This is a genomic window from Leucobacter sp. USCH14, from assembly GCF_037619215.1.
Classification (GTDB): Bacteria; Actinomycetota; Actinomycetes; order Actinomycetales; family Microbacteriaceae; genus Leucobacter.
In genome coordinates, this window is sequence record NZ_JAQPZP010000003.1 from 57,672 (window position 1) to 115,342 (window position 57,671).

Consider the following 57,671-nt stretch of genomic DNA (forward strand, 5'->3'; position numbering starts at 1 on the left):
GGGCGCCGTGCTGGCGGGGCGCCTCGAGCAGCGACTCGGGGGAGGGAAGCCGCCCCGCCGCGCACGGCGAGCGGCTCGGCGCGGAAGCGAGCCCGGCCCGGTCGTCTCACCGGCAGTCGCGCGCGAGCACGCCCCGGCGTGATCCGCACGCGTCGCCCCGCCGATCCACCGCACGCACTGCAGACCGATCCACCACTGAAACACCGTTCTTCGTCGTACATCACCACACATCACCTCAGGAGGCACCAATGAAGCACCGACTGACCCGCACCGCAGCCGTGGGGGCTGCCGCCGCACTGCTCCTCGCCGGATGCAGCGGCTCGGGAGAAGGCTCGTCGCAGGCGGTGAGCGAGGACTGCGTCCCGGCTCACGAAGGCGTCGAGACGATCAAGCCGGGCGTACTGACCGTCGCCCACTACGACTACCCGCCGTTCGCGTACATGGAGGAGGGTGAGTTCGTCGGCATCGAGGGCGAGATCATGACCAAGATCGCGGAGATGGAGTGCCTCGACATGGAGCTCGTGCAGGGCGACGGCTCCGCGATGATCACGTCGGTGCAGACGGGCCGCGCCGACACGACGCTCGGGAGCTGGTATCGCACCGCGGAGCGCGAGGAGGTCGTGCGGCTCAGCAGCCCGGTCGTGACGTCGCCGCTGTCGGTCGTCTCGACGAGCGGCGTCAAGACCGTCGATGAGCTCACCGAGCTCGACGCCGTGGGTGCGGGTCAGGCGCTCGTCGGGGTCGAGGAGATGCAGGAGCTGCTCGGGAACAAGCTCAAGCTGTATCCGAACAACGACGCCGAGTTCGCCGACTTCCAGTCGGGTCGCATCGACGGCGCGATCCTCGGCCTCGGGGCCGCAGTGACCCTCCTCGAGCTCTACCCCGTCGAGGGGGCGACGGTCGAGCCGCTGGAAGCCGATCCCCGTCTCTCCGCGACGGTGAACGTCGGGCAGACGAACTTCCCCGTCAACCTCGATAACGAGTCGTTGGGCAAGGCCATCGACGAGAACATCGCGCAGCTGCGCGAGGACGGCACGATCGCCGAACTCGCGGAGAAGTACGGATTCCCTGCGGAGATCGCCGACCCGGGGGAGCCGAACCTGCTGTAGCGGTCTGAGTACGCAGTCGGAGCGCAGCGCACGGCGGGGCGGGGTCGCGCATCTGATCCTGCTCCGCCGCCTCGGTGCGCCGAGACCGCTCAGGGTCATCTCACCGGCGTCGATACCCTGGTGCCATGCACGCGACGGGGAAGACCATCATCATCACGGGCGCCAGCGACGGCATCGGCGCCGCGGCCGCGCGGCAGCTGCACGGGCGCGGCCACCACGTCGTCATCGTCGGCCGATCGGCAGAGAAGACCCGGGCGGTCGCCGACGAGCTCGGCGCGCCGCACTACTCGGCCGACTTCGCCGACCTCGGACAGGTGCGCGCGCTCGCCGCAGCGCTGATCGCCGACTACCCCCGCATCGATGTACTGGCGAACAACGCCGGAGGCATCATGGGGGAGCGGGTGGTCACCGCCGACGGGTACGAGAAGACGTTCCAGGTGAACCATCTCGCACCGTTCCTGCTGACGACGCTGCTGATGCCGGCGCTCATCGCGGGCCGCGCCACCGTCATTCAGACGGCGAGCCTCGCCGCGCGCGCGTTCAGCCGATTCGACATCACCGATCTGCAGAACGCGAAGCAGTACGCGCCGCAGCGCGCCTACGGCAACGGCAAACTCGCCAACATCCTGTTCACGGCCGAACTGCAGCGCCGCTACGGCGAGCACGGCATCTCGGCAGTGGCGTTCCACCCGGGGGTGGTGGCGAGCAGCTTCGCGAGCGACACCACCCACCTCATGCGTCTCGTCTACCACAGCCCGCTCAAGCGCCTGTTCACGATCAGCGCGGAGAAGGGCGCCGACCAGCTCGTGTGGCTCGCCGAAGGCACTCCGGGTGCGACGTTCGAGCCCGGCGCGTACTACGAATCGCGCGCGATCGCGACGAAGGTGAGCCCGGAGGTGCACGACCCCGAGCTCGCGCGCGACCTGTGGGAGCTGTCGTCGGAGCTCGTGTAGCGGCCGGGGGAGCACCGCCGCCCGCTCGTCGGGCTGCGCCTTGCGGGCGAGACGCCGGCTAGAAGCGGGCGCGCGCGTACTGAGGCGGCACGAGCGCTTCGGCTGCCGGCGCGCGCAGCTCATGGGCCCAGCTGATCGGCAGGTGGGGGTTCGCGAGGAGCGGTCGACCGAGCGACACCACATCGGCCTGCCCCGTGGCGAGGATCGCCTCGGCCTGCTGCGCGCTCGTGATCAGCCCGACCGCGCTGATGGGGAGCGCACCGGTCTCGCGCAGCCGCGCCGCGAGCGGCACCTGGTAGGAGGGGCCGACCGGGATCGGGGCGCCCGGGGTGTTGCCGGCCGTCGAGGTGTCGACGAGATCGGCGCCGTCCTCCGCGAGCCACGCGGTGACCCGGGCGGCCTCGGAGCTGTCGAACCCGCCGTCGAGCCACTCGGTCGCGGAGATGCGCACCACGATGGGCAGCGCCGGGTGCGCGGCACGAACGGAGCGCACGATCTCGCGCAGCAGGCGAGCGCGACCCTCGAGATCGCCGCCGTACTCGTCCGTGCGCTCGTTCGAGAACGGCGAGAGGAACTCGTGGATGAGGTACCCATGGGCCGCGTGGATCTCGACCACATCGAAACCGACGCTCACCGCGCGGCTCGCGCCATCGACGAACGCCCGCACCACCTCTAAGATCTCGGCGGGCTCGAGCGCGCGCGGCGTCGCGAAGTCGCCGAACGGAATCGCGGACGGGGCGACGGTCTCCCAGCCGCCGTCTGACAGCGGAACCGATCCGTCGGCGAAGCCGGGGAGCGAGGGGTAGGTCGATCCTTTGCGACCCGCGTGAGCCAGCTGGATGCCGATCCTGGCGCCGTGCGCGTGCGCGGCATCGACGATGCGCCTGAGCGGCGGGAGCTGCGCATCGTCCCAGATGCCGGGGCAGCGGGGGCTGATGCGGCCCTCGGGCGACACCGCAGTGGCCTCCATGAAGACGAGGCCGGCCCCGCCGCGAGCGAAACCGCCGAGATGCTGCAGGTGCCAGTCGCCGACGATGCCATCCTCCGTATCGACGGAGTACTGGCACATCGGCGCCACCCAGAGTCGATTGCGGATCTCGAGATCGCGAAGCGTGAACGGACGGAAGAGGATCGGATCTGCCATAGTCGGTGAGCCTACTCCGGGCGTCCGACAATCGGCGGTGGGGGTGGAGGGAAGAAGTTGCGAGGGTGGTACGTTGCACCTCTCGACACCATCGATGGAGGCGCTCCCGACGTGACCGTGCTGATCCGCATTCTGAAGTTCACCCGCTCGCTGGCGCCCTACTACGCGGGCATCATGGTCGCCGCCGTGATCGTCACCGTGGCCGGCCTCGCCGTCCCGTTCATCACGGGCCGCGCCACCGATGTCATCTCAGCGGCAGTGAGCGGTGCGGCGGATGGGACCGGCGGATCACCCGACCCGGTGCAGTCGACGATCGTCTCGGTGATCCTGCTCGCCGTCGCGCTGCTCGTCATCAGCCTGATCGAGGCGGGAGTGGGCAACGTCGGCGGGTACTGGGGCGACGTGATGAGCGCGAAGATGCGCACCATCCTGTCGACCCGCTACTTCGAGCAGCTGCTCGCGCTGCCGCAGCGGTACTACGACAACGAACTCACCGGCACCATCGTGGCGCGTCTGAACCGCTCGATCTCCGAGGTCACGAACTTCATGAAGTCGTTCTCGAACATGTTCGTGACCTTGATCCTCACGACCATCGCCGTGCTCGCGATCAGCGCCTGGTACTACTGGCCGCTCGCCGTGCTGCTGGCGATCGCCTATCCGGTCTACCTGTGGCTCACCGCGCTCACGAGCCGCAGATGGCAGCAGCTCGAGGGCGACAAGAACGTGCACGTCGACGTCGCCTCGGGCCGCTTCGCCGAGGTGGTCGGGCAGATGCGGGTGGTCAAGTCCTTCGCGAGCGAGCGCCGAGAATTGAGCGCCTTCAGCACCCGCTTCCAGGCGACCGAGACGCTGACCGCCGAGCAGTCGAAGCACTGGCATCGCATGGACGCGCTGCGCCAGGGGGTGCTGCACGCGATCTTCTTCGGGCTGTACACGATCATCTTCGTGCGCACGGTGCTCGGCTTCTTCTCGCTCGGCGAGATGGTGATGCTCGTGCAGCTGATGTCGATGGCCCGCCAGCCCGTGACGAGCCTCAGCTGGGTCGTCGATACCGCGCAGCGGGCGATCGCGGGGTCGAAGTCGTATTTCGAGGTCATGGATCTGGACCCTTCCGTGGTCGACGGGGGCGGATCGCGACCCGTGCACGCGGGGCGGGCGCCCGGGCCCGCGATCGCGTTCCAGGGCGTGCACTTCGGGTACGACGACGATGCGGACGTGCTCTCGGATGTGACGTTCGAGGTTGCGCCCGGGGAGCGCGTGGCCTTCGTGGGGGAGTCGGGCGGCGGCAAGACGACGCTGACGAATCTGCTCATGGGGCTGTACGGGGCGAGGTCGGGGTCGATCCGCGTCGCGGGGACGGGCGAGGATCTCGAGTCGCTGCGCCGCGACATCGGCGTGGTATTCCAAGAGCCCGCGCTGTTCTCGGGAACCGTGGCCGAGAACATCGCGTACGGTCGGCCCGACGCGACGCGCGAGGAGATCGAGGAAGCGGCGCGGAGCGCCGCGGTCGACGTATTCGTGCAGAAGTTCGAACACGGCTACGACACGGTGATCGGCGAGCGAGGGGTGAAGCTCTCGGGAGGGCAGAAGCAGCGCATCGCCGTGGCGCGCGCCATGCTCAAGGACGCGCCGATCCTCGTGCTCGACGAGGCGACGTCCGCCCTCGACACCAAATCGGAGCGACTCGTGCAGGCCGGGCTCGAGACGCTGATGGAGGGCCGCACGACGCTCATCATCGCGCATCGCCTGTCGACCATCGCCGAGGTCGATCGCATCGTCACGCTGCGGGACGGTCGCATCGATGAGATCGGCACTCCGGCTGAGCTGGCGGCCTCCGGAGGGATCTACGCCGAGCTCCTCGCACTGCAGGCGTCGCCGTCGAGATCCGATCGCAAGCGCCTGCGCGAACTCGACGTCGTGGGCTGAGGCTCGCTGGGGGCCGACGCGATCCGTGTCCGAGGTCTATGACAGTCTTGTCGTGTGTCGCCGACCGCCCGGAGACCGTTCGTGAGTTCGTGAAGGAGGCTCCCGTGCACGAGATCATGTGCCCGCACTGCCAGAAGGCGTTCACCGTCGACGAAGCGGGGTACGCCGACATCGTGAAGCAGGTGCGCGACAGCGAATTCGAAGCGCAGGTGCACGAGCGGCTCGCCCTCGCCGAGCAGGACAAGCGGCAGGCGCTGCAACTGGCCGAGGCATCCGCTGCGGGGCGGTTGCAGCAGGCCGCCGCCGAGAAGGACGCCGAGATTCAGCAGCTGCAGGCGCGGATCGACGCGAGCAGCACGGCGCAGAAGCTCGCGGTGGCCGAGGCGCTCAGCGGGGTCGAGAAGGATCGCGATGCGCTCGCCGGTGAACTCGAACAGGCGAAGCGGGAGCAGGAGGCCGCTATCGCGCTCGCCGAGGCCAAGCTCGCAGCGGAGGCGCAGCAGCGGGCGGCCGCACAGGAGGCGGAGCTGCAGCGGCTTCGCGCGCAGCTCGAGTCTGCGGAGCTCGCGCGAAAGCTCGAACTCTCCGAGGCGGTGAGCGCCGTGGCCAAGGAGCGCGACGAACTGCAGAACGAGCTCGAACGCGCCGCGCTCGAGAAGCAGCTCGCGGAGCGCTCGCTCAAGGAGTACCACGAACTGCAGCTCAAGGACCGCGACGGAGAGATCGAGCGACTCAAGGATTTCAAGGCGCGACTCTCGACCAAGATGGTGGGCGAGACGCTCGAGCAGCACTGCGAAGTGACCTTCAACCAGATCAGGGCCACCGCGTTTCCGAACGCCTACTTCGAGAAGGACAACGACGCGCGCACGGGCAGCAAGGGCGACTTCATCTTCAAGGACCTCGATCTCAGCGGCATCGAGATCGTCTCGATCATGTTCGAGATGAAGAACGAGTCGGACGGGACTGCGACGAAGCACCGCAACGAGGACTTCCTGAAGGAGCTCGACAAGGATCGGCGCGAGAAGGGGTGCGAGTACGCGGTGCTCGTCTCGCTGCTCGAACCCGAGAGCGAGCTCTACAACGGCGGCATCGTGGACGTGTCCCACCGCTACCCGAAGATGTACGTGATCCGACCTCAGTTCTTCATCCCGCTGATCACGCTGCTGCGCAACGCGGCACTGAACTCCCTGAAGTACAAGGCGGAACTCGAGCAGGTGCGGTCCCAGAACATCGACATCACGCATTTCGAGAGTGAGCTCGACAGCTTCAAGGATGCCTTCGGACGCAATTACGACCTCGCCTCGCGACAGTTCCAGGAGGCGATCAAGCGCATCGACACCTCGATCTCCGAGATGCAGAAGGTCAAGGACAACCTGCTCAAATCGGAGAACAATCTGCGGCTGGCCAACGACAAGGCGCAGGGCGTCACGATCAAGAAGCTCACGCGGGGCAACCCGACGATGCAGAGGAAGTTCGCCGAACTCACGAGCGAAGACGCCGCTGCGAGCGCGGAGAGCGGCGGGAGTGCGCGCGCATGAGCCTGGGAACGCTGCTCGACAGCACGCACTTCGAGGAATCGGATGAAGCGTTCGCCGCATTCGAGGAATGGGCGTGGGAGCAGCGCGCGCTGCGCCTGTACCCGGCCCAGGAGGAGGCGGTGCTCGGCATCGCGCTCGGCAGCAACGTGATCCTCGCGACCCCGACCGGAACCGGGAAGTCGCTCGTCGCCATCGGCGCGCACTTCATCGCGCTGGCGGAGGGGCGACGCACGGTCTACACGGCGCCCATCAAAGCGCTCGTCAGCGAGAAGTTCTTCGATCTCGTCGACGTCTTCGGCGCCGATCGGGTGGGAATGGTGACCGGTGATACGTCGATCAATCCCGACGCCCCGATCCTGTGCTGCACGGCCGAGATTCTGGCGAACCTCGCGATCCGAGACCGCTCGGCGGGCGACATCACCCAAGTCGTGATGGACGAGTTCCACTTCTATGCAGAACCGGAACGCGGCTGGGCCTGGCAGGTGCCGTTGCTGCTGATGAACGACGCGCAGTTCCTCCTGATGTCGGCGACGCTCGGCGACGTCTCCGAACTGGCGGACGACCTCTCCCGGCGCACCGGGCGCGACACGGCGCTCGTGACGGGCGTCGAGCGGCCGGTGCCGCTGACGTTCTCGTACCAGGTCGCCCCGGCGCACGAGGTCGTGGAGCAGCTGATCGAGGATCGCCAGACCCCCGCCTACCTCGTGCATTTCAATCAGTCGCACGCCGTCGAGCAGGCCCAGGCGCTCTCGAGCATCCGCATCGTCGATCGTACGGGTCGTGACGAGATCGCCGCCGCCATCGGCGACTTCCGCTTCTCGACGGGATTCGGATCGACGCTCTCGCGCCTCGTGCGGTCGGGAATCGGTGTGCATCACGCGGGCATGCTCCCGCGGTATCGGCGCTTGGTGGAACAGCTCGCACAGCGCGGTCTGCTTCGCGTGATCTGCGGCACCGACACGCTCGGGGTCGGCATCAACGTGCCGATCCGCACCGTCGTCATCACCGCACTCACGAAGTTCGACGGCGAGAAGATGCGCCGGCTCTCCGCCCGCGAGTTCCACCAGATCGCGGGGCGCGCGGGGCGCGCCGGCTTCGACACCGAGGGTGACGTGGTCGCGCTGGCGCCCGAGCACGAGGTCGAGAACGCGAAGGCCGCTGCGAAGGCGGCTGCCAAGGCGTCGGGAGGGAAGAAGGCGAAACCGGCGAAGAAGAAGTCTCCGCCGCAGGGGTTCGTCGCCTGGAGCGAGAACACGCTGGAGAAACTCGTCGGCTCGCAGCCCGAATCGCTCGTCAGTCGCATGCGCGTGACGCACTCGATGGTGCTCGGCGTCATCGGCCGGGGCGAGACTCGCGAGGGCGAGGCGCTGGAGACGATGCGCACCCTGGTCTTCGACAGCCACGAGCCGCGAGCCGCGCAGTACGCGCACGCGCGCACCGCGATCGCGATCTTCCGCACGCTGCGACAGGGCGGGATCGTCGAGGTCCACGTCGATGAGCGCGGCCGGCGACTCCTCCGCCTCACGGTCGAACTGCAGGCGAATTTCGCGCTGAACCAGCCGCTCTCCCCGTTCGCGCTCGCGGCGATCGAACTGTTGGATCCTGAATCCGACACCTATGCGCTCGACGTGATCTCGATCATCGAAGCGACGCTCGAAGACCCGCGGGCGATTCTTCGCGCGCAGGAGCACCGAGCACGAGGAGAGGCCGTCGCGGCGATGAAGGCCGAGGGCATCGAGTACGACGAGCGCATGGAACTGCTCGAGGCCGTCACGCACCCCCAGCCTCTGAAGGAACTGCTCGACGAGGCGTTCACCGAGTACGTCGCCGAGGTGCCCTGGGCTCGCGACTTCGCGCTGCGTCCGAAGTCCGTGGTGCGCGACATGGTCGAGCGAGCGTTCGGCTTCCGCGATCTCGTCTCGTTCTACCAGCTCGGCCGCTCGGAGGGCGGCGTGCTGCGATACCTCAGCGATGCATTCCGCGCCATCGAACGCACCGTGCCCGAGCAGGCGAAGAACGCCGAGCTCGAGGAGCTCATCGAGTGGCTCGGCGAGCTCGTGCGGCAGGTGGACTCCAGCCTGATCGACGAGTGGGAGGAGCTTTCACACCCCGATCCGGAGGCGCACCGCAGGGCGCGAGCCCTCCTCGGGCTCGACGCCGACGGCGCGGAGGCGAGTGCAGCGCTCGCGCCGCCGACGCGATCCGTGCTCACGAATCAGCGCGCGTTCCTCGTCATGCTCCGCAACGCCCTGTTCCGTCGCGTGCAGGCGGCGGCGTTCGAGCGCTACGCCGAGCTGGCCGAGCTGGATGCCGCCCGCGGCTTCGGCGAGCAGAAGTGGCGCGATGCCCTGGCGCTCTACTTCGACGAGTACGACGACATCCGCGTCGACGCCGATGCGCGCGCCGCGGCGCTGCTCGAACTCGATCGGAGCAGCGCGCCCGAGGGCTTCTGGCGGTTCCGCCAGGTGCTGCTCGACCCGAACGGCGACCACGACTGGGCGATCGAGGGATCGGTCGATCTCGCAGAATCCGAGGCCGAGGGGGAGCCCGTCGTGCGCGTCGAGCGCGTCGGGCCGTTCGCCTAAGGCCCGTCGTCGCCAGCGCCGTTGTCACCCGCTCCGTCGTCGGCCGCTCCGTCGCTCGCCGCGTCGCTCGACGCGTCGGCCTGCACGGCAGCGCCCGAACCGTTCGCACCGGTCGACGCCTCGTTCGACGACCCGATCACTTCTGCGATCTCGGCATCGGTGAGCACGCGCCACGGCGAATCCTGCGGCTGCACGAGCGCCGCGTCGGGGCTGTCGCCGCGCGAGTACCACTTGGCCTCGAAGCCGTCGCCGTCGAACATGACGCGTTCACCGCGACGGTACTCCTTCGCGGCGTCCCAGTCGGGGTACGCCCCGGCGGGAAGCTTCGGACGCTCGATCGGCTTCTCACCGGGCAGCACCGGGCCGAGCAGCCGCCAGGGCTGCGAGCCGTTCTCGGCGGCGAGGTCCGGCTGATCGCCCTCGGTCCACCACTTCGCCTCGTACACGTTGCGATGCCAGACGACTTTGGTCTCCGCGGGGTACGCGGTGGTCTCGCTCCAGATCGGGTACGGGCTCGTCTCCGGGTCGTCCTCGACGAGCTCCACCGGCCCGTCGTTCTCGACGGCCTCGGCGACCTGGGAGATCGCACCGGTGCGATGCTCGCGCAGAATCTTCGAGAAGTCGCCCGTCTCCTGGACGATGCCGCTGCAGGAGTCGGAGACCTGCTTGGGGTCCGGCCAGTTCGCGGAGCACTGCTGATCACGGTTGAGCGACCACATCGACATGCGCGCCATACCCCGCTCGTCGGCGAAGGTCGAGAGTCTCTCCGCGTCGGCGAGCGTGAAAACGTCCTTCCGCGTGTCGTTCTGCCCGATCATGGGCGTCGCCGCGACGCGGCTCCACGCGGTCGCCTCGCCGATCGGGGCATCGATCTCCTGATACAGCGAGCGCAGTTGCGACTGAGTCGCTTCGAGACTGCTCTCGACCGCGGGGTAGAAGTCCTTCTCCGACTTCGAGTTGTAGTTCATCGTCATGACGTTGACGCCCGCCAAGTCGACCCCGGCCTTGAGATACGCGCGGATCGCCTGCAAGCCCTCGAAGGTGAGCCCATCGGGCGCGACCGGAAGGGTCAGCCAGACGTCGAGACCCTCCTCACGCGCATCCTGCACGGTCCGGATCGCCTCGGCCTGTCGGGCGACCCCGGCCTCGTCCGAGAGGAAGGCGCCCTCGATGTCCATGTCGATGCTGGCGAGGTCGTAGCGCTCGACGACGCTCGTGTATCCGTCGACCAGATCGCCCTGATCCTCGCACTCGTACGCGATGTCGTGATTGGCCTGGCCGCCGAACGAGACCATGGCGGACCCGCCGAGATTGCGCAGGCGCTGCAGTTTGCGGTCGAGGTCGAGCGAACTCTCTGCCTGGTCGAGGCTGTAGTAGCCGCCCCATGACGGGCTGCACGCGTCATGGGGAGCCGCGACGATGAAGGAGAGCACGACGTTCTTCTGCCCGTCCTCGCTCGGTGATTCGAACGGGAACGTCGGAGTCGCCGTGACATCGACGTAGGAGTCGAACCAGGGCGTGCGCTCCGACGCGACCTGCACGTCCTGCACTCGCGACCACGCGTACACGCCACCGCCGACGAGCCCGGCGAGCACGACCAGCACGATGCTCAGCCGTGCCAGAGACAGCTTTCGACCCGGATACCACTTCGCCATGACAGCCCCTCGCCCATGCCCTCGCCCGACGGGTCCGGGAAATTACCTGTGTCGGTTTTCGCCATCAGTTATGCTATACGAGCGCCAACGCGCTTTCCCACGGTGAATCGAATATTCCGATTCGCCCGGGAGGATTCACCTGCGAAGCGACCCCCGAGTGCAGCACACGTCCGTGGGTGGATCGAGATGCGGGCACAGTTTGCAAACGGGGGTTTGGGTGGCTGAGGAAACAACGGTGTCGTCGCGACGCCGACAGTGGGGTGCGGAGCGACGTTCCGAGCCGCTTGCGATCATGCACTCCCGCCCCAGCGGTGGGGCGGTGATCTGGGCGCGCGCGGCCATCGTCATCACCGTGCTCGCGTGGTTCTTCTACATGATCACGACGATCGTGCGCATGGTGATCGAGGGGCCGACCGAGTCGTTCGTCTTCCACGTGCAGACGTGGGTGTACGGCCTGACCGTCACGGCGCTGACGTTCTCCGCGCTCATGTACCTCACGGCGCGGTACGGCGCGCTCGTGCGCTTCCGGGAGCATCGCCGCGTCGAGCGCGCGCTGATCGACGAGCATTTCGCGGAGTCGGACGCAGACGTCACGGTACTGATCCCGAGCTACGACGAAGAGCCGGAGGTCGTGCGGTACACGCTCTGGTCCGCCGCGCTGCAGGAGTTCCCCTCGGTGCGCGTCGTGCTGCTCATCGATGACCGTGACACCGGCCTCACCGGGAAGGGGCTCGAGCGACTCAACCGGACCCGCGGCCTGCTCGGCGACATCTCCGCAGCGCTCGAGAAGCCGCTGGAGCAGGCGCGAGAGGCGATGCGGGTCTTCCAGGAGTCGACTCCCGAGGTGCCCGGGCCGGAGGACGCGAAGCGCGCCGCCGATGCCTACGCCGAGGCAGCGACGTGGCTGGACGAGTTCGCCGCGGCGGAGAAGATCGACGACCACATGTCCGAGTTCTTCGCGGAGCAGGTGCTGCTCGGCCTGTCGAACGACCTGCGCCTCACTCGGCTCGCGCTGAACGCCGCATATGAGCAGGGCGGATCCCCCGACCGCGAGCGGCTCGAGCAGCTGTACCGACGACTCGTCTGGATCTTCAGTGCCGACATGAGCTCCTTCGAGCGCAAGAAGTACGCATCGCTCTCGCAAGAGCCCAACAAGGCGATGAACTTGAACTCGTACATCTCGCTGATGGGCGGGCGCTATCGCATCGCCGATGAGACCGGCGTCCAACTCCTCGAAGCGCTTCGAGATCGCGACGAGTCGGAGCCCGATCTCGTGATTCCCGACAGCCGCTACCTGCTGACGCTCGACGCCGATTCGCAGCTGCTCCGCGACTACTGCGTGCGGCTCGTGTACCTGCTCGAGCAGCCCGAGAACGAGCGCGTCGCCGTGACGCAGACGCCGTACTCGTCGTTCCGCGGCGCTCCCACGCGCATCGAGCGCATCGCCGGAGCGACGACCGACCTCCAGCACATCCAGCACCAGGGGCTCACCTACTTCAACGCCACCTTCTGGGTGGGCGCGAACGCGGTCATCCGCAAAGCGGCGCTCGCCGACATCGCGGTCACGGAGACCGTCGGCGGGTTCGAGATCACGACCTACGTGCAGGACCGCACGGTGATCGAGGACACGGAGTCGAGCATCGACCTCGGCGCGCACGGGTGGTCCCTCGAGAACTACCCCGAGCGCCTGAGCTACAGCGCGACGCCGCCCGACTTCGGCTCCCTGATCGTGCAGCGGCGCCGCTGGGCGAACGGCGGCCTGCTGATCATGCCGAAGATGTTCGAGATGATCCGCATCCGCAAGGGCACTCCCGCCCGAGTGCGCCTGACGGAGAAACTGCTCCGAACGAACTACATGTCATCGCTCGCCTGGGCGAGTTTCGGACTGATCTTCCTGCTCTTCTTCCCCTTCGACTCGCGCCTGCTCAGCCCGCTCGTCGTGGCCGCGGCGTTGCCGTACTTCATCTCGCAGGCACTCGATCTGCGTGCGAGCGGACATCGCCTCAGCGATATCTTCCGCATCTACGGCTTCAACCTCGTACTGCTGCCGGTGAACCTCGCCGGCGTGCTGAAGTCGATGCAGCAGGGCGTCACGGGCGAGAAGATTCCCTTCGCGCGCACCCCCAAGGTCACGGGCCGCACAGCGTCCCCCGCCATCTACGTGATCCTGCCGTTCGTGATCATCGCGTTCTCAGTGCTCACGGCCTACCGCGATTTCACGCTCGGCAACTGGGGCAATTTCATCTTCGCCGGGTTCAACGCGGTGATGGCGACCTGGGCGGCCGTGTCCTACATCGGGGTGCGTGCAGCGATCGTCGACGCCGTGCTCGGCATCGTCGGGTGGCTGTACGTCGCCCCGAAGCCGCCGAAGCAGCAGCGGAAGAACCTGGTCGACCCCGACGCGGAGGTCAACTGGCAGGCGATCCTCTACCACGGGGACCGGCGCCTGCGTCGCGATCTCGTGCGCTCGAGCGATCGGCGCCGTCGCCTCGGCGGCGTGCGCAAGGAGGTCACGGCGGTCGCAGAGCTCAGCACGGGCGGGGGATCGCGCGCGGCGGTGAACGAGGTCACGGTAGCCGCGCCGGATGCGGGCACCGATGTGACCGCCGTCATCGTGCCCGCCGCAGAGGAGAGCCCGTCGCCGAAGCGCGCCCGCAAGTAGCGGGGCGAGGCTCGCGAGCCGGCTCACCCGGCGTCCGTCGTCATCAGACGATGCGGCCTCGCACGGTCTCGGTGAGCAGCCGTTCGGCGCGCTCGCCCGTGACGCCGAGGGAGCGGAGCCGTTCGACCGCCTCGAGCGCGGCCTTCCGCGCCGCAGCGTCGACGGGATCGTCTCCGAGCGACACGAACGTGCCCGCGCGCCCGCGTCCTTCGACCACACCATCCGCCTCGAGCGCCCGGTAGGCCGACGCGATCGTGTTCGCTGCGAGCCCGAGGTGGGCTGCCAGTCCGCGAACGGTCGGCAGCTTCGCACCCGGAGTCAGGCGCCCATCCGAGATGGCGCGCAGCACACCGTCGTGCAGTTGGCGGTAGGGCGGCTCGGTCGATCCTGCATCGATGGCGAAGAGGTCGAGTGCTGCGTCGGTCATACCGACAGGGTATCCGTGCCGCGCCGCGGAACTGCTCGAACGTCTGCCCTAGACTGATGGTGCAACTGGGGGCGCGACGGCGCGGCCGCGGGGGTGCGGCTGCGAGGGCAGGGCCGTTGCGCGAAGACGAAGGGGGTCGTCGTGCGAGAATTCTTCCAGCGGTTCGTCGGGCTGCTCGTGATCGTGGTGGTGCTGGCCGGGGCGGCCGTGCTCGTCTGGGGCGTCGACCTCTCCCACCCCGAGTCCATCTGGCAACCGGAGCGGTTGACGCTCGCCGGCGCGTGGACGGTGATGTACAACGCCGAGCTGCCGTCGCCGCGGGTGCTCGTGATCGCGCTCGCGACGGCGATCGCCTTCGTGCTCATCGTGGTCATCACCGAGCGCACGGTATCGCGGCGTTACCGGCGCACGCCGCTCGAGGTGGCGAAGCGATCGCTCGCACCCAAAGCGATCATGGCGCGGTCGCGCGGCGTCTTCGCCGGCGAGATCACGGTGACGGTGCTCATCCCGGCGCACAACGAGGAGGCCTCGCTGCCCGCCACGCTCGCATCGCTGCAGCAGCAGCAGCGACTCCCGGATCGCGTGATCGTCGTCGCCGACAACTGCACCGACGGCACGGTCGCGGTCGCCCGTCGTCTCGGCGCCGAGGTGTTCGAGACGAGGGAGAACACGCACAAGAAGGGCGGGGCGCTCAACCAGGTGCTCGCCCGCGAGCTTCCGCAGATGGGCGACAACGACACGGTGCTGGTCATGGACGCCGACACGCAGCTGAGCACCCGCTTCATCGAGACGGCGGTGCAGCGCTTCACGGCCGACCGCGCGCTCATGGCGGTCGGGGGTCTGTTCCAGGGGGAGCCCGGGCACGGCGTACTCGGGCAGTTCCAGCGGAACGAGTACTTCAGGTATCAGCGCGAGATCGAGCGGCGCGAGGGGCGCGTGTTCGTGCTCACGGGAACCGGCACCGTGTTCCGCTCGATCGCGTTGCGCGAGGTCGCGAACTCACGCGGTTCGTCGATCCCGGGCAATCTCGGCGAGGTGTACGACACCTTCGCGCTGACGGAGGACAACGAGCTCACCATCGCCATCAAATCGCTCGGCGGACTCATGGTGTCGCCGGTGGAGTGCCAGGTGACGACGGAGCTCATGCCCAGCTGGCGCATGCTCTGGGCGCAGCGGCTGCGGTGGCAGCGCGGGGCGCTCGAGAACCTCGGCGCCTACGGCGTGACGCCGCAGACCATCAGGTACTGGGCGCAGCAGATCGCGATCGGCTACGGGGTCTTCGCGCTGTTCGCATACTTCGGGCTGATGTTCCTGATGCTCACGGCGATGGACTCCTGGGTGTGGTTCCCGTTCTGGCTGGGCATCGGCGTCGTCTTCGCGATCGAGCGCGTGGTCACCGTCTGGCGGGGCGGGTGGCGCGCACGGGCTCTCGCCGTGCTCATCTTCCCCGAGCTCGTCTACGACTGCTTCTTGAACCTCGCCTTCCTGAAGGGGGTGTTCGAGATCTCCCTGGGTCGTGTGCCCACCTGGAAGCACGTCGAGCACCGTGCAGAGAACTCGTCGAGCATGATCGAACAGGAGGCGCGCTGATGCACCGCATGGGACTGCTCTTCCCGGAGGAGATGCTCTCCTCCGAATGGTTCGGAGTCTTCGCCACCGTCGTCGCGATCAATACGCTCATCTACGTGGTGCTCGGCGTCTCCAAGCTCGTTCCCATCATCAGGTTCGGGAGCAAGAGCAGCGGGCGCAATCGAAGAGCGGAGACGCGCAGCATCTATCCCGAGGCGGCGGAGTGAGGATCCCCACTAGACTCGGCCCATGCGTCTTGGAGTGATCGACGTCGGATCAAACACCGTCCACCTGCTCGTGGTCGATGCCCACCCGGGCGCGAGCCCCGTCCCGTACCACTCCCAGCGGTCGGTGCTGCGTCTCATGCGCTACCTCGATGATGACGGTGCGATCGTCGAAGAGGGCGTGGCGCGCATCGTGGAGGCGATTCGCGAGTGCGCCGAGATCGCTCGCGAGATCGGCGTCGACGACTTGATCTCGACGGCGACGAGTGCGATCCGCGAGGCGGCGAATGGCGAGGAGGTGCTGGCGCGGGTCGCGCGGGAGACGGGCATCGTGCTGCGCGTGCTGTCTGGGGAGGACGAGGCGCGCATCACGATGCTCGCGGTGCGACGCTGGCTCGGGTGGTCGGCGGGCGAGATCCTGCTGTTCGACATCGGGGGCGGATCGTTCGAGATCGCCCAGGGAGCTGACGAGTACCCCGACGTGCAGGTGTCGCTGCCGCTCGGCGCCGGGCGATCCACCATCAATTTTCTGGCCGAGGATCCGCCGTCGCGCGAAGCGGTCTCGCGCTTGCGCGCTCACGCTCGAGTCGAGTTCACGAAGGTGCGGGACGAGCTCTTCGCCGATCGGCCCCGGCCGAAGCGCGTGGTGGGCACGTCGAAGACGATCCGTTCGCTCGCGCGCCTCGTGGGTGGGCCGTCGGATCCGGTGACGGGCGACCTCGCTCAACTCCACTACGTCGGTCTCCGCGAATGGGAGCCCTCGCTCCGCGAGATGCCCGGAGCGGTGCGGGAGTACCTGCCCGGCATCACGCCGGAGCGCGGGTATCAGATCATGGCGGGCGCGGTGGTGCTGCGCACCGCGATGAAGGTGTTCGGAGTGGACACCCTGACGATCTCCCCGTGGGCGCTGCGCGAGGGGATCGTGCTGCGCTACATCGACGCGCTCGACGGCCGCGGGGCCGACCCCGTGCGCGATCGATCCGGAGAGAGCGCGCATTTGCGAGACTAGACGCATGATCGTGGTGCGGGACGCCGAGGTGCGAGAGCGCGATGCAACGCTGCTGCCCGCGACGTCGTTCGATGCGGCAGCCGGGGAGGCGGTGGTCGTTCGCGGGGCGAACGGTGCGGGCAAATCGACGCTGCTCCGACTGCTCGCGGGTATGCGGGCGCCGTCGAGCGGCACGGTGCGCATCGATGGGCGCGACGTCGTCTCCCGAGACCGCCGCCTTCGGCGCAGCGTCGCGGCCATGATCGGCCTGCCGCCGTTGGCGCCCGATCTCACCGTGCGCGACCACGTGCTGCTCGTCGCCACGACCTGGTCCGCTTCCGGGCGCGACGCCGAGCGGCTCGCCGGGCAGGTGCTCGACGAGCTCGGCCTGCACGCGCTCGCCACGCGCTTTCCGCACGAGCTCTCGTCGGGCCAGACGCAGCTCTTCGGGCTCGCGCTCGTGCTCGCCCGACCCTGCGGCGCACTCGTGCTCGACGAACCCGAGCAGCGGCTCGACGCCGATCGCCTCGGTCTCGTCGTCGCCGCCGTGAATCGGCGCCGCGAGGCGGGAGCGGCGGTCGTCGTGGCCACGCACAGCGACGCGCTCGCGGATGGCCTCGGCGGCCGCATCCTCTGGCTGCAGGGCGCCGCATGAGGAATTCCAGGGTGCGTTCCGCCCTCGGCCTCTGGAGGGCCTCGCACGCCCGCTCGGCGAGCGACCGGCGATACGCGGCGTATCTCGGCGCGATGCTCTCCGTCGCGTTCGTCGCGCCGACGGCGCGCGCGCTCTGGATCTCGGCGTCGCAGCCCGAGGTGCTGCGAGCACTCGCGGCGCCGAATGCTCCGCTCATCGGCGGGCTCTGCGCCGCCGGGCTGTGGATCGCGGCGCTCCTCGCCGGTCGCCTCCGCGGTCCGGCGCTGCGGCCGCCACTGCTCACCCACGTCTTCGCGCGCAGCGAGCACTCGCGGGTCTCAGCCTTCGGCGGCAGCGTCGTGCGGGCGGGTGCGGTCGTGACCGCGGTCACCTCCGTCGTGAGCGCCGGTATCGGCGGGTTGCTCGGTGTTCAGGCCGCGCTCCCGTTCGACAGTGCGCTCGCTATCGCCGCCCTGGGAGCCGGCATCGGCGTCTGCGTCGGCGTCATCGCGACGGTCCTCTGGCTCGCGGGGCAGGCATTGCCGCGGCTGGCGGGTGCTCTCGCCATCGGACTGACGATGCTCGTGGGCCTTACGATTGCGCTTCCCGCGTCAGCCCGGTTCACTCCGTGGGGGTGGACCGCCGCCCTCTGGAATGGGGCAGGGATCGCCGTTGCGGGTTCCTCACACGCAGCACCGTGGCCCGCGCCGGTCGCTCTACTCTGCGCACTCACCGTCGTGCTCGTCTCGAGCACCCCGGCGCTCTTCGCGCGCCTCGACAGCCGGGTGCTCGAAGCGCAGGCGACGAGATGGGGGTCGTCGTCCCTGCATGCCTCCGGCATGGATTTCAGCTCCGCCCTGGCTGCGTATCAGGGGAGGCCCTGGGCCGGGCGCCGGGTGCGCGCGGTCCGCACGAGCGCGCAGGGGCGGCGCGGACTCGCGCTGACGCGGACGTTCGTGATTCGCGACGCAGTGGGCGCTGCGCGAGCGCCTGGGCGACTGGCGGCGGGAGCGCTCGGCATCACCGCTGCAAGCGTGCTCGTAACCCTCGCGAGCAGCGCCCCGCAGCCGGGCGTCGGGCTCGGCGTACTCGGCGCGTTCGGTGCAGTGGTCGCATTCGCGGCGCTCGGTCCGTTCACGGACGGCGTGCGTCATGCTGCCGCGGTCGCCGCCGATCTGCCCGTCTACGGCGTCAGCGACGCCCATGTGCTCGTGCTGCACAGCGTGTTCCCGGTCGTCGCCGCGCTGCTCATCGCAGGCATCACCGCCTCCGCCTCGGCGACGCTGATCGGAGTGGCGCCGCTCGCACCGGTGCTCTGCTCCGCTGCAGTCGCAGTGTGCGCCGTCTTCGCGAGAGTCGGCAATGCGCTGAAGGGCCCGCTGCCCGTGCGACTGCTCACACCGATTCCCACGCCGGAGGGGGACCTGAGCGGGGCCGTGCGATTCCTCTGGTCGATCGACGGCATCGTGCTGGTGGCGCTCATCGGGGCGACGATGCCGCTCGCCGCCGCCGCACCCGCGTGGTGCGCGGCTCCGTGCGCCGCACTGCTCGCAGTCGGTGCGGCGCGCTGGCGACGTCGTCGAACGGGTGCAGGCTGAAGCGTTGCCGTGTGTTGCGCGTTTTCCGACGCGTGTTCGGTAGGATGTCGTGTGCAGGGGGAGTATTCCCGTTCGCAGCAGTCCCGTCAATACGAGTGCATCGATGTACTTCGGGCTGCTGGCCTCGACATCGCGGTAATCGTGTCACGATCGAGGTGGAAGAGACCTTGGTGTCTTTCACCGACCCCTAGGAGCCCGCATGCAGGTCACACCGCTGATCTGGATCATCACGATCCTCGTCACGATCGCATTTTTCGTCTACGAGTTCTTCGCCCACGTGCGCAAACCGCACGAGCCGACGATCGGCGAGTCGGCGAGGTGGTCGGCCTTCTACATCGGCCTGGCGCTCCTCTTCGGCGTCGGCATCGGCTTCGCATCCGGATGGAACTTCGGCGGCGAGTACTTCGCCGGGTATCTCACCGAGAAGGCGCTGTCGGTCGACAACCTCTTCGTCTTCCTGCTCGTGATGAGCGCGTTCGCCGTGCCGAAGATGTATCAGCAGAAGGTGCTGATGGTCGGCATCATCATCGCGCTGATCCTGCGCGGCGCCTTCATCGCGATCGGAGCCACCCTCATCGCGAACCTCAGCTGGATCTTCTACGTCTTCGGCGCCCTCCTGCTCTTCCTCGCGTATCGCCAGGCCTTCGCGAACCACGACGCGGACCCCGCGAACGGGCGATTCATGAAGTTCGTGCGGCGGGTGCTCCCGATCACCGACGAGTACCACGAGGACAGGCTCACGACCAAGCGCGACGGCAAGCGGTTCTTCACTCCGATGTTCCTCACCATCGTGGCCATCGGATTCATCGACCTCATCTTCGCTGTCGACTCGATTCCTGCCATCTACGGCCTGACCAACGAGGCGTACATCGTTTTCACCGCGAACGCATTCGCCCTCATGGGTCTGCGCCAGCTGTTCTTCCTGATCGGCGGGCTCCTCGAGCGCCTCGTCTACCTCGCGCAGGGCCTCGCGGTGATCCTCGCGTTCATCGGTGTGAAGCTCGTCTTCCACGCCCTTCACGTCAACGAGCTCCCCTTCATCAACGGCGGTGAACCGCTGCTCTGGGTCCCCGAGATCCCGATCTGGTTCTCGCTGTCGTTCATCGGCGCCACCATCGCCGTCGCGACGATCCTGAGCCTGCGCAAGACGAAGCGCGATGGGAGTGCCGACGAGCGGTTGGAGGAACGCCGCGATCGGGCTGCTGATCCGGGTGCCGACATCGCCGATGCGCGCGCCGCGAACCGGCGCTCCTCCGACGACCGGTAGGGGTGTTCGTGCGCGGGCCAGGCGTCGTTCATGGCCCGTTCACGCCCGGCCACCCCGCAGATACCTCACCCCAATACGCTCCCAGAGGCGGCTGATGACCAGTCGCATGCTCACTCTCGACAAGGGGTTCATGTTGCATTTGGGGAAGTTCGCGAAGCCGGCCGTCGTCGGCGGCGTCGCATTGGGGATCATCGCGTCGGGTGCTGCATTCGGCTCACCGGCGATGGCGGCGGAAGCCGAGGTCTCGCCGAAGAACGTCATCGTTCTGATCGGCGACGGCATGGGGTACAACCACATCGATTTCATGAACGCGGAGACGACCGGCGAGACGCACTGGCAGGTCGAGCGAGGCGGTGACCAGAAGGTGATCCCTTCGGGCCAGAACACCGTGCCGACCGAGGGATGGCAGTCGTGGAACCACCTCGGCATGTCGACGCACTGGGTCGACGGTCCGGTCTACGACCCGGCTGCCTCGTGGTCGGACTTCGAGTGGAACAAGGTCAGTCCGACCGACTCCGCCGCCGCGGGCACCGCCATGGCGACCGGCGTGAAGACGTACAACGCGGGTCTCGGGGTCGACAAGGATGGGAACCCCGTCGAGAACGTCGCCGAGCGCGCCGAGACCCTCGGCAAGAGCGCGGGCGTCGTGTCGTCGGTGCCGTTCTCGCACGCGACGCCGGCGGCGTACTCGAGCCACAACGAGAGCCGCAACAACTACCAGGACATCGCGAGCCAGCAGATCGCGAGCGGCCTCGAGGTGGTCATCGGCGCCGGACATCCGTTCTACACGGACGATCATCAGCCGACGGAGACCGGTGACTTCGGCTACATCTCCGAGGATGACTGGAACGCGGTATCGACCGGTCAGACCGACCGCACCTTCATCGAGACGAAGGCCGACTTCGAGGCGCTCGCCACGGGAGAGACGCCCGAGCGCGTCTTCGGCGTCGCGCAGGTCGCTTCGACCCTGCAGCAGTCGCGTGCAGATGGCGCCCCGATGAACGACGTGCCCGATCTCGCAACGCTGTCGGAGGGCGCGCTCAACGTGCTCGACAACAACGAGAACGGGTTCTTCCTCATGGTCGAGGGCGGCGCCATCGACTGGGCCGGCCACGGCAACGAGAGCGAGCGGGACCTCGAAGAGGTCACAGATTTCGATAATGCGGTCACCTCGGTGATCGACTGGGTCGAGACCAACTCCAGCTGGGACGAGACGCTCGTCGTCGTCACCGCCGATCACGAGACCGGCTACCTCTATGGTGAGACCCCGGGCGATTTCAGCCCGATCGTCCCGTCGGCCGACGCCGATCCCGCGACGCTCGCCGCGCACTCCTGGAACAGCGGAGACCACACCAACATGCTGGTTCCGTTCTTCTCGAAGGGCGCGGGAACCGAGCAGCTCGCCGCGCTCGGAACGAATCTCGACCTCGTGCGCGGGCACTACTTCGACAACGTCGACATGGCGAACTGGATGCTGAACGAGGCCTGGGTCGAGGCCGCGGCTCCCGTTGACCCGCCGGTCGAGGACGCGACCGGGGCAGCCGATGGTGCTGCGAACGGCGGCGGAACCGCCGGTTCGGGCGCCGATGCGGGCGGTGCCGCGGGTGCGGGAGCGAACGGCTCCGCTCCCGTCGAAGGCGCTGCCGCTGCGGCGGGCGCCGGCGAGGCGGGCGCGCAGGGCGCCGCGCCGATCGTCGATGAGTCCGGCGAGGTCGTGGCAAGCCCGGCCGGGGCGAAGGGCTCGCTCGCAGCGACCGGTTCCGACGGTAGCCTGCTGCCCTTCGGCCTCGGCGCCGGCGCGCTCGTCATCGCGGGCGGCGTGCTGGTCGCGCTCCGCATGCGCCGTCAGACGCAGGCCGACTGAGCGGTGTGACGTCGCTCGCTGAACGGTGAGCATCAGCAGTGCCTCCGGTGGAGAACCGGGGGCACTGCTGCGTCGTTCACCCCGCTGCCGGGTGCTCGCTCCGAGCGACGGCGTGGCGGATCGCGGTCGCCAGCTGGCGTGCGGCGGTCGAGGGCTGCCCGCCGTTGCTCTCGGCAGGCGCGGCGAGCAGCACCGACCGCGCGAATGCCGGGTCGTCGAGGGGGCGCAGTACGACGCCCGGGTGCGTGGGCCCGGCCGCGAGCTTGGCGACCAGGCCGATCACCATCCCGGCCGCGATCATGCCGAGCATCACCTGGAAGTCGTCGGTGCGAATCGCGACCTCGAGCCGGTGGCCCGACGCGGCGAAGGCGTCGAGGAGCACCGAGTCCATGGGGTCGTGGCGACTCGTGCCGAGCAGCCAGCGCTCACCGTGCAGCGACATGAGCGACTCGCGGTCGATGGAGGAGCGGTCGGCGAGCGGGTGATCCTCGGGGAGTGCGAGCAGCAGCGGATCGCGCAGCACCTCCGTCGTCACGACGTCGGGTCGCAACGGCACCTCGTAGCCGGGCACCGAGTACAGGAGGGCCGCATCGAGCGTTCGATCGTTGACGTGCGCGACGAGCGGCCCGACCTCTTCGAGTACCGCGTCGATCTCGATGCCGAGATCCGCCACCTGCGACACGATCGAGGGGAGCAGCTTGGCCGCGGCGGTCGGGAAGGTGCCGAACTTCAGTCGCGCGCGTCCCATCTGCGCGAGGTCGCGAGCATCGCGGAGAGCGCGATCGGTGAGGGTGAGGATCTCCTCGCCCCGATCGAGCACCAGCACTCCCACCGGAGTCGGCGTCGAGCCGCGAGTGGAGCGTTCGAGCACCGGCGAGCCGATGAGCCGTTCGAGGTTGCGCAGGTGGTAATCGACCGTGGGCTGACTCCACCCGAGCGCGCGGCCCGCGCGGGTGACGGACCCTTCGCGATGCACCGCGCGCAAGGCCAGGAGCTGTCGCAGATCGATCATCGTCGGTGCTCTCCCGTCATCAAAGCTCTGTAGCGCGCGGTGGCTCGGGCCGGGACGCGCCACATACATGATATGTGGCTTCACAGGAGAGTCGGGGGTTCCCGGCGCACTCCCGGCGGAGCATGATGGCACTCATGCTGCACACCTCCGCTCCGACCGCTCCGCGCTTGCGTCTCGACCACAGCACGGCGCCCTACGCCGACGCGCTCGAAGCGTACGCCGATCGAGGTTCGGTGCAGCTCATGGTGCCCGGTCACGGTGGCACGGAGCAGGATCTCAGCAGTCGTCTCGCCGGCTTCCTCGGCGAGCGCGCGCTGCGCCTCGACATCCCGATGCTGATGGACGGAGTCGACCTGCTCGCGCGCGGGCAGGAGCGGACGCCGCTCGACCGTGCACTCGAGCTCGCGGCCGATGCCTGGGGTGCGAAGCGCACCTGGTTCCTGACGAACGGCGCCTCTCAGGCAAACCGCACGATCGCCCTCGCTGCACGCGGCCTGGGCGACCGCATCCTCGCTCAGCGGAGCGCGCACTCGAGCTTCAGCGACGGCATCCTGCTCGCCGGGATCACCCCCAGCTACGTGACGCCCAGCGTCGACGCCGAGCACGGAATGGCCCACGGCGTGTCTCCGGCCGCGCTCGAATTTGCGCTCGCCGAGGCCGAGCGCGCGGGCAATCCGGTGCACGCCGTCTACATCATCTCGCCGAGCTACTTCGGATCGGTCGCCGACGTGCAGGGCCTCGCACGGGTCGCGCGCGCGCACGGCGCACCGCTCATCGTCGACGGCGCCTGGGGGCCGCACTTCGGCTTCCACCCCGAACTGCCCGAGTCGCCCGCGCGCCTCGGCGCCGATGTCGTCATCTCGAGCACCCACAAACTCGCGGGGTCGCTGACCCAATCGGCCATGCTGCACCTGGGAGACGGCCCGTTCGCGGATCGCCTCGAGCCGCTCATCGAGCGCGCCTTCAGCATGACCGCGTCGACCTCCACGAGCGCGCTCCTGCGCGGCTCCCTCGACATCGCCCGACACGCACTCGCGACCGGCGAGGAGGCCATCGGGCGCTCCGTCGCGGGAGCGCGACGCTTCCGCGAGATCCTGCGCGAGGATCCCCGCTTCGCGGTCGTGAGCGACACGTTCCATAGCTTCGAGGACGTCGTCGACACCGACCTGCTGCGCGTGCCCATCGATGTGAGCGGCGCCGGCGTCGGCGGGCACTGGCTGCGCCAGCACCTGATCGAGCACCACGACATGTACTTCGAGATGTCGACGGCGACGACGATCGTCGCCGTGATCGGCGCGGGCAAGACGTTCGATTTCGACGCCGTGTACGCGGCGCTCGTCGAGAGCGTCGAGTCGGCGGACGCCGAGCACGAGCGGCGCATCACGGGCGACGCGCACGATTTCCCGAGCCTGCCCGCACCCGGCGCGTACCGCGTCAGCCCGCGCGACGGGTTCTTCGGTGCGACCGAGGTGGTCGGTGCCGAGGACGCGATCGGCCGCGTCTCCGCCGATACGCTCGCGGCGTACCCGCCCGGCATTCCGAACGTCATGCCCGGCGAGGAGATCACCGAAGAAGCGGTAGCCTTCTTGCAGGCGGTCGCGGCCTCTCCGACCGGCTACGTGCGCGGCGCGATCGACCCGGGAGTCGACCGCTTCCGCGTGCTGGCCGGAGGTTGACCCTGCGGCGCCTGCGACGGCGCCGCTTCGACTTCGCGGCCCACCGCCGCGGATTGCTCGAGATCCGAGCATCTCCTGGAAGACCAGGAACCCTCGTCGCGCGAGCGCCGAGGGACGAATGACCGGGCCTTCGGGCCCAGCGACAACGAAGTCTGGAGAAGACACGTATGGCAAGCTCTCTGCGGCAGCAGCTCTTCCGAGTACAGCCCGTTCCGCGCGACGGGGGTGAACGCGGCAGTCAGCTCAAGCGCAGCATCGGGCTCTTCCCGCTCATGATGATCGGCGTCGGGGGAACCATCGGCACCGGCATCTTCTTCATCCTCTCCGAGGCGGTGCCGATCGCAGGCCCCGCGGTCATCTGGTCGTTCATCATCGCCGGGCTCGTCGCGGGCCTCTCCGTGCTGTGCTACGCCGAGCTGGCGAGCTCGGTGCCGGTCTCCGGATCCTCGTACTCCTACGCCTACAGCACCCTCGGCGAGCTTCCCGCGATGGGCGTCGCCGCCTGTCTGCTGCTCGAGTACGGGGTCTCCACCGCCGCAGTCGCGGTGGGATGGTCGCAGTACGTGAACCAGCTCGTGAACAACCTGTTCGGATTCCAGTTCCCGCCCGAGCTGCTGTACGCGCCCGAAGAGGGCGGCATCATCAACCTGCCCGCGGTGATCCTCATCGCTCTCTGCTGCTTGCTGCTGATTCGCGGCACCTCGCACTCCGTCGTGACGAACACCGTGATGGTCATCATCAAGATCGCCGTGCTGCTCTTCTTCGTCGCCGTCGGCATCACCGGCTGGAACATCGACCACTTCGCGAACTTCGCCCCCTTCGGTCTCGGCGGCATCATGACCGGAGCCGGCATCATCTTCTTCTCGTTCGTGGGGCTCGACGCCGTCGCCACCGCAGGCGATGAGGCGAAGAACCCGCGCCGCAACCTGCCGATCGCGCTGATGGGCGCCCTGGTCGTCGTGACCACCGTGTACGTGCTCGTCGCCGTGGCCGGTCTCGGAGCGCAGGAGCCGGAGAAGTTCGAAGGCCAGAGCGCCGGCCTCTCCGCGATCCTCGAGAACATCGTGGGCGCGTCCTGGCCGGGCACCATCGTCGCCGCGGGTGCTGTGATCTCGATCTTCAGCGTGACGCTGGTCGTGCTCTACGGGCAGACGCGCATCCTCTTCACCATGTCGCGCGACGGCATGGCCCCGAAGATCTTCAGCCGCGTGAACCCCCGCACCGGCACGCCGATCGCCAACACCATCATCGTGTCGATCATCGTCGCGATCCTCGCGGGCGTGCTGCCCATCAACTTCCTGGCGGAGATGACGTCGATCGGCACGCTCGCCGCGTTCACCGTCGTGTCGGTGGCGGTCATGGTGCTGCGCCACCGCGAGCCCGATCTGGAGCGGAAGTTCAAGGTGCCGCTCTATCCCGTGATCCCGATCCTGTCGATCATCGGCTGCCTCTGGATCATCAAGGACCTGCGCCCCATCACGATCATCGTGTTCGCCGCTTGGACCGCGCTCGTGCTGGTCTGGTATTACTTCACCGGCCGTAAGAACTCGGTGCTCGGTCATCGCATCGACACGGGCATGATCGTGCTCGTGGGCCCGGGGCGGTATCGCGTCGGGTCGTCGGAGGGTGAGCTGTATGACGGGCGCGACTTCGATGAGGCCGAACGCGACGAGATCGAGGATCGCGAAGCGTCGCGCTGATAGCCGCTCACCGCAGGCCCGCGCTTCTCGGGTCGGAGGGTTATGCACAGATCGCGGATCTGTCCTCCGGCCCAGGCGCGGTTCCGCGCATGCTGAGGCGCATGACACCACTCGAACCCGATCTCGAACTCGACCTCATGCCCGCCGCCGACATCGACCGCTACCGCCGACTCGACACCGATGACGTGCTCGCCGATCAGCTCGGTCGCCTCTTCGGGCACGCCGAGCTGCGGCAGGTGTGGCTGCTGTTCCTCGACCAGCAGCTGCGGCTCTCCGACCCGATCATGCCCATGGACGACCATCCGCTCGAACCCGACGAGATGTTCGACACCGAAGACCTCGGGCGCGTCCCGTTCGTGCGCGTCATGGTGGAACGAGCGCGCATGGCCTGCGATCTCGTCGGCGCACAGGAGTTCATGTTCATGTGGGAGCGGCGGGGGAGTGCCGCACTCGACCCCGCCGATCTGCGGTGGGCGCGCGGGCTCGCCGAGGTGTCCGGTGCTGGTGGTGGCGTTGACGCCGGAGCCGGCGTGCGAGTGCCTCCGCTCCGCGCGCAATTGCTGCTGCACGACGATGGGGTTCGAGTGATCGATTCCGCGGAGTTGCGCTGACGGGCGCGGGCAGTTGACCGGGCGCCGGGCGCCCACCAGGATTGAGAGTATGCAGGAGGAACGGATGCGAGTCGCGAAGCGCGGTCATGCGTCGTCCCCTCCGGTCGGCCGGCTGCAGGCCTGGACGGGGTACGTGTAGCGCGTTCAGCGCATCGCCGAACCCCACCCGTAAGCGGGCGCGTGCGCGCCCCTGCCGGTCCATTCAGGACCAGAATTTTGGAGTACCCGTTGTCTGCATCATCTGTCTCAACCCCCGATCTCACGCAGCCCCAGCCCGAGGGCAACCGGCTCGGGGAGCTGTGGTCGATCCTTCCCGAGGAATCGGCCGTCGACGAATCCGGCGTGCTCCACCTCGGCGGCGTCCCGGTGACCGAGCTCGCCGAGCGGTACGGCACGCCGCTCTACGTGTACGACGAGGCGGGGCTGCGACGGCAGATCCGCCGCTTCATCGACGGACTCAGTGCCCGCTGGCCCGCGTCCGAGGTGCTGTTCGCCTCGAAGTCGTTCCCCGCCGTCGGCATGTACCAGATCGCGGCGGAGGAGGGGCTGTCGGTCGACATCGCCGGTGGTGGCGAGCTGCGGCTCGCGCTCGCCGCGGGGGTGTCGCCCTCGAAGCTGCACTTTCACGGGAACGCCAAGACCGACGCCGAGCTGCGCATGGCGATCGAGGCCGGCGTCGACACGATCATCGTCGACAACGTCGATGAGCTCGATCGCCTGGAGCGTCTGCTCACGACGCCGCAGAAGCTGCTGCTGCGGGTGATCGCGGGGGTCGAGGCCAAAACGCACGCGTCGCAGGCGACGGGCGGGAGCGACTCGAAGTTCGGGCTCCCCATGGATCAGGCGCTTGCGGCGATCGAACGCATGCGCGCCCATCCGCTGCTCGAATTCGAGGGGGTGCACCTCCACATCGGATCGCAGATTCTCGACGTCGAGCAGTTCGGTGAAGCGGTCGCGAAGATCTCGACCGCGGGCGAGTTCGACGTCTACGACGTCGGCGGCGGGCTCGGCGTGAAGTACACGTACGACGACGTCGCGCCGTCGGTCGACGACTACCTTGACACGATCGTGGCGGCTGCGCGCGAGCACCTGCCCGCCGGGGCGCGCATCATGATCGAACCCGGGCGGGCGATCGTGGCTCGGGCCGGGGTCACGCTCTACCGCGTCACCACGGTGAAGCGCACCGGTCGCACGTTCGTGGCCGTCGACGGCGGTCTCGCAGACCAGATGGACGCCGCCCTCACCGGTCAGCGATTCGAGGCCCTGCTCGGCAACCGTGCGCTCGACCCGTGGACGGAGACCTCCCAGCTCGTCGGCCGCCAGTGCGAATCGGGCGATCTACTCGTCGACCGGGCGCCTCTGCCCGCGGCCCGAGTTGGCGACCTCGCGGTCGTCGCGACGACCGGCGCGTACGGTTACACCCTGGCGAACAACTACAACGGCGCGCTGAAGCCCGCGATCGTCTTCGTGCGCGACGGCGAGGCGCGGCTGGTCGCCCGACGCGAGACCTACGAGGAGTTGCTCGCCCTGCACGCGCCGGCGCTCGAGAGGTAATGCACCGGTACTCGGCCGAATCGAGGCGGCGCCGCGCGCGGGTTGCACGCGGCGCCGCCTCGTTTTGAGTTCGCGGCCGATCCGGGGTAGAGTTATCTCTCGGTGCCGCGCTCCTCGGAGCCGCGGAATTCCGCTTTGGGATATGGTGTAATTGGCAACACTACGGTTTCTGGTACCGTCATTCTAGGTTCGAGTCCTGGTATCCCAGCCACAAGTCCCCCGCCCCGTGAGGCGGGGGTTTTGCGTTACGGGTCGCGTGGTTCTGCCCCGATTCCGATGCGCGGGTTCCGCGTTCTCGGTCTTCCGGGGTGCGTCCGTGAATGATGCTCCTATTGTTGTCAACTCGAAGGGGCGCTTGTTTCGAGCCATTCCCGGTATGCCTGCGCAAGGTCATCGTCACGTGTGAGGCCACGCTCGATTCGTGAGATCTTGGTGATCCACACATTGAAGTGTGCCGCGACTTGCTGCAGGGTGATTCCCAGCGCTTGCCTGAATGGCCGGAGGTCGTCCACGCGAGGTACGTCCACGTCCTTCGTGAGGAGCGTGAAGACTTCGCGCGCAATCGCGCGCTTCAAACACCGAATGATCTCTTTGCTGCTCTTGCCTTCAGCGCGTTTCTTCGCCACATACGCTTTCGTGCGTGGCTCGTTGCTCATACGTACGAGCGCGATTCGGTGGAGCGCGGAATTCGCGTGCCGGTCGCCACCTCGGTTGAGCCGATGCCGGTTCGTTTTACCCGAGGATGCCGGGATTGGGCTGGCCCCGCAGAGCGCCGCGAACGCGGCTTCTGAGCGGAGCCGGTCAGAGTTGTCTCCCGCGGTGATCAGGAGCTGCGCGGCAGTGACCGGCCCTACACCAGAAGCCGCACGTAATGCCGGGTTGGTGTACTCGGTGAGGGGCTCAAGTTCTTGATCGAGGGCGTGTATCTCAGCTGTCAGATAGCGGTGCCGGCGCGCAAGCGCGCGGAGTGCGATCACGATGCCCTGATGCTCAGGGTATGGGCGAATGTCGAAGTCTGCGAGCCCCGTGATGAGCGCCGCATCAGTGACATCACGAAATCGTTCGCGTAGAAGCGTGGGCGCGGTTACGAGGAGTGATTTGAGTTGCACTTGCGCAGCAGTACGCGCTTTGATCGCTGAACGTCGGGTCGTGAACAGGTAGCGGATCTGTTCGACATTGCCGTCGCCGGACTTTGGGGTCGGCTGTTTCGTCTCGGTGAGTGCAGTTTTCGCAGCAGCGTACGCATCAACGGGATCGGACTTCCCGTTCATGCGGCGGAGTTGCCGGTTTGGGCGGATCACTTCGATGATCTGATGCCCGAGAGCGGTGAGGTGGCGGGCGAGGCCGGCCCCGTACGAGCCAGTCCCTTCGATCCCGACGCGCACGAGGTTGCCGTATATGAGGATGAACGCGGTGAGCGCTGCGTAGCCTGCGGGCGTGGTGGGGAACTGCGCGTCTGCGAGATGCTTGCCGTTCTGATCAATGACGGCCGCGTGGTGCGTGTCAGCGTGGGTATCCACCCCGGCATAGATCTCGCAGGCTTCAACGATATTTGTCATGATGGTTCTGCCTTTTCCGATTCCAGTTGGGAGGCAACCGGCCGGGCGGGCAGACAGGACGTTGAAGAGGCCTCTAGACCAGGCTCCTATAAGGTCATGTCCGCCTGGTCGGGCCCCGTAACACCTCGCCCGGGTCGACGGATCATTTTCAAGGCACGAAGCCAGTCGGAGGCTGTGTCAAACCCGGACGAGGCAGTTACCAGTATCAACGTCGGCGGCTCGCACTACTCTGACTCCATGGCCACCACGCACATCGCAGATTCGCACGACCGCATCCGCGTGCAGGGTGCGCGCGAGCACAACCTCAAGAACGTCAGCGTCGATCTTCCGAAGCGCCGCCTCACCGTGTTCACCGGGGTCTCCGGGTCGGGCAAGAGCTCACTCGTCTTCGGCACGATCGCCGCGGAATCGCAGCGGCTGATCAATGAGACCTACAGCGCGTTCGTGCAGGGGTTCATGCCGTCGCAGAGCCGGCCCGACGTCGACGTGCTCGAGGGGCTCACCACCGCGATCATCGTCGACCAGGAGCGCATGGGAGCGAACCCGCGCTCCACCGTGGGTACGGCCACCGACGTGAACGCGATGCTCCGCATCGTCTTCTCCCGCCTGGGCAGCCCGCGCATCGGCTCGCCCAACGCCTTCTCGTTCAACGTCGCATCGATCAGCGGGGCGGGAGCCGTCACGATGGAGAAGGGCGGCAAGCAGGTGAAGGAGCGTCGCAGCTTCGAGATCCTCGGCGGCATGTGCCCGACCTGCGAGGGCCGCGGCTCCGTCAGCGATTTCGCTCTCGACGAGCTCTACGACGCTGAGAAGACGCTCGCGGAGGGGTCGCTCAAGGTGCCCGGTTTCAGCATGGACGGCTGGTACGGGCGCATCTTCGCGGCGCTGCTGCCGATGGAGACGCCGATCCGCGACTTCACCGAGGAGCAGATGCACCTGCTGCTTCACGAGGAGCCGCGCAAGGTCAAGGCCGACGGCGTCAACGTCACCTACGAGGGGCTGATCCCCCGCATCCAGAAGTCCATGCTCGCGAAGGATCGCGAGGCCATGCAGACCCACATTCGAGCCTTCGTGGATCGCGCGATCGTGTTCCGCGTCTGCCCCGAGTGCGCGGGCACGCGACTCAACCAGACCGCGCGCTCGTCGAAGATCTCGGGCAAGTCCATCGCCGATGTCTGCGCGATGCAGATCACCGACCTCGCGGAGTGGGTGCGAGGCATCGACGACGCCGGCATCGCACCCCTCGTCGAGAAGCTCGTCGACACTCTCGACTCGTTCGTGCGGATCGGTCTCGGCTACCTGAGTCTCGACCGCCCGACCGGCACGCTCTCGGGCGGCGAATCGCAGCGAACGAAGATGATCCGTCATCTCGGCTCCCCCATCACCGATGCGACCTACGTCTTCGATGAGCCTTCGATCGGCCTGCACCCGCACGACATCCAGCGGATGAACCAGCTGCTGCTCAAGCTGCGCGACAAGGGCAACACCGTGCTCGTCGTCGAGCACAAGCCCGAGATGATCGCGATCGCGGACCACGTCGTCGACCTCGGCCCCCGCGCCGGCACCGAGGGCGGCGAGATCTGCTTCGAAGGAGCAGTCGATGCGCTGCGCGCATCTCAGACGCTCACCGGCACGCATCTCGACGACCGGGCGCGCCTCAAGACCTCAGTGCGCTCTGGTCGCGGGGCGCTCGAGATTCGGGGGGCGGATCGCCACAACCTGCGGAGCATCGACGTCGACGTGCCCCTCGGCGTGCTGTGCGCGGTGACCGGCGTCGCCGGCTCGGGCAAGAGCACGCTCATCGGCAACTACGTCGCGAACCGCGATGACGTCGTCGCCGTCGACCAGGGAGCGATCAAGGGGTCGCGCCGCTCGAACCCCGCGACGTACACGGGTCTGCTCGATCCGGTGCGCACTGCGTTCGCGAAGGCCAACGGCGTGAAGCCGGCGCTGTTCAGCGCCAACTCCGAGGGGGCCTGCCCCGAGTGCAAGGGTGCGGGCATCATCTACACCGACCTCGGCATGATGGCAACCATGGAGAGCGTGTGCGACGTGTGCGAGGGCAAGCGCTTCGCGCCGGCCGTGCTCGAGTACACCTTCGGCGGCAAGAGCATCGCCGAGGTGCTCGATCTCTCGATCGCGCAGGCGCAGGAGTTCTTCTCCGCTCCCGAAACGAAGATCGCGAAGGCTGCGAAGATCCTGGATCGTCTCGTGGACGTCGGCATCGGCTACATCAAGCTCGGTCAACCGCTCTCCACACTCTCCGGAGGGGAGCGTCAGCGGCTCAAGCTCGCCATCCACATGCTCGAAGACGCCGATGTGTACGTGCTCGACGAGCCCACCACCGGCCTGCATCTCGCCGACGTCGAACAGCTGCTCGCCCTGCTCGATCGCCTCGTCGATTCCGGCAAGAGCGTGATCGTGATCGAGCACCATCAGGCGGTGATGGCGCATGCCGACTGGATCATCGACCTCGGCCCGGGCGCCGGGCAGCAGGGCGGCACCGTCGTGTTCGAGGGAACGCCGGCCGATCTCGTCGCAACGGGCGCCACGCTCACCGGCGAACACCTCGCGGCGTACGTCGCCGGCTGATCGACGGAACGCCTCAGCCGCGGGCCGCGGTGGTCGCGGTCGTCAGCTCGGGGCGCTCTCGAGCTCGTTCAGGGAACGAATCAGACGGTGGAGATCGCCCACGGCGCGACGCCGGGGCGTGAGCACGATCCGCGGCAGGTCGAGTGCGTCGTGGTCGGCGACCTCGGAAGGGAGCGGCGCGGTTCGGGCGATCTCTCCGACCTCGCACAGCCCCGCGAAGCGCTCGTTCAGATCCGCCAGCTCGTCATCACCGGGTTCAGCACGCAGGCGCAGCACCAGCTGATCCCCCTGCCACCGCAGTGAGTCGTAATTGCGCCAGAACCCCGTGACCTCGGCGATCGCAGCCTCCGGCGAATCGGTGACGAGCACGCGATCCAGGTCGTCCACCGCGATGAGCCCGGCGCCGGCGAGTTCTTCCGTGACGAACCGAGCGAAGCTCGCCCAGTACGTCCCGCCGTCGCGATCGAGCAGCACGATGGGCATCGGTTCCATCTTGCCGGTCTGCTGCAGCGTCAGCAGCTCGAACGTCTCGTCCATCGTGCCGAAGCCGCCGGGGAGGCAGATGAAGCCGCGCGATTCCTTCACGAGCATGAGTTTGCGCGTGAAGAAGTACTTCATCCCGATGCGATGCCCGTCATCGGCGGCGACGTCGAGCGGCACCTCCTCGAACGGCAGGCGGATCGACACTCCCAGCGACCGTTCGGGGCCCGCACCGGCCGCTGCGGCTTCCATGATCCCCGGCCCGGCCCCGGTCACCACCATCCAGCCCTGCTCTGCGAGGCCTCGCGCGGCCGCTTCAGCCCCGACCCACAGCGGATCATGGGACTGGGTGCGCGCCGAACCGAACATCGTGACCTTGGGCACGCCCGCGAACGGCGCGAAGAGCCGAAACGCAGCGCGCATCTCCTCGACCGCGGTCGCCGTGATCTTGAGATCGAGGCGCGTCGCTCCGTCCTGCCCGAGCCCGATCCCGGTCTCGACGATCCGCCGGATCAGGCTGCGCTGGCTCGTGATGCCGGCTTCCGAAATCAGCGCTTCGAGGCGCTCGCGCACCTCATCGGCCTGCGTATCCTCTGAATGTTGCTGCTTCGCGGTCGTCACGCTCTCAGTCTACGAGCGGCGAGCACTAGGCTGGCGGCATGCCGAACCGGCGCGCCCACCTCTCCCCTCAGACCGCCCACGGTCAGCTCGCGGCAGCGCTCGCCGAGCTCCGAGTGGGAGCCGACGCTCCTTCGGAGTTCTCTCCAGACGCCCTCGCCGAGGCGAGGAGTGCGGAGACCGAGAGCCCCTGTCTCGATCTGCGGCACATCCCGTTCGTGACGCTCGACCCTCCCGGATCGAAGGATCTCGATCAGGCATTCCACATCGAGCGCGCGGGAGACGGGTTCCTCGTGCGGTACGCGATCGCCGATCTTCCCGGCTTCGTGCGCCCCGGCGGCGCACTCGATCACGAGGCGCGGCGGCGCGGCCAGACCCTGTATCTGCCCGACGGCCGCATTCCGCTCCACCCTGCGGAGTTGAGCGAGGGGCGAGCGTCGCTGCTCGCAGGTGCCGATCGGGTCGCGTACGTGTGGACGATCGCACTCGATGCGGCGGGCGACGCTACGGCCGCGCGCGTTGAACGCGCCCATGTGCGCTCACGGGCGCAACTCGATTACCCTTCGGCGCAGGCCGCCGTCGACGCCGGAACCGGGGACGAGCTCCTGGAGCTTCTGCGCGCAGTCGGCGTGCTTCGCGCCGAGCAGGAGCGCCTGCGCGGGGGTGCGAGCTTGAACATGCCCGACGAGGAGATCGTGCGCGAGCCCGACGGGTACCGCATCGTACGGAGCTTCGCGCTCCCCGTCGAGGAGTGGAACGCGCAGCTCTCCCTGCTCACGGGAATGGCTGCGGGCCGGATGATGCTCGACGCCCGCATCGGAATCCTGCGCACGATGCCCGCGCCCGATGAAGCCGCCCTATCCGCATTCCGCGCACGCGTGGCGTCGCTCGGACACCCCTGGCCGACGGAGCTGAGCTACGGGGAGTACCTGGAGCGACTCGATCACGCGTCCCCCACGACGCCGGGCGTGCTGCAAGCAGCGGCGGCGCTGTTCAGGGGCGCCGACTACACGCCGTTCGACGGCACCGTTCCGCAGCAGACGACGCAGGCTGCGATCGCGGCGCCGTATGCGCACGTCACCGCTCCGCTGCGTCGACTCGTCGACCGGTGGGGGCTCGTGATCTGCGCTGCGATCTGCGCGGGCGAGTCGGTTCCGGAGTGGGCGCGGGCATCCCTGGGGGAGCTGCCGGGGCTCATGCGCGCGTCGAACCAGCGGGCGGGCCAGCTGGGATCGCAGGCGCTCGATCGGGTCGAGGCCGCGTTGCTGCGTGATCGAGTGGGAGACGTGCTCCCCGCGATCGTCGTCGAGGTCCGAGGCGACCGCGCGCGAGTGCAGCTCGACGACCCCGCGGTCACCGCGCAGGTCGCGGCCGCGGGCTGCACCGCCGGCACGCGCGTGAACGTACGCGTCGTGGCGGCGGATGTCGCGAGCGGAAGCGTCGAGCTCGTTCCCGTCACCGGAGACGCCGACGATCGCGCCGACGCCAGCGCGGCATGACGGTCACGCTGTGATGACCTCCGGCGTGCCCGTTCCCGTGGACGCCGGAAGCTCAGAGGCGAGCCGGTTCGCCTCCGCGATCAGCGTCGCGACGATCTCGCTCTCGGGCACGGTCTTGATGACCTCTCCCTTGACGAAGATCTGGCCCTTGCCGTTGCCCGAGGCGACGCCGAGGTCGGCCTCGCGCGCCTCACCGGGGCCGTTCACCACGCACCCCATGACGGCGACGCGCAGCGGGACGCTCATGCCCTCGAGCCCCTGCGTGACCTCCTCCGCAAGGGTGTAGACGTCGACCTGGGCGCGCCCGCACGAGGGGCACGAGACGATCTCGAGCTTGCGCTCTCGCAGGTTCAACGACTGCAGAATCTGCAGGCCCACCTTCACCTCTTCCACGGGCGGCGCCGACAGCGAGACGCGGATGGTGTCGCCGATCCCCTCGGAGAGCAGGATGCCGAACGCGGTGGCGCTCTTGATCGTTCCTTGGAACGCCGGGCCCGCCTCGGTCACACCGAGATGCAAGGGCCAGTCCCCCCGCTCTGCGAGCTGGCGATAGGCCTTCACCATCACGATCGGATCGTTGTGCTTGACGGAGATCTTGAAATCGTGGAAGTCGTGCTCCTCGAAGAGGGATGCCTCCCAGACCGCGCTCTCGACGAGGGCCTCGGGAGTCGCCTTCCCGTATTTCTCGAGCAGACGAGGATCGAGGGATCCGGCGTTGACGCCGATGCGAAGGGACACCCCGGCGGCCTTCGCACGCCGCGCGATCTCGCCGACCTGGTCGTCGAACTTGCGGATGTTGCCGGGATTCACCCGCACCGCGGCGCAACCGGCGTCGATCGCCGCATAGACGTAGTACGGCTGGAAGTGGATGTCGGCGATGACCGGGATCTGGCTCTTCTTCGCGATGATCGGCAGCGCTTCGGCATCGTCCCGGCTCGGGCACGCGACGCGGACGATATCGCACCCCGACGCCGTCAGCTCGGCGATCTGCTGCAGCGTCGCATTGATGTCGGTGGTCGGCGTCGTGGTCATGGATTGGACGGAGACGGGCGCGTTGCCGCCGACGGTCACCGACCCCACCTTGATCTCACGTGACCTGCGCCGCGGCGCGAGCACTTCGACGGTCTGCGGCATTCCCAAGTTGATCGCTGGCACGGGCCGAGTCTACTCGCGCTGCCTGCGTGCGAGAGGCGAACGCGCGTCCGCGCGAGCGACGGCGGGCCGGGCGACTACCCGAACAGCGAGACGGGCTTCACCAGGTCCGCATACACGAGCAGCACCGTCATCGCCCCGAGCACGATGGCGACCGCCATCGTCACCGGCACCATCTTCGCCGTGTCGATCGGGCCGGGGTCGGGCTTGCGCCGCAGTTTCGCGAAGCCGCGCTTCAGCCATTCGTACACCGCACCGACCACGTGACCGCCGTCGAGAGGGAGCAGCGGCACGAGGTTGAAGACGAACAGCGCCACGTTCAGCGAACCGAGCAGGCCGATCATCGTCTGCGCGCGTGCGGCGACGGGTGCATCGTCGAGGCTGACGATCTCACCCGCCATGCGGCCCACGCCGACGACGCTGATCGGCCCGTTCGGATCGCGCGCCTCACTCCCGAACGCCGCGTTCCACACGTCGACCATGCGCTCGGGCATTCTGATCACGATCCCTGCCACGCGCTGCACGTTCTCGCCGACGAACGCCGGCACCGCCGTGATGGGCTGCGCCACGTTCTCGGTCGCGGGAACCGCGCCGATCATGCCGACGGATTCGGTCATGACGGTTCCGTCGGCCGCCGTGACCGCGTTGCCGTCCGCGTCGGTGACGGTTCGCGTGTTCACCACGGGTTGCAGCGTCACCGTCTGCTGCGCCCCGCCGCGTTCGATCTCGACGGTGAGCGATTCTCCCGGCGACTCGCCGATGATGGTGCGGAACTGGTTCCAACTCGTGATCCGCGTCTCGTCGACCGAGATCACGCGATCGCCGGGTCGCAGGCCGGCCGCCGCCGCCGGAGCCGCCGGGTCGTCGTCCCCGCAGGCGGTCGCGTCGCTGTCCGCCGCGACGAGGCACTCGTTGACCTGACCGAGGGTCGTGCTGTTCTGAGGGATCCCGAAACCGACGAGCACGATCGCGAAGAACACGAATGCCAGCACGAGGTTCATCAGCGGCCCGCCCAGCATGATGACGATCTTCTTCCACGGCGGAAGTCGATAGAAGGTGCGGTGATCCTCGCCCGATTCGATCGACTCCGCACTCGCGAGTCGAGCGTCCTCCACGACCGCCGCCATGCCTCGCTTCGGCTCGGGATCGGCTGCGCCGAACGAAGCGCCCTCCTGCACCATCGAGTTGAGGAATCCGGTCGTCGACGGTCGTGCCGCGTCGCCCGGTTTCTCCGGCGGGTACATCCCGGACATCGCGATGTAGCCGCCGAGCGGAATCAGCTTCACGCCGTACTCGGTCTCGCCCTCGCGCCTCGACCAGATCGTGCGACCGAAACCGATCATGTACTGGGTGACTTTGACCCTGAAGAGCTTCGCGGGGAGCAGGTGCCCGATTTCGTGCAGGCCGATGGAGACGGCGAGACCGACCACGAAGATCAGGATGCCGAGCACGTAGAGCAGTACCTCAGTCACTTGCTCAGGCTACTCCGCACCGCTGGGGAGTTTCAGGGAAGCGGCCCTCGGTGCGGGCGAATCATCGCTCGTGCGCCCGGATCACCTGCTGCGCCCGTTCGCGGGCCCAGCGCTCGGCCTCGGCGAGGGTGTCGAGCGTGAGCTCGGCGGGAGTCTCGTGCGCCTCCACGACCAGGCGCACGATGTCGACGATGTCGAGGAACCCGATGCGCTCGGCGTGGAACGCGTCGACGGCCTCCTCGTTCGCGGCGTTGTACACCGCCGGGTAGGTGAGGCGTGCGCGCCCGACCTCTTTGGCGAGGTCGACGGCCGGGAATGCCGTCGAGTCGAGCGGCTCGAACTCCCACGCGGTCGCCGAGCGCCAGTCGAGGGGAACCCCGACGTTGCCCATGCGATCCGGCCAGGAGAGGCCGAGCGCGATCGGCAGGCGCATGTCGGGCGGCGAGGCCTGCGCGATGGTCGAACCGTCGATGAACTCGACCATCGAGTGCACCACCGACTGCGGGTGGACGACGACCTCGATGTCGCCGTAGGAGACTCCGAAGAGCAGGTGCGCTTCGATGACCTCGAGCCCCTTGTTCACGAGCGTGGCGGAGTTGATCGTGACGACGCGCCCCATGTTCCAGGTGGGGTGCGCCATCGCCTCGGCGGGAGTCGCGCCGCGCAGTTCTTCGCGACTGCGGCCTCGGAACGGCCCGCCGGACGCGGTCAGGATCAGCCGCCGCACTTCATCGCGGCGGCCCGACCGCAGCGCCTGCGCGATCGCGGAGTGCTCCGAGTCCACCGGGACGATCTGCCCGGGTGCCGCGAGACCCGTCACGAGATCGCCGCCGACGATGAGCGACTCCTTGTTCGCGAGCGCGAGCGTGCGCCCGGCTTCGAGTGCGGCGATAGTGGGGCCGAGCCCGACGGAGCCCGTGATCCCGTTCAGCACGAGATCGGCCTGCACGTCGCGGATCAGCTGCACGCCGTCCTCGGCGCCGAGCGCGGTGTGCTCCACGTTGAACTCGTCGGCCTGCTCGCGCACACGGTCAGCGTTGCTTCCGGCAACGAGACCGGACACCTGGTACTTCGCCGGATGCTTGCGGATCACGTCGAGCGCCTGCTCCCCGATCGAGCCGGTGGAGCCGAGGACGATGACGCGCTTCATCGCTCCAGGCTACTCGGCGGCTGCGTCGGCGTGCACCGTGCCGAGGATGTCGAGCACGAAGACCATCACGTCGTCGCCCTGGTGCCCCTGCTGCTCGAGCGTCGCCGCGCCGTAACCGCCGTCTTCGGCGGGCACCACGGAGATGACCTGCGAGCCGACCTTCTGCCCCTCGAGCGCCTGCTGGAAGCCGCCGATGACCTGCGTGGTGAGGAAGTCGGTGGGCTCCCCGCGACTCCAGCTCGAATCGAACTCCTCGCCCGTGCGCCAGATCACGCCTCGGTAGTTCACGTACACGCGATCGCCCGGCTGCACCTCTTCTCCGTCGCCCTCGATCAGCGTGGCGATCTCGAGCTCGTCGGGAGCCTCGAGGCCCTCCGGGATGGTGATGGTGGGCTCGCCGTCCTCAGCGAGCTCGACCGTCGGGAATCCCTCCGGGGCCTCGACCGCCTTGCCCTCGGCCTTCTTCAGCAGTTCGTCGCCCTCGAGCGTGCCGGGCTCGCCGGAAGCGGCCGCGGCATCAGACGCGTCGGTGATCTCGCCGAACTCCATGACGATGACGAGCGAGTCGTCGGCTGTGACGTTCTCGAGGCCGGTCTGCTCCGGCGGCGTCTCGCCGAACACATCGGCGTACGGAGCGGCGAGCGCGATCTGCTCCCCGGCCGTGGCGCATCGCAGCCCGTCATAGGCCCACTCGGCGAGACCCGACTTGTCGACCGGGATCGCGCTGGCGGGCAGCTGCTGGAGCGCCGAGCCATCGGCGCCGTTGAAGAGCGTCATCGAGGTGAGCACCGACTGCCCCTCCTCGACGACGTCCCCTTCACCCTCCTGCAGCACGGACCGCTGAATCTTGTCCGCCTGTACCGGGGTCTCGGACGTGAGTTCGAGGTCCTCACCGACCGAGCCCGAGACCTCGACGCCGGAACTCGCAGACCCGGAGGCGAGGCACTCCTCACCGGCGGCGTCGGCGCTCGCCGATCCACCGCCGCTCGAGCAGCCGACCATGAGCAGAGCGCCCACGAGGGCAGCGGGGGCGATGGCGCGCGTCAGTTTCACAGTGATTGGAGTCCTTCGAATCGCGAGGAGCCGCCCCGTTCCCTGCGTGCAGCGAAGTACACGGAGGGACAACGGGTGCGCGGCCATGAGTGCCCTTCGAGTATGGCGCATCGCCCTGCCCGACGGCTGTGAAGTCACTCGCGATCGGCGAGCGCGGCCGCGTAGAGCTCTCGCGAGGAGAAGCCGGTCGCTTCGGCGACCGCGCGCGTCGCATCCTTGAGACGCTCCCCCGCGCGCACCCGATCCTGCACCTCGGCGAGGGCCGATTCAGGCGACGCCGTAGCTTCGACCGCACCCGCGACGACGACGACGATCTCGCCGCGCACGCCGTCGGCCGCCCAGCGCGCGAGATCGCGCAGCCCTCCGCGGCGCACCTCCTCGTGGAGTTTCGTGAGCTCGCGGCACACGGCCGCGGGTCGATCGTCTCCGAACGCATCTGCGAGTTCCCCGAGCGATGCCGCGAGCCGCGACGGCGCTTCGAAGAAGACCAGCGTTCGCCGCTCGGATGCGAGGGCGCGCATCGCTCGAGACCGCTCGCCCGGTTTGCGAGGCAGGAAGCCTTCGAAGGCGAAGCGATCGGTGGGAAGACCTGAGACCGCGAGCGCGGTGACGACGGCGCTCGGGCCGGGAATCGCGCTGACCGGGACACCCCGCTCCGCGGCCAGCTGCACCACCCGGAACCCGGGGTCGGACACGGTCGGCATGCCGGCGTCGCTCACGAGCACGACGTCCTCGCTCCCAGCGCGCTCGACGAGCGCCGCCGCTCGCTCGTGCTCGTTGTGATCGTGCAGCGCGATGAGCTCGGGTCGATTGGCGATATCGAGCAGCCTGAGCAGCTGCGCGGTGTGGCGCGTGTCCTCCGCGGCGATCACGGTCGCCTCCTCGAACGTGCTGCGCAACCGGGCGGAGGCGTCGCCGAGGTTGCCGATCGGCGTCGCCGCGAGAAGGATCATGCATCAATCGTAGGTGCAGAAACGGGTGCTGCCAGAATGGAGCGATGACCGATCCGCAGCAGCCCGCGTCCCCGCCGCCCCATCCCTTCGCCGCGACGTCGCCGGTTCCGGGGCGGCGAGCGAGCGGCGCCGTCTCGACCGCGGCCATGGCTCTCGGATTGGGCGCGGTCGTGACGGTGGTCGTCTCGGCATTCTATTTCGGGTACGGGGCGATTCTCGGCGCTCTGCTCGGCATCGCCGCGGTGGTGCTCGGCATCCTCGGCCTGGTCTCGCGCCGCCGCCGGGCGCCTGCGATCGCGGGGCTCGTCGCGGGCGTTCTCGCGCTCCTCGGAGCCCTCGCACTCGGGGTGTTCTCGGTCGTGACGCTCGCCGGAGCGGTCGCCGACCACGTTCGCCCGGGCGCCCCGGGGGCCGTCGGAGATGAGCCGCGGGCGGAAGCGCAGATCGTCTGGCCCGAGAACATGGCGACGGGCGGCATCGTCTTCGACCAGGACGGAGTGGTGCGCTCCGAGGTTCCGGCTTCCGGCGCTCCCGAGGTTCCGGAGGTCGGCTCGGCAGCGCATTCGGTGCGCGTCTACGTCGACTACCGCTGCCCCTACTGCTCCGAGTTCGAAACGGCGAACGGCGAGACCCTCGAACGCCTGGCTGCGAGCGGCCGGGCCACGGTGGAGATCATTCCGCTGGCGTTCCTCGACCGCGTCTCCCCCGACGCCTACTCGTCCCGCGCTTCCGGAGCGATGGCGTGCGTGGCCGACGCCCAGCCCGACGCTGCCTGGGAGGTGCACCGGCACCTCTTCGACCCTGCGGTGCAACCCTCCGAGACGACGAACGGGCTCGACAACGAGGCTCTGATCGACGCGGTCGACGAGGCATCGGGCGGCGCGAACGAGGAGGTGCGATCCTGCATCGAATCCGAGCGCTTCGTGCCCTTCGCGCAGTCGCTGAACAGCTGGGTGTTCGATCACCCGGTTCCCGGGGCGCAGGATCCGGAGCTCAGGGTCACCAGCACACCGTTCGCCGTCGTCGACGGCGTCCCCTACGCCGGTGCGCCCGACGATGCTCAGGGTTTCTCCGACTTCCTGGCGCAGCAGGGCGCCGCGGTGGGGAGCGTCTCATGACGTCCTGCTAGAGTTGCTCGGCTATGCATCAGACGAGCGAGCACCTGGCATCTCCGGCGTCTCCCCGAGGGGCGACGCTGTTCGAGCGCACGGGCAGACTGTACTTCCCGCTCGCGCTCGTCGCGCGCCTGCCGTTCGCCATGATGGTGATCGGCGTGCTCACGCTGGTCGTCTCCGCTCGCGGTTCGGTCGAGCTCGGAGGCCTGAACTCGGCGATGGTCGGGCTGGGCGTCGCCTGCTTCGGGCCGCTCATCGGCGCCGCCGCCGACCGGTACGGGCAGCGCCCCACGCTCCTCGTCGCAGCCGTGGCGAACAGTGCGCTGCTGGGAGCTCTGGCGTGGATCGCGTTCAGTCCGCTGCCGGTGTGGGTGCTGTTCGTCGGGTCGTTCCTCGCCGGAGCGACGGTGCCCCAGACCTCGCCGATGTCGCGATCGAGACTCGTCACGATCGTCGCGCACGATCTGCCCGTGCAGCGTCGACCGCGAGTGCTGTCGAACGTGCTCGCGTACGAGTCGGCCGCCGACGAAGTCATCTTCGTGTTCGGCCCGGTGATCGTCGGGGCTCTGGCCACCACGCTCGGCGCGTGGGCTCCCATTGCGGGAGCGGCCGTGCTGACGCTGATCTTCGTCTCCGCGTTCGCGCTGCACCGCACGAGCGCGCCCGCGCAGTCGGCGGAGGAGCGGGCGATGGCCCTCGCGCCGGCATCGGAACTCGCGCGACCCGCGCTCCTCGTCACCGTGTTCGGCATCGTCACCGTCGGGCTGTTCTTCGGATCGATGCTCACCTCGCTCACCTCCTTCATGCAGGATCGGGGCGACCCGGAGAGCGCCGGATTGCTCTACGGCGCCATGGGCGTCGGATCCGCGATATTCGCCATCGGCGTGGCCGCACTGCCGCCGCGCTTCTCCCTGCGGGCGAGATGGCCGGTCTTCGCGCTGTGCATCGTCGCGGGCACCGCACTGCTGCAGTGGGCGCAGGACGTGCCGACGATGCTGCTGAGCCTCGCGGTCATGGGCATCGGTGTCGGGCCGCTGCTGGTGACGCTGTACGGGTTCGGGGCGGCGCGCAGCCCCATCGGGCGTTCGGCCACCGTTATGACGATGCTCGGATCGGGTCTGATGGTCGGGCAGTCGGCGGCCGCCGCGCTGACCGGCGTCATCGCGACCGAACTCGGAACCCGCGCCGCACTCGTGCTGCCGCTCGGCGCTGCCCTGCTCGCGCTCGTCGCCGGGGCGATCAACTGGCCGCTGGGCGCGCAGGAGGGCCCTCCCCGGGAACGCAAGACGGTCGCTCGCGCGGAATAGCGGGGCCCGCTCTCGCGTTGCACTGGACGCCGGTACCGCCGCCTGAAGAGGTGGAAGAATGGAGAACATGCCAGACCTCGCGTTGAACACCGCGCTCACCGCAGCAGATATCGCGCTGCTGCGCGCCGAGTTCCCGTACTTCGCAGCGCAGGACGCGCTGGAGCACGCCCCCGCGTACCTCGACGCCGCGGCGACATCGCAGCGCCCCGGGAGGGTGCTCGATGCGGAGCGGACGTTCCTCGAGTCGTCGTACGCCGCAGTCCACCGCGGCACCAGCGGGGCCGTCGGATCGGCAACGGAGGCGTTCGAAGGGGCGCGCATCGCGGTCGCGAACTTCGTGGGAGCAGCGGTTCCCGAGCAGATCGTCTGGGCGGAGAACGCCACCGACGCTCTGAACCTCGTCGCGCTGGGCATCGGAGAGGCGAATGCCGGGCTCGGGGTGCCGGGCAGCGAGCGCTTCCGGCTCGAAGCGGGCGACGAGATCCTGATCACCGAGGCCGAGCACCACGCGAATCTCATTCCCTGGCAGCGCCTCGCGAAGCGGACCGGTGCGAGCCTGCGGTACATCCCGGTGCGCCCGGACGGCACCTGGTCGCTGGACGATGCGCGTGCGGCGCTGAACGACCGGACGCGGGTCTTCGCGTTCGCCCATGTCTCGAATGTGACCGGATACATCGCACCCGTCGCCGAACTCGTCGAGCTCGCTCACGCGGTCGGCGCGGTCACCGTGCTCGACGCCTGCCAGTCGGTGCCCCATCTCCCGGTGGACTTCACCGCGCTCGGCGTCGACTTCGCCGCATTCTCCGGCCACAAGATGCTCGGCCCGAACGGCATCGGCGTGCTCTACGGGCGACCCGAGATGCTCGACGCCCTGCCGCCGGCTCGCACGGGCGGCTCCGCGATCACCAGGGTGACGATGGACTCGTCGCAGTTCATGCCGCCGCCGCAGCGCTTCGAACCGGGCACGCAGCCGGTCTCGCAGGCGGTCGGCATGGGCGCCGCAGTCGCATTCCTGGAGTCGGTCGGCATGGATCGTGCTGCGGCGCGGGAGCACGAGCTCGTGGAGCGTCTCGTCTCCGGCATCATCGAGACGCCCGGCCTGCACCTGCTCGGCCCGGCCGATACGTCTCAGCGGGTGGCACTTGCGGCGGTCTCGGTCGAGGGAGTGCACGCGCACGACGTCGGGCAGTATCTGGACGAGCAGGGCGTACTGGTGCGCGTCGGCCACCACTGCGCGCAGCCGCTGCATCGCGCACTCGGAATCACGTCGAGCACTCGCGCGAGCGTGCACGTGACCACGACGGAGGACGAAGTCGACCGCTTCGTCGACGCGCTCCGCGGCGCTCAGCGGTATTTCGGAGCGGAGGTCGGAGCATGAGCGCACTCGACGGGCTGTACCAGGAGGTCATTCTCGACCATTCGAAGCGACCGATCGGCAAGGGCGAACTCGATTCGACCGACGCCGCTCTGACGGCCTCTCACCACGAGTTCAATCCGAGCTGCGGCGATGAGATCGACCTGTCCATCGCCGTCGATCCCGAGACGGGCCGCATTCAGCAGATCGCTTGGGACGGGCAGGGGTGTTCGATCTCGATGGCCTCCGCGTCGATCCTCTCCCAGCTCGTGCGCGACGACGCGCTGTCGATCGTCGAGGCGCGCGAGCGCATCGACGCGTTCCGAGAGATGATCCAGGCGAGGGGCGAAGGGGAACCCGATGAAGAGCTGCTCGGTGACGCCGTGGCTCTGCAGGGCGTCTCCAAGTTCGTCATGCGGGTCAAGTGCGCCATGCTCGGCTGGGTGGCGCTCGAGGCCGATCTCACGCAGGTGGAGGCGCAGCGCTCCTGAGCGCAGCCGACTCTCCGACGCGAGTCACGAGGTTCGAGAGTTCGGCCCCGGGTGCGGTGACCCGATCCGCGATTTCGCGGATCACCGACTGCAGCGCAGCGCCGGCTCGCGTCGGCGCCATGTCGGCGCGGCGCGCGATGCTCACCGTTCGAGCGAGTGAAGCGCCCGCGAGCGGCGCGGTGCGCAGCCACGGGTGATCGGCCGCGACCATCGCGGGCACCACGGCGACGCCGATGCCTCGCCCGGCGAAGCTCAGCGCAGCATCCATCTCCGCTCCCGCTACGGCGACGAGCGGCGTGAGGCCGCGCCCCCGGAAGGCGGCGTCGACGGTCACCCTCAGGTCGTAGTTCTCCGGGAACAGCACCTGCGGAACGCGGGCGAGCTCCTCGAGCTCGACGGGGCGCGACGCGTCGTCGTGGAGCGCTCGATCGCGGCCGAACGGGTCGGGCTGCGTCGGGTCGGATACGACGACGAGGCGCTCGCTCAGAATCTGCTCGCGCTCGAGCACGGCGCGCGCTGCTCCCGACGACACACTGGTGACGATGAGAGCGAGATCGAGCCCGCCCTCCATGAGCGCGGTGATGAGGCTGCGCGATCCCCGCTCGAGAATCTCGATCTCGATGCCCGGGTAGCGCGCGCGGAATGCGGCGAGCACGTCGGCGACCAGACTCGTGCAGAGCGTCGGCGTCGCTCCGAGACGGATGCGCCCGCTTCGCAGCTCGGCGAGGTCGGTCATCTCGTGCCGAGCGGTGTCGGCGTCGGCGAGCATGCGACGCGCGATGGGCAGGAGGCGCTCCCCCGCCGGTGTCAGGGCGACGTTGCCGCGCACCCGATGCAGCAGGTCGACCCCCAGATCCGCCTCGAGCGCCGCGATCTGGCGGCTCAGCGACGGCTGGGCCAGATGGAGTCGCTCGGCGGCACGGGTGAAGTGGCCGAGGCGGGCGATCTCCACGAAACCGCGGAGCTGTTCGAGGTTCACGGTCATAGCGTAATCGCATCTTGATGATCAGCTCTATTCATTGGAGTAATCGTCGCAACGCTCGTAGCGTGGTGCGCATGAACAGCTCGTCTCCCACTTCCAGTTCCCCGGGAGCCTCCCGTGCCGAACGCCTCCTCTCCACATCAGTGCTCGTCATCGGAACCGGTGGCGCCGGCCTCCGGGCCTCCATCGAACTCGCAGAGCGTGGAGTGCAGGTGCTCGCGGTCGGCAAGCGACGCGCGCACGACGCGCACACGACGCTCGCCGCGGGCGGCATCAACGCGGCACTCGGCACGATGGATCCCGAAGACAGCTGGGAGCAGCACGCGGCGGATACGCTGCGGGAATCCTACTTCCTCGCGGATCCGGCGATCGTCGAGACGGTCACGCGGAACGCGGCGCGCGGCATCGAAGACCTCGAGCGCTGGGGCATGCCGTTCGCGCGCGAGTCGGACGGCCGGATCAGCCAGCGCTTCTTCGGCGCCCACAAGTACCGCCGCACCGCGTATGCGGGCGACTACACGGGCCTGGAGATCCAGCGCACGCTCATGCGCCGCGCCGCCGAACTGCGCGTCTCGATCGTCGACACCGTGTACATCACCCGCCTGCTCGTCGCCGACGGCCGCATCTTCGGCGCGTACGGCTTCGACATCGTCGACGGCTGCCCCGTGGTCATCCACGCCGACGCTGTGATCCTCGCGGCGGGCGGCCACACGCGCATCTGGCGCAATACCTCCTCCCGCCGCGACGAGAACACCGGCGATTCCTTCCGCCTGGCCGCGCTCGCGGGCGGCAAGATCCGCGACGCGGAGCTCGTGCAGTTCCATCCGTCGGGCATCCTGGAGCCCGCGGACGCAGCCGGAACCCTCGTCTCCGAGGCCGCCCGCGGTGAGGGCGGAATTCTGCGCAACGCGCTCGGCGAGCGGTTCATGGAGCGCTACGACCCCGAGCGCATGGAGCTCTCCACCCGAGACCGCGTCGCTCTCGCGAGCTACACCGAGATCTCCGAGGGTCGCGGCACCACCAACGGCGGCGTCTTCCTCGACGTCTCCCACTTGCCGCGCGAGCAGATCCTCTCGAAGCTGCCCCGGGTGTATCGCACGCTGATCGACCTGCAGATGCTCGACATCACCGAGCAGCCGATCGAGATCGCGCCGACCGCGCACTACTCCATGGGCGGAGTGTGGGTCACGCCCGATACGCACAGCACGGGTGTCGAAGGCCTCTACGCGATCGGCGAGGCATCGAGCGGTCTTCACGGCGCGAACCGTCTCGGCGGGAATTCGCTGATCGAGCTGCTCGTCTACGGGCGCATCACCGGCACCGACGCGGCGGAGTACGTGACCGGCCGCACCGAGGTGCGTCGCGACCCAGCAGCAGTCGCGGAGGCGCGCGCCGAGATGCGGCATCTGCTGGAGGGAGACGGCGCCGCGGAGAAGAGCACTGAGAGCCCTCGCCGCCTCCAGCGCGCACTGCGGGACATCATGACCGAGCACGTCGGCGTCGTCCGCAGCGAGGCCGGGCTGACCGCAGCGCTCGACAAGCTCGATGCACTGCAGGAGCGCGTGGCGCGCGTGACCGCTCACCCCGACATCGCCGGCTTCGACGACCTCGCGCACGCCTTCGATCTCTACGGATCGATGCTCGCAGCACGCGCGACCATCGAGTGCGCGCGCGAACGGCGTGAGACGCGCGGCTGCCACAACCGCTCGGACTACACGGAACAGGATCCGTCGCTGCGGGGCAATTTCGTATGGACTGCTGAGAGCGGCGCCGTGTTCGAACCGCTCCCGGAGGCCCCGGCGTCGTTCCGAGATCTCGCTCGCGCTGCCGCCGACGACTCCGTGGAGGGCAAGCTGGTCGAGTAGCGGCCGACGGGTCGCGTCGGGGCCGGCGCGTATGCGGAGCTCCGCTCACACCTCCGCCCCGGCGCGACCGCCCCGCACTCGTCGCAGCGTTCTGTGCATAACCGCATATCGCCCTCGTCGACAGCGCAGGATCGGGGCATGCCCGAACACATACCCGACTCCCGCCCTGTCATCCGCTGCCGAGGCACCGCGGATTTCCTCGCCGCTCTGCCCCACGTCACGGGATTCACCGCCACCGACAGCCTGTTCGTCGTAGGATTCATCTGCTCTCGGTCGGGCCCGGCTGTGCGGATCGATCTCCCCGCGAACGAGGAGCCCGGCGAGACGATCGCGATCCTCGATTTCATCAGCGGGCTGGCGCGCGACCTCGCCGCCGCGCACCATCGCACGATCGCTGCAGCGGTCGTCATCACCAGCAGCGAGTCGTTCACCGCAGATGGAGCACCGCCCTGGCACCGGCTCGCACGTCGCCTCGAACGACGATTGCGCAGGGACGGCGTCGAGGTGCGAGAACTCTGCGTCGTCGCGGTAGACGGGTGGGCGAGTCTCCTCGATCCCCGTTCACCGCGCGCCGCGAGACCGCTCAGTGAGATCGCGGAGAGTCCCGTATCGCGCGGTGCCCTGCGCCACGCCGATCCGCCGGTCGATCTCGACGAGCTCGGCGAGATTCCCCTGCCGGCTCCCGCTCGCGCCGCGGCTGTGAAACGCGCGCTCGAGCAGCATCCGCCGTTCGATTTCCCGGGCTCGGAGCGGGTCCCCCCGCGCCGCTCCGAGCCCGGGAGCCTACCCGACGGCTATTTCACGTGGATCGCCGATGCCGCGTCGATTGCACGTGAGCTCCGGGAAGACGGCCTCCTGAGCGCTGAGACGACCGCGCACCTGATTCGAAGCACCGAGCATTCGGACCGGTGGCTGGTCATCGCACTCGGTCTGCTGACGCGCCCCGAGTTCCCGGTCGAGCTCGCGCATGAGATGCCCGCCGGCAGGTTCGCGGGCGTGCCCGTCGACCACGAGGCGGAGACCGGCGCACTCGGGTGGTCCGTCTTCAGGATCCTGGCCGGTGTCTGCCCGGAGTTCTCGGAGCACGGGCGTCTTCGCGCCGTCTGCGATCGGCTGATCGCAGTGATCGCAGAGACACCCGAATCGCTGCGCCCGGGTGTCTTCGCCTTGAGCGCATGGCTCTGGTGGCTGTACGGCAGCCAGACCGTCGCACGCCGTCATGTGCAGGCGGCGCTCCGAATCGATGCCTCGCACGAGATCGCACTCATGGTGCAGCGGCTCACGTCTCAGCAGCTCGCTCCCCGATTCCGCGCTGCCGTCGACGCGCGCCCCGACGCAGAGCCGCGGCGTCGGTCTCTGCGCGGAGCACCGCGATGATGCGGTCGATGGCAGCATCTGCGAGCGGGCTCGCAAGGGTGAGACGAATCCCCGTCTGCGCGAGATCAGCGGAGAGCCCCAGGGCGAGCAGCACCGGCGAGGGGTCGCTCGAACCCGCGGCGCACGCCGAACCCGATGACACCGCGTACCCGGCGGCGTCGAGTGCGACCAGCAGGGACTCCCCGCTCACTCCGGAGATCGCGAAGGAGGCGTGCCCGGGCAGGCGCTCGGTTCGGTGCCCTGTGAGGAGCGACCCCGGCACCTCGGCGAGCACCCGATCGATCAGGGCATCGCGCGAATGCATCAGGGCGACTCCGCGGCCCCCGATATCGGAGCGCGCAGCGGCCACTGCAGCAGCGAACCCCGCGATGCCCGCGACGTTCTCGGTGCCCGCTCGGCGGCCCCGTTCCTGTCCGCCGCCGTGGATCAGCGGCTCGACCGCGATACCTGGACGCAGCAGGAGTGCACCTGTGCCCTGCGGTCCGCCGAACTTATGCCCCGCGATGGTCATCGCGTCGATACCGGGACCGGGCCAGACCCTCGTCGGGTCGTCGCCCCGGAGGGCGGTCGAGAACCGCACCGGGAGGGCCGCCGCGGCTTGCACCGCGTCAGTGTGCATCAGTGCACCTCGCGTGCGCGCGATCTCGGCGATGCCCGGCAGGTCCTGCACCGTGCCGACCTCGGCGTTGGCCAGCCCGACGGAGACGAGCGCGGTGTCGGAGCGCACGAGTGCGGCGATGGACCGGGGCTCCACGCGGCCCGTCGCGTCGACCTCCGCGAACTCGATCGTGAAGCCGAACACCCGCTCCAGATACCGGCAGCTCTCGAGCACTGACGGATGCTCGATCGGCGTGGTGACCAGGTGTCGCCCGCGAGGATTCGCGACCGCGAGACCGATGATCGCGAGATTATTGGCCTCGGTGCCGCCCGCGGTGAAGACCACCTCTGCGGGGAGCGCGTCGAAGGCCGCAGCGATCTCCGTTCGAGCCCCGTCGATCAGGGCACGCGCGCGATGACCGGCCTGGTGCACGCTCGACGCGTTCGCCGCACCGCCGTCGAGCGCTGCGATCATCGCCGCACGCGCTTCCGGCCGCATCGGCGCCGTCGCGGCGGCATCGAGGTATCCGTCGTGGTGCCCGCCCTGGTGCGGAGCGGCGCTTTGCTGCGCCTCGCGACGCAGAGCCTGCTCGTTCGTCGGATTCATCGGCGGCGCTCAGTCGGCATCGAGGCCCAGGTCGAGCGCCAGCGCACCGTGCGTCAGTCGCCCGACGGAGATCACATCCACGCCGGTTTCCGCGATCGACGCGACGGTGTCGAGCGTCACCCCGCCGCTCGCCTCGGCGATGACCGCACCCCCGATCCGCTGCACGGCGGCTTCCAGCTCAGAGCGGGTGAAGTTGTCGAGCAGTACTCCGGTGGGCGCGGCGGCGAGCACCGCGTCCAGCTGATCGAGCCGATCGATCTCGACGATGATCGAGGTCGTGTGGCCCGCGCGATCCCGCAGGCGGCGCAGTGCAGCGGTCGTGGTCGCCGCGTCGAACGCGCCGAGTGCAGCGAGGTGATTGTCCTTGATCATGATCGCATCGGAGAGGCTGAAGCGGTGATTGCAGCCTCCCCCGGCCCGGACGGCGGCCTTCTCGAGAGCTCTCAGCCCGGGAGTCGTCTTCCGAGTGTCCGCAATGCGCGCCGACGTGTGCGCGACGGCCGAGACGTATCGCGCCGTGAGCGTGGCGACACCGCTGAGCCGCTGAGCGAAGTTCAGCGCGACCCGTTCCCCGGTCAGCACGCCGCGGGCAGGGCCGGCGACCCGCGCCAGCACGTCGCCGGCTTCGAAGGGGGCGCCGTCATCCACCAGGTCATCGACTGCGACGCGCTCATCGGCCTGGCGGAACGTCTCGCGCAGCAGGGCGCCTCCGGCGAACACGCCCGCTTCGCGAGCCACGATCCGCCCGGCAGTGCCGAGCTTCTCCGGAATGGCGAGCTCAACGGTGATGTCGCCCCAGGGGGCGTCCTCGGCGAGTGCAGTGCGAACTGCGGCTTCGACGATCGGACGGGTCAGCATGCTCAGGCGCTCCTCTGCTCGGTGCCTTGGTCGGAGATCGAGAGCGCGTACTCGAGACGCGGTGCCGCCCGGTGCCCACCGGCTTGGGAGCGCGACGAGGCGGGCGTCGACACGGTTGTCGACATGGGTGTTGATGCGGGCGTCGATGCGGGCGTCGCGCTGAACACCACGCGGTACCCCTTCCGTCGCGCCTGGCTCGGGTCGGTCTCGGGGAAGTCGGAGCGGACGTGCGCGCCGCGGCTCTCCGAACGGGCTGCGGCGGCTGCGCCGATCATCGCGGCGAGCTGTGCCGCATCGGACGCGCAGCGCTGGAACACCCGCTCGGCGCGCGCGAGCCCGTCCGCGCTCCGCTCGATCCCGAGATGCGCTCCGACTGCTCGTCGAACGTCGGTATCGGTCACGGACGGTCCTTCGGTGGACTCGGTGCCCACCGTGCACGACTCGGCGCCGCGCACGAGGCTCGCAAGGCCTGATCCGTCCTCGATCCACCGGTCGTGCCGAGGGCGGAACCGTGCTGCAGCAGCTCCCGCGCGGGCGCCGAACACCAGCCCCTCGAGCAGGGAGTTCGAGGCGAGACGGTTGGCTCCGTGCACTCCGGTCGATGCGACTTCGCCCGCGACGAACAATCCGGGCGCACTGCTGCGGCCCCAGGTGTCGCTCGCGATTCCGCCCATCGTGTAGTGCGCTGCCGGCGCGATCGGCACGGGTTCGCGAGTCCAGTCGATCCCTCTCTCGGCGAGCGCGCGGGAGATCGCGGGGAAGCTGCGCCGCAGTGCGCCCCGACCGTGCGATCGCTCGACCGGAGTCGCATCGAGCCACACCGCCGCGGCGTGATCGCGCTGCATGGCACGGTGCGCCTCGAGCGACACCACGTCACGCGGAGCGAGCTCTGCGCCGTCGTGCCGTCCGAGCATGAACCGTGCACCACGGGCGTCGCGCAGCACGGCGCCGGCACCGCGCACGGCCTCGGAGATCAGGAGGCTCCGCCCGGAATCGCCGAACCGGCCTGCCTCGACCAGCACGGTCGGGTGGAACTGGACGAACTCGAGGTCGGCGACCACGGCGCCCGCGCGGGCCCCGAGCAGGATGCCCGAACCACGCGCGTCCGGGTGATTCGAGCTCAACGGGTAGAGCGAGGCGTATCCCCCGGTCGCCAGCACGACGGCGTCGGCGCGAACCACGGAGCGCCGCCCGTGCTCGTCTCGGATCTCGGCGCCGACCACGACTCCCGACTCCACGAGCAGGCGCTCGGCCGCGGAGCGCTGCAGCACATCGAGGGCCCCGTGGCGTGCAGGGCTTCCGTCACCGCGCTCCCCCATCGTCTTCCGCACACGAGTCGCAAGGTGCGCATGGAGCACGGCTCCGGTGCGATCGCCTCCCGCGTGGACGATGCGGTTCCGGCTGTGGGCCGCTTCCAGCCCGAGCGCCACGCCTCCCGCGTGGTCGCGATCTGCGGGGAACCCCGATGACAGCAGCTCGCTCACCGCGCGCGCCCCCTCACGAACGAGCACTTCCGCCGCGGCAGGGTCGCTCGCACCAGCGCCGGCCGCCAAGGTATCCGCGAGGTGATCGACCGCGCGATCCGACCTTCCGATCGCCGCCGCGATACCGCCCTGCGCGAGCGGAGTGTTCCCGCCCGCCTCGCGGTGATCGTCGAGCACGCTCGAATCGGCGCCGAGCCACCCGGCAGTCACGACGGTGACATCGGAACCGGCGCGCACCGCGGCGAGCGCGGCGGAGAGCCCGGCCACCCCCGAACCGATGACGAGGATCATGGTTTCGAGGCGAGCATGCGTTCGAGCGCGACGCGCGAGTCGGCGGCGACGGCATCGGGAACCGTGATGCGATTGGGCGTCGTTCCTTCGAGCAGCGATTCGAGCGTCCACGCGAGATACGCCGGATGGATGCGGTACATCGTGGAGCAGGGGCACACGACGGGGTCGAGGCAGAAGATCGTCAGATCGGGATGCTGCTGCTGCAGGCGGTTCACGAGGTTGATCTCGGTACCCACCGCGATGACGCTCCCCGGCGCCGCGTTCTCGACCTCCCGGCGAATGTACTCCGTCGAACCCGCCCCGTCTGCGGCCTCGACCACGGCAGCGGGGCACTCGGGATGCACGATGACCCGTACGCCGGGGTGCTCTGCCCGAGCCTGCTCGATCTGGGCCACGGTGAAGCGCTTGTGCACGGAGCAGAAGCCGTTCCAGAGGATGACGCGCGCGTCGCGCAGCTGCTGCTCGGTGCTGCCCCCGAGCGGAAGGTGCGGACGCCAGAGCGGCATGTCCGCTTCCGGGACGCCCATGGATTTCGCAGTGTTGCGACCGAGGTGCTGGTCCGGGAAGAACACGACGCGCCGGCCCCGTTCGAACGCCCACTCGAGCACGGTGCGCGCGTTCGACGAGGTGCAGACGATGCCGCCGTTGCGACCGCAGAATGCCTTGATCGCGGCGGAGGAGTTCATGTACGTCACGGGGATGACCGACTGCCGGCCGTCCTCCTCCGTCGGCCCGAGCGCGGCCATGAGCTCCCGCCAGCACGCCTCGACCTGGTCGATCGTAGCCATGTCGGCCATCGAGCACCCCGCCGCGAGATTCGGCAGGATCACCGCCTGGTCGCGCGACGAGAGGATGTCCGCGGTCTCGGCCATGAAGTGCACCCCGCAGAAGACGAACGCCTCGGCCTCCGGGCTCGACTTCGCCGCCTGAGCGAGCATGAACGAATCGCCCACGAAGTCCGCGTACTGCACGATCTCGTCGCGCTGATAGAAGTGCCCGAGGATCTGCACGCGCGATCCGAGGGCGGCGCGAGCCGCGACGATCCAGGCCGCGAGCTGCTCCTCCGTCGCCGCGGTGTATCGCTCGGGAAGCGGGCCCTGACGTGGAGCATCACGCGGCGCTCGGTCGACCGTGGAGGCGCCGGGTCCGTACCCCGGCTCGCGGTCGACCTGCCAGGGCTGTTGCGAGAGCGCGGAGTCGCAACTCGACCGGCCGGTGGAGCGGAGCGCGATCGGGCGGCGGTGTTCTCCGGCCGACGCCAGCTTCGACTCCGAGCCCGGCCGGTCACTCGCCTCGCGTTCTCGCTCCGCGGCGATACTGATGAGTTCGGTGACGCTGGTCATGAGGACCTCCGGGTGCTCGGGCGCGAGTCGGGGAACTCCGGCGCCGCATCGTTCGAGAATCGGTACAGTCGCGCCGGTCGGTGCGGCGAGCCCGTTTCGCGCTCGCCGGTGTCGATGAGCGTGCCCCGCGCGAGGGTCTGCCTTCTGAAATTCGCCGGGTCGACCGCGTACCCGAGCACGGCTTCGTGCACCGCGCGCAGCTGGCCGATGGTGAAGACCGCCCCGAGGAATCGGTGCGCGACCGCCGCGTACTCGGTCTTGCTGCGGAGACGCGCGAGTGCGTACTCCACGATGTCGGCGTGGTCGAAGGCGAGCTCGGGCAGTCGGTCGGCGGAGCACCAGGCGACATTGCCCCGCGGGCGCTCGTGCTCGCCCGTCGCACCGCCCTCGTCGCCGGGCCGCGGGACGCTGGATCGATCGGTTCCGGTGTCGTCCCACCGCCGGCGAACGCCGACCCCGACGCCGGCTCCGGCGCGGTATCGGAATTGCGGGGGCGCCGGTTCGGCGTCGCTGCCGCGCGAGGCACCTGCCGTGAGCTCGCCCTCGCCGATCATGGCCCAGTACGCGATCGTCACGAGACGCTGCGCGTCGGCGGATCGCTCCACCCCGCCGAACGCGTACAACTGCTCGAGATAGCGAGGCGTCACATGGGCAGCCGAGCGGATCGAGCGCAGTGCCGTATCCGCGAGCGTCTCATCCCAGCGCGTCGGCCCGCCCGGGAGCGCCCAGCGACCTCTGAACGGTTCGCGGGTGCGGCGCACGAGGGGGATCCAGAGCGTCGCCGACGATTCGGCTTCACCACTGAGACCCGGGCTCCCATCGATGGTCGACTCGCCCGAGGGGGGCCGCAGGGCGAAGGCCACCGTCGACACCGCGACCGCAGGCGGCAGGTACGGTCGCTCGCTCGCGCTGACATCGACGAATCCCACTTCGACCCCCTCTCGGCCATACACTCAACCGGCTGAGGTTAAGGTCATCATGACTTTCAGTAGCCTACGCAATCCGGAGCCGATGTCAACGCCGAAGTGAACGCCCGTCATCGAAGGTAACGATTCCGTAGCCGGGTCTCGCGCCAGCTCAGACCGTGGGATAAGCTCACCGGGTAAGACCAGTAATGCCGAACGTAGGGATTCTCCAGCACGTTTTATTTGCCGCTGAAATGCAGCACGCTACCAGTCTCCACGTCGGCGCCGTCGCCGTGGCACCCCGGCCGCTCCCGCGGCCAGCAACACGAAGGAAATACAGTATGGCCACCGGCACCGTGAAATGGTTCAACTCGGAAAAGGGCTTCGGCTTCATCACCCCTGACGACGGAGCATCCGACGTCTTCGCGCACTTCAGCGCGATCGCGGGGAGCGGCCGTCGCGACCTGTTCGAAGAGCAGCGCGTCGAGTTCGACGTCGAGCAGGGCCCCAAGGGTCTGCAGGCGAGCAACATCCGCTCGCTCTAAATCGAGCACCTGAACGAGGTGCGGGGCGCATGCCCCGCACCTCGTTTTTGTATGTTGCGCACACCGCACTCGACGTGCCCCCTGCGTATCGCTACATTCAGATCACCCTGACCCTGACACGGGAGCTGCATGTCGACGCTGACGTACCCGAATCTCTTCACTCCCCTCACACTGGGGGCGATCACCCTTCCGAACCGCATCATCATGGGCTCGATGCACATCGGCCTCGAGGAGACTCCGGGAGGCTTCGAGCGGCTCGCGGCCTTCTACCGCGAACGCGTGGCGGGCGGGGCCGCACTGATCGTGACCGGCGGCGTCTCGCCCAATGCCGAGGGACGGCTCACTCCAGGGGCAGCGACACTGACGACCGATGCCGACGTCGCCGACCACCGCATCGTCACGGACGCGGTGCACGACGCGGGCGGCCGCATCGTGCTGCAGATCCTCCATGCCGGCCGATACGGCGCGCACGGCGATATCGTGGCACCGAGCGCGATCAAGGCCCCCATCTCGCCGATCACGCCTCGCGAGCTCACCGAGGCCGACATCGAGCGCACCATCGCGGACTTCGCCCGCACTGCTGCACTCGCGATGGTCGCGGGGTACGACGGCGTCGAGATCATGGGGTCGGAGGGGTACCTCATCAATGAGTTCACTGCGCCCCACACGAACCAACGCTCCGATGGTTGGGGCGGCGACGCCGAGCGACGGACCCGCTTCCCCGTCGAGATCGTGCGGGGCGTGCGGGCGGCGCTCGGGGAGAACGGCATCCTCATCCATCGTCTCTCGATGCTCGACCTCGTACCGAGCGGCTCCACCCTCGAGGAGGTCATCGACCTCGCGCATCGCGTCGAAGCCGCCGGAGCCTCGGTCATCAATACGGGTATCGGCTGGCACGAAGCGCGCATCCCCACGATCGCGAGTTCGGTGCCCCGCGGTGCATTCACCTGGGTGACGCATCGGCTCATGGGAGCGGTCTCGATCCCCGTGATCGCCACGAATCGGATCAACACCCCGGAGCATGCCGAGGCGGTGCTCGCCGCGGGGTGCGCGGACATGGTCTCGCTCGCGCGACCGTTCCTGGCCGATCCCTCATTCGTCGCGAAGGCGGCCGCAGGAACCCCGGAGCGCATCAACACCTGCATCGGGTGCAACCAGGCCTGCCTCGATCACACGTTCGCGGGCAGGATCGCCTCGTGCCTCGTCAATCCTCGCGCCGGCCATGAGACGGAGCTCGTCATCGGTCCAGCTCCGGCGCCGCGTCGCATCGCAGTCGTCGGCTCGGGCCCGGCCGGGTTGTCGTGCGCCACGACGGCGGCCTCCAGG

45 protein-coding genes and 1 tRNA gene (2 of these 46 cut by a window edge) are annotated in these 57,671 nt (G+C 68.7%); 29 read left to right on the forward strand and 17 right to left on the reverse strand.

What is annotated here, in order from left to right; translation table 11 throughout:
* The 3 genes from PQI23_RS04390 to PQI23_RS04400 form a co-directional block, all read left to right on the forward strand.
* Positions 1-142, forward strand: partial view of an amino acid ABC transporter permease gene (locus PQI23_RS04390; protein WP_339971920.1) — the 3' portion only. The gene continues 611 nt to the left of window position 1, outside the view; only the last 142 of its 753 coding nucleotides appear in the window; its start codon lies beyond the left edge, outside the window; the stop codon is at positions 140-142.
* Between the two features lie 106 nt (positions 143-248).
* Positions 249-1,109 (forward strand): ABC transporter substrate-binding protein, encoded by an 861-nt coding sequence (locus PQI23_RS04395; RefSeq protein ID WP_339971922.1) that lies wholly within the window; start codon positions 249-251, stop codon positions 1,107-1,109.
* A 125-nt stretch (positions 1,110-1,234) separates the two neighbouring features.
* Entirely contained in the window at positions 1,235-2,062 is an 828-nt protein-coding gene (locus PQI23_RS04400; RefSeq protein ID WP_339971924.1) for an SDR family NAD(P)-dependent oxidoreductase, read from the forward strand.
* 58 nt (positions 2,063-2,120) lie between these two features.
* Here PQI23_RS04400 and PQI23_RS04405 read toward each other — a convergent pair whose 3' ends face one another.
* Positions 2,121-3,206 carry an NADH:flavin oxidoreductase/NADH oxidase gene (locus PQI23_RS04405; protein ID WP_339971926.1) on the reverse strand — a complete coding sequence of 362 codons (1,086 nt, stop codon included), beginning with the start codon at positions 3,204-3,206 and terminating at the stop codon, positions 2,121-2,123.
* A gap of 111 nt (positions 3,207-3,317) precedes the next feature.
* Here PQI23_RS04405 and PQI23_RS04410 point away from each other — a divergent pair, with 111 nt between their 5' ends.
* The 3 genes from PQI23_RS04410 to PQI23_RS04420 all read left to right on the forward strand — a co-directional run bounded on the left by PQI23_RS04410 (position 3,318) and on the right by PQI23_RS04420 (position 9,255).
* Complete coding sequence (locus PQI23_RS04410) at positions 3,318-5,132, forward strand: ABC transporter ATP-binding protein (RefSeq protein WP_339971928.1); 1,815 nt, start codon at positions 3,318-3,320, stop codon at positions 5,130-5,132.
* Between the two features lie 104 nt (positions 5,133-5,236).
* Positions 5,237-6,670, forward strand: a complete 1,434-nt coding sequence (locus PQI23_RS04415) for a DUF2130 domain-containing protein (protein WP_339971930.1) — start codon at positions 5,237-5,239, stop codon at positions 6,668-6,670.
* On the forward strand, positions 6,667-9,255 hold the full coding sequence (locus PQI23_RS04420) for a DEAD/DEAH box helicase (RefSeq protein ID WP_339971932.1): 2,589 nt from the start codon (positions 6,667-6,669) through the stop codon (positions 9,253-9,255). Before PQI23_RS04415 ends, PQI23_RS04420 begins: the two co-directional genes overlap by 4 nt.
* Here the strand turns inward: PQI23_RS04420 and PQI23_RS04425 are convergent.
* Positions 9,252-10,910 (reverse strand): chitinase, encoded by a 1,659-nt coding sequence (locus PQI23_RS04425; protein ID WP_339971934.1) that lies wholly within the window; start codon positions 10,908-10,910, stop codon positions 9,252-9,254. The genes PQI23_RS04420 and PQI23_RS04425 overlap by 4 nt on opposite strands.
* Positions 10,911-11,202: 292 nt before the next feature.
* Between PQI23_RS04425 and PQI23_RS04430 the strand changes: the two genes are divergently transcribed.
* The gene (locus PQI23_RS04430; protein WP_445238403.1) at positions 11,203-13,572 is read left to right on the forward strand and encodes a glycosyltransferase family 2 protein; all 2,370 of its coding nucleotides are present in this window, start codon (positions 11,203-11,205) and stop codon (positions 13,570-13,572) included.
* 43 nt (positions 13,573-13,615) lie between these two features.
* Here the strand turns inward: PQI23_RS04430 and PQI23_RS04435 are convergent, their stop codons facing one another.
* Entirely contained in the window at positions 13,616-13,999 is a 384-nt protein-coding gene (locus tag PQI23_RS04435) for a GntR family transcriptional regulator (RefSeq protein WP_339971938.1), read from the reverse strand.
* 141 nt (positions 14,000-14,140) lie between these two features.
* On the opposite strand from PQI23_RS04435, the gene PQI23_RS04440 reads away from it, so the two are divergent.
* The 7 genes from PQI23_RS04440 (at position 14,141) to PQI23_RS04470 (ending at position 22,143) form a co-directional block, all read left to right on the forward strand.
* Complete coding sequence (locus PQI23_RS04440) at positions 14,141-15,589, forward strand: glycosyltransferase family 2 protein (protein ID WP_339971939.1); 1,449 nt, start codon at positions 14,141-14,143, stop codon at positions 15,587-15,589.
* Positions 15,589-15,795, forward strand: coding sequence for a hypothetical protein (locus tag PQI23_RS04445; RefSeq protein WP_339971941.1), 207 nt, complete (start codon positions 15,589-15,591; stop codon positions 15,793-15,795). Before PQI23_RS04440 ends, PQI23_RS04445 begins: the two co-directional genes overlap by 1 nt.
* A gap of 22 nt (positions 15,796-15,817) precedes the next feature.
* The gene (locus PQI23_RS04450) at positions 15,818-16,801 is read left to right on the forward strand and encodes a Ppx/GppA phosphatase family protein (protein ID WP_339971943.1); all 984 of its coding nucleotides are present in this window, start codon (positions 15,818-15,820) and stop codon (positions 16,799-16,801) included.
* A 4-nt stretch (positions 16,802-16,805) separates the two neighbouring features.
* Positions 16,806-17,435 carry an ABC transporter ATP-binding protein gene (locus PQI23_RS04455; RefSeq protein ID WP_339971945.1) on the forward strand — a complete coding sequence of 210 codons (630 nt, stop codon included), beginning with the start codon at positions 16,806-16,808 and terminating at the stop codon, positions 17,433-17,435.
* A complete protein-coding gene (locus tag PQI23_RS04460; RefSeq protein ID WP_339971946.1) occupies positions 17,432-19,012 on the forward strand; it encodes a hypothetical protein in 1,581 nt (526 codons plus the stop codon). The genes PQI23_RS04455 and PQI23_RS04460 overlap by 4 nt, the downstream gene beginning before the upstream one ends.
* 199 nt (positions 19,013-19,211) lie before the next feature.
* The gene (locus tag PQI23_RS04465) at positions 19,212-20,279 is read left to right on the forward strand and encodes a TerC family protein (protein WP_339971948.1); all 1,068 of its coding nucleotides are present in this window, start codon (positions 19,212-19,214) and stop codon (positions 20,277-20,279) included.
* Between the two features lie 94 nt (positions 20,280-20,373).
* A complete protein-coding gene (locus PQI23_RS04470) occupies positions 20,374-22,143 on the forward strand; it encodes an alkaline phosphatase (protein ID WP_339971950.1) in 1,770 nt (589 codons plus the stop codon).
* A 76-nt stretch (positions 22,144-22,219) separates the two neighbouring features.
* Here PQI23_RS04470 and PQI23_RS04475 read toward each other — a convergent pair whose 3' ends face one another.
* Positions 22,220-23,155: a LysR family transcriptional regulator gene (locus PQI23_RS04475; protein ID WP_339971952.1), complete on the reverse strand. Its 936-nt coding sequence runs from the start codon at positions 23,153-23,155 to the stop codon at positions 22,220-22,222.
* Between the two features lie 125 nt (positions 23,156-23,280).
* Here PQI23_RS04475 and PQI23_RS04480 point away from each other — a divergent pair, with 125 nt between their 5' ends.
* From PQI23_RS04480 to PQI23_RS04500, 5 genes are all read left to right on the forward strand, one after another.
* Positions 23,281-24,831, forward strand: coding sequence for an aminotransferase class I/II-fold pyridoxal phosphate-dependent enzyme (locus tag PQI23_RS04480; protein ID WP_339971954.1), 1,551 nt, complete (start codon positions 23,281-23,283; stop codon positions 24,829-24,831).
* A 167-nt stretch (positions 24,832-24,998) separates the two neighbouring features.
* Entirely contained in the window at positions 24,999-26,531 is a 1,533-nt protein-coding gene (locus PQI23_RS04485) for an APC family permease (RefSeq protein ID WP_339971956.1), read from the forward strand.
* Between the two features lie 101 nt (positions 26,532-26,632).
* The gene (locus PQI23_RS04490; protein ID WP_339971958.1) at positions 26,633-27,142 is read left to right on the forward strand and encodes a hypothetical protein; all 510 of its coding nucleotides are present in this window, start codon (positions 26,633-26,635) and stop codon (positions 27,140-27,142) included.
* 228 nt (positions 27,143-27,370) lie between these two features.
* Positions 27,371-28,696 (forward strand): diaminopimelate decarboxylase, encoded by a 1,326-nt coding sequence (gene lysA / locus PQI23_RS04495; RefSeq protein WP_339971959.1) that lies wholly within the window; start codon positions 27,371-27,373, stop codon positions 28,694-28,696.
* Positions 28,697-28,832: 136 nt separating this feature from the next.
* Positions 28,833-28,907 (forward strand) — tRNA-Gln (locus PQI23_RS04500).
* 127 nt (positions 28,908-29,034) lie between these two features.
* Here the strand turns inward: PQI23_RS04500 and PQI23_RS04505 are convergent.
* Positions 29,035-30,255: an IS110 family transposase gene (locus PQI23_RS04505; protein WP_339971961.1), complete on the reverse strand. Its 1,221-nt coding sequence runs from the start codon at positions 30,253-30,255 to the stop codon at positions 29,035-29,037.
* Positions 30,256-30,492: 237 nt separating this feature from the next.
* Here PQI23_RS04505 and PQI23_RS04510 point away from each other — a divergent pair, with 237 nt between their 5' ends.
* Complete coding sequence (locus PQI23_RS04510; protein WP_339971963.1) at positions 30,493-32,847, forward strand: excinuclease ABC subunit UvrA; 2,355 nt, start codon at positions 30,493-30,495, stop codon at positions 32,845-32,847.
* Between the two features lie 42 nt (positions 32,848-32,889).
* On the opposite strand, the gene PQI23_RS04515 is transcribed toward PQI23_RS04510, so the two are convergent.
* Positions 32,890-33,948, reverse strand: a complete 1,059-nt coding sequence (locus tag PQI23_RS04515; protein WP_339971965.1) for an LOG family protein — start codon at positions 33,946-33,948, stop codon at positions 32,890-32,892.
* A 38-nt stretch (positions 33,949-33,986) separates the two neighbouring features.
* On the opposite strand from PQI23_RS04515, the gene PQI23_RS04520 reads away from it, so the two are divergent.
* Positions 33,987-35,444: an RNB domain-containing ribonuclease gene (locus PQI23_RS04520; protein WP_339971967.1), complete on the forward strand. Its 1,458-nt coding sequence runs from the start codon at positions 33,987-33,989 to the stop codon at positions 35,442-35,444.
* A gap of 3 nt (positions 35,445-35,447) precedes the next feature.
* On the opposite strand, the gene ispG is transcribed toward PQI23_RS04520, so the two are convergent.
* The 5 genes from ispG to rsmI form a co-directional block, all read right to left on the reverse strand.
* Positions 35,448-36,578, reverse strand: a complete 1,131-nt coding sequence (ispG, locus tag PQI23_RS04525) for a flavodoxin-dependent (E)-4-hydroxy-3-methylbut-2-enyl-diphosphate synthase (RefSeq protein WP_339972329.1) — start codon at positions 36,576-36,578, stop codon at positions 35,448-35,450.
* A gap of 95 nt (positions 36,579-36,673) precedes the next feature.
* Positions 36,674-38,068 (reverse strand): M50 family metallopeptidase, encoded by a 1,395-nt coding sequence (locus tag PQI23_RS04530; protein ID WP_339971969.1) that lies wholly within the window; start codon positions 38,066-38,068, stop codon positions 36,674-36,676.
* Positions 38,069-38,129: 61 nt separating this feature from the next.
* The gene (gene dxr / locus PQI23_RS04535; protein ID WP_339971971.1) at positions 38,130-39,218 is read right to left on the reverse strand and encodes a 1-deoxy-D-xylulose-5-phosphate reductoisomerase; all 1,089 of its coding nucleotides are present in this window, start codon (positions 39,216-39,218) and stop codon (positions 38,130-38,132) included.
* A gap of 9 nt (positions 39,219-39,227) precedes the next feature.
* Positions 39,228-40,271, reverse strand: a complete 1,044-nt coding sequence (locus tag PQI23_RS04540) for an FKBP-type peptidyl-prolyl cis-trans isomerase (protein WP_339971973.1) — start codon at positions 40,269-40,271, stop codon at positions 39,228-39,230.
* Between the two features lie 134 nt (positions 40,272-40,405).
* Positions 40,406-41,224, reverse strand: coding sequence for a 16S rRNA (cytidine(1402)-2'-O)-methyltransferase (rsmI, locus tag PQI23_RS04545; RefSeq protein WP_339971975.1), 819 nt, complete (start codon positions 41,222-41,224; stop codon positions 40,406-40,408).
* Between the two features lie 44 nt (positions 41,225-41,268).
* Between rsmI and PQI23_RS04550 the strand changes: the two genes are divergently transcribed.
* Genes PQI23_RS04550 through sufU form a run of 4 tightly spaced genes read left to right on the forward strand, consistent with a single transcriptional unit; the run spans position 41,269 to position 45,491 of the window.
* A complete protein-coding gene (locus PQI23_RS04550; protein ID WP_339971977.1) occupies positions 41,269-42,342 on the forward strand; it encodes a thioredoxin domain-containing protein in 1,074 nt (357 codons plus the stop codon).
* Between the two features lie 23 nt (positions 42,343-42,365).
* The gene (locus tag PQI23_RS04555) at positions 42,366-43,646 is read left to right on the forward strand and encodes an MFS transporter (protein ID WP_339971979.1); all 1,281 of its coding nucleotides are present in this window, start codon (positions 42,366-42,368) and stop codon (positions 43,644-43,646) included.
* Between the two features lie 58 nt (positions 43,647-43,704).
* Positions 43,705-45,024: an aminotransferase class V-fold PLP-dependent enzyme gene (locus PQI23_RS04560; protein WP_339971981.1), complete on the forward strand. Its 1,320-nt coding sequence runs from the start codon at positions 43,705-43,707 to the stop codon at positions 45,022-45,024.
* The gene (sufU, locus tag PQI23_RS04565; protein ID WP_339971983.1) at positions 45,021-45,491 is read left to right on the forward strand and encodes a Fe-S cluster assembly sulfur transfer protein SufU; all 471 of its coding nucleotides are present in this window, start codon (positions 45,021-45,023) and stop codon (positions 45,489-45,491) included. The genes PQI23_RS04560 and sufU overlap by 4 nt, the downstream gene beginning before the upstream one ends.
* Here the strand turns inward: sufU and PQI23_RS04570 are convergent.
* The gene (locus PQI23_RS04570; RefSeq protein WP_339971985.1) at positions 45,463-46,470 is read right to left on the reverse strand and encodes a LysR family transcriptional regulator; all 1,008 of its coding nucleotides are present in this window, start codon (positions 46,468-46,470) and stop codon (positions 45,463-45,465) included. The genes sufU and PQI23_RS04570 overlap by 29 nt on opposite strands.
* A 77-nt stretch (positions 46,471-46,547) precedes the next feature.
* On the opposite strand from PQI23_RS04570, the gene PQI23_RS04575 reads away from it, so the two are divergent.
* The gene (locus PQI23_RS04575) at positions 46,548-48,338 is read left to right on the forward strand and encodes an FAD-binding protein (RefSeq protein ID WP_339971987.1); all 1,791 of its coding nucleotides are present in this window, start codon (positions 46,548-46,550) and stop codon (positions 48,336-48,338) included.
* A gap of 138 nt (positions 48,339-48,476) precedes the next feature.
* Complete coding sequence (locus PQI23_RS04580; protein WP_339971990.1) at positions 48,477-49,715, forward strand: DUF4192 family protein; 1,239 nt, start codon at positions 48,477-48,479, stop codon at positions 49,713-49,715.
* On the opposite strand, the gene PQI23_RS04585 is transcribed toward PQI23_RS04580, so the two are convergent.
* From PQI23_RS04585 to PQI23_RS04605, 5 genes are read right to left on the reverse strand one after another with little or no spacing between them, the layout of a single operon-like run.
* Entirely contained in the window at positions 49,618-50,919 is a 1,302-nt protein-coding gene (locus PQI23_RS04585; RefSeq protein ID WP_339971992.1) for a cysteine desulfurase family protein, read from the reverse strand. The two genes, PQI23_RS04580 and PQI23_RS04585, sit on opposite strands and share 98 nt — an antisense overlap.
* 9 nt (positions 50,920-50,928) lie before the next feature.
* Positions 50,929-51,777, reverse strand: a complete 849-nt coding sequence (gene nadC, locus PQI23_RS04590) for a carboxylating nicotinate-nucleotide diphosphorylase (protein WP_339971994.1) — start codon at positions 51,775-51,777, stop codon at positions 50,929-50,931.
* Positions 51,778-51,779: 2 nt separating this feature from the next.
* Positions 51,780-53,552: an L-aspartate oxidase gene (locus PQI23_RS04595; RefSeq protein WP_339971996.1), complete on the reverse strand. Its 1,773-nt coding sequence runs from the start codon at positions 53,550-53,552 to the stop codon at positions 51,780-51,782.
* Entirely contained in the window at positions 53,549-54,895 is a 1,347-nt protein-coding gene (gene nadA, locus PQI23_RS04600; protein ID WP_339971997.1) for a quinolinate synthase NadA, read from the reverse strand. The genes PQI23_RS04595 and nadA overlap by 4 nt, the downstream gene beginning before the upstream one ends.
* Entirely contained in the window at positions 54,892-55,824 is a 933-nt protein-coding gene (locus PQI23_RS04605; RefSeq protein WP_339971999.1) for an NUDIX hydrolase, read from the reverse strand. The genes nadA and PQI23_RS04605 overlap by 4 nt, the downstream gene beginning before the upstream one ends.
* A 317-nt stretch (positions 55,825-56,141) precedes the next feature.
* Here PQI23_RS04605 and PQI23_RS04610 point away from each other — a divergent pair, with 317 nt between their 5' ends.
* Positions 56,142-56,345: a cold-shock protein gene (locus tag PQI23_RS04610; RefSeq protein ID WP_339972001.1), complete on the forward strand. Its 204-nt coding sequence runs from the start codon at positions 56,142-56,144 to the stop codon at positions 56,343-56,345.
* Positions 56,346-56,474: 129 nt separating this feature from the next.
* On the forward strand, positions 56,475-57,671 hold the 5' portion of the coding sequence (locus PQI23_RS04615) for an NADPH-dependent 2,4-dienoyl-CoA reductase (protein ID WP_339972003.1). Its footprint extends 831 nt past the window's final position; only the first 1,197 of its 2,028 coding nucleotides appear in the window; the start codon lies at positions 56,475-56,477; its stop codon lies off the right edge, out of view.

Bases quoted from the DNA above. Each gene is read 5' to 3' on its own strand.
- PQI23_RS04395 (WP_339971922.1), top strand. From the start codon at position 249: ATGAAGCACCGACTGACCCGCACCGCAGCCGTGGGGGCTGCCGCCGCA.
- PQI23_RS04400 (WP_339971924.1), top strand. From the start codon at position 1,235: ATGCACGCGACGGGGAAGACCATCATCATCACGGGCGCCAGCGACGGC.
- PQI23_RS04405 (WP_339971926.1), bottom strand. From the start codon at position 3,206: ATGGCAGATCCGATCCTCTTCCGTCCGTTCACGCTTCGCGATCTCGAG.
- PQI23_RS04420 (WP_339971932.1), top strand. From the start codon at position 6,667: ATGAGCCTGGGAACGCTGCTCGACAGCACGCACTTCGAGGAATCGGAT.
- PQI23_RS04425 (WP_339971934.1), bottom strand. From the start codon at position 10,910: ATGGCGAAGTGGTATCCGGGTCGAAAGCTGTCTCTGGCACGGCTGAGC.
- PQI23_RS04430 (WP_445238403.1), top strand. From the start codon at position 11,203: ATGCACTCCCGCCCCAGCGGTGGGGCGGTGATCTGGGCGCGCGCGGCC.
- PQI23_RS04435 (WP_339971938.1), bottom strand. From the start codon at position 13,999: ATGACCGACGCAGCACTCGACCTCTTCGCCATCGATGCAGGATCGACC.
- PQI23_RS04445 (WP_339971941.1), top strand. From the start codon at position 15,589: ATGCACCGCATGGGACTGCTCTTCCCGGAGGAGATGCTCTCCTCCGAA.
- PQI23_RS04450 (WP_339971943.1), top strand. From the start codon at position 15,818: ATGCGTCTTGGAGTGATCGACGTCGGATCAAACACCGTCCACCTGCTC.
- PQI23_RS04455 (WP_339971945.1), top strand. From the start codon at position 16,806: ATGATCGTGGTGCGGGACGCCGAGGTGCGAGAGCGCGATGCAACGCTG.
- PQI23_RS04460 (WP_339971946.1), top strand. From the start codon at position 17,432: ATGAGGAATTCCAGGGTGCGTTCCGCCCTCGGCCTCTGGAGGGCCTCG.
- PQI23_RS04465 (WP_339971948.1), top strand. From the start codon at position 19,212: ATGCAGGTCACACCGCTGATCTGGATCATCACGATCCTCGTCACGATC.
- PQI23_RS04470 (WP_339971950.1), top strand. From the start codon at position 20,374: ATGACCAGTCGCATGCTCACTCTCGACAAGGGGTTCATGTTGCATTTG.
- PQI23_RS04475 (WP_339971952.1), bottom strand. From the start codon at position 23,155: ATGATCGATCTGCGACAGCTCCTGGCCTTGCGCGCGGTGCATCGCGAA.
- PQI23_RS04480 (WP_339971954.1), top strand. From the start codon at position 23,281: ATGGCACTCATGCTGCACACCTCCGCTCCGACCGCTCCGCGCTTGCGT.
- PQI23_RS04485 (WP_339971956.1), top strand. From the start codon at position 24,999: ATGGCAAGCTCTCTGCGGCAGCAGCTCTTCCGAGTACAGCCCGTTCCG.
- PQI23_RS04490 (WP_339971958.1), top strand. From the start codon at position 26,633: ATGACACCACTCGAACCCGATCTCGAACTCGACCTCATGCCCGCCGCC.
- PQI23_RS04505 (WP_339971961.1), bottom strand. From the start codon at position 30,255: ATGACAAATATCGTTGAAGCCTGCGAGATCTATGCCGGGGTGGATACC.
- PQI23_RS04510 (WP_339971963.1), top strand. From the start codon at position 30,493: ATGGCCACCACGCACATCGCAGATTCGCACGACCGCATCCGCGTGCAG.
- PQI23_RS04520 (WP_339971967.1), top strand. From the start codon at position 33,987: ATGCCGAACCGGCGCGCCCACCTCTCCCCTCAGACCGCCCACGGTCAG.
- ispG (WP_339972329.1), bottom strand. From the start codon at position 36,578: ATGCCGCAGACCGTCGAAGTGCTCGCGCCGCGGCGCAGGTCACGTGAG.
- dxr (WP_339971971.1), bottom strand. From the start codon at position 39,218: ATGAAGCGCGTCATCGTCCTCGGCTCCACCGGCTCGATCGGGGAGCAG.
- rsmI (WP_339971975.1), bottom strand. From the start codon at position 41,224: ATGATCCTTCTCGCGGCGACGCCGATCGGCAACCTCGGCGACGCCTCC.
- PQI23_RS04550 (WP_339971977.1), top strand. From the start codon at position 41,269: ATGACCGATCCGCAGCAGCCCGCGTCCCCGCCGCCCCATCCCTTCGCC.
- PQI23_RS04555 (WP_339971979.1), top strand. From the start codon at position 42,366: ATGCATCAGACGAGCGAGCACCTGGCATCTCCGGCGTCTCCCCGAGGG.
- PQI23_RS04560 (WP_339971981.1), top strand. From the start codon at position 43,705: ATGGAGAACATGCCAGACCTCGCGTTGAACACCGCGCTCACCGCAGCA.
- sufU (WP_339971983.1), top strand. From the start codon at position 45,021: ATGAGCGCACTCGACGGGCTGTACCAGGAGGTCATTCTCGACCATTCG.
- PQI23_RS04575 (WP_339971987.1), top strand. From the start codon at position 46,548: ATGAACAGCTCGTCTCCCACTTCCAGTTCCCCGGGAGCCTCCCGTGCC.
- PQI23_RS04580 (WP_339971990.1), top strand. From the start codon at position 48,477: ATGCCCGAACACATACCCGACTCCCGCCCTGTCATCCGCTGCCGAGGC.
- PQI23_RS04585 (WP_339971992.1), bottom strand. From the start codon at position 50,919: ATGAATCCGACGAACGAGCAGGCTCTGCGTCGCGAGGCGCAGCAAAGC.
- nadC (WP_339971994.1), bottom strand. From the start codon at position 51,777: ATGCTGACCCGTCCGATCGTCGAAGCCGCAGTTCGCACTGCACTCGCC.
- PQI23_RS04595 (WP_339971996.1), bottom strand. From the start codon at position 53,552: ATGATCCTCGTCATCGGTTCGGGGGTGGCCGGGCTCTCCGCCGCGCTC.
- nadA (WP_339971997.1), bottom strand. From the start codon at position 54,895: ATGACCAGCGTCACCGAACTCATCAGTATCGCCGCGGAGCGAGAACGC.
- PQI23_RS04610 (WP_339972001.1), top strand. From the start codon at position 56,142: ATGGCCACCGGCACCGTGAAATGGTTCAACTCGGAAAAGGGCTTCGGC.